This is a genomic window from Streptomyces hesseae (assembly GCF_031845785.1).
GTDB lineage: Bacteria > Actinomycetota > Actinomycetes > Streptomycetales > Streptomycetaceae > Streptomyces > Streptomyces hesseae.
This window is the reverse complement of the sequence record NZ_JAVRFI010000001.1, coordinates 1-57,671: the sequence shown is the minus strand read 5'-3', so window position 1 is coordinate 57,671 and position 57,671 is coordinate 1. Positions and strand designations below refer to the sequence as shown.

The following is a 57,671-nucleotide window of genomic DNA, read 5'->3' as shown; positions in this document are numbered from 1 at the left end:
ACCGAGAGCGGACTGCCGGCCGCCGGCGGAAGCCTCGGCGACGGCGTCATAGCGTGAGCGCCCTCATACTCGCCCTCGCCGCCGGAGCGGCGGTCGGGCTGGCACTGGGCGCGCTCGGCGGAGGCGGCAGCGTCCTGGCCGTACCCGCGCTGATCTATCTGCTCGGCTTCACCCCGGCGGCGGCCACCACCGCCAGCCTGCTCATCGTCGCGGCGACCTCCGCGACCGCCCTGTACGCGCACGCCCGCTCCGGGAACGTCCGCTGGAGGACCGGCGCGCTGTTCGCGGCCTCGGGACTCCTCCCCGCCGCGGCGGCCGGAGCCCTGGCGGCCCACCTGCCCCAGCGGGCACTGACCGCGGCCTTCGCGGCGATAGCCACCCTCGCGGCTGTGATGATGCTGCTCGCGACCCGCGAGAAGCCCGCCGGGAAGAAGCCCGCCGAGGAGGAACCCGAGCCGTCGCGCCGCGCCCCCGCCGGGGTCAAGGCCGCCGGGACCGGGGCCGGTCTGGGTGCGCTCACCGGACTGCTCGGCGTGGGCGGCGGCTTCCTCGTCGTCCCGACGCTCGTCACGGTGCTGGCCTTCGAGATGCAGGCCGCCGTCGGCACCAGCCTGCTCGTCATCACGACCAACTCCCTGGCCTCCCTGGCCACACGAGGCGCCACCGCCTCCGGCCTCGACTGGTCGGTCATCGCCCCGTTCGCCGCGACCGCGATCCTGGGCGCCTGGGACGGCAAACGACTGGCCGCCAAGGTGCCCGGCACCGCACTGCGCCGCGCGTTCGCGGTGGCCCTGCTGGCCGTGGCCGGCTTCATGCTCGTCGACGCCCTGACGTGAACCGTGCCACTCCCTGGGCACCGTGTGGGCGCAACGCTTCCCCCCGTTCTGGCGTTACCCACAGCGGTACGCACCGACGAGGAACGGCGGGGAAGATGGCCCACGACATCCAGGAGCCCTTGCGGGGGTGGAGCAGACTGAGCTCCCATGTCGTCCACCAGGGAGGCCATCTGACACTGCATCACGAACGCGTCCTGCAACCCGACGGCACGGAAGGGACGTACGACCGCGTCACCATCGCCGACGGCGCCAGAACCGTCGCCGTCGACGCCCGGGGCCGTGTTGCGCTGGTGGAGGACGCCTGCTACCCGCTGGGACGACGCCTGCTCCACGTACCCGGCGGTGCGATCGCCGAGGGCGAGTGCCCGAGGGAAGCGGCGCGGCGCGAGTGCGAGGAGGAGACGGGCCGAAGCCCCGGCACCCTCCGCCTCCTCACCGTCTACCACCCCCTGCCGGCCCGCACGTCCGCCGTGACGCACCTGTACCTCGGCACGGACCTGCGCCCGGGAGCCGGGCTGCACCGGGACCCGACCGAAGCCGGTATGACGGTGCGGTGGATCCCTCTCGACGACGCGGTGGCCGCCGTCCGGGCCGGGGAGATCACCGAAGCCGGAAGCGCCATCGGGCTGCTCTTGGCGGTCTCTGCCCTGGCCCGTCAGGAGTGACGCCCCGCCCCAGGAAGAAGCGCACCAGCCGGACCTTGTCCTCGCCCAGGACGGGCACGGCCCGTTCGACCAGCGCGTCCAGCCGGGCGCGCTCGTCGGCGGGCAGCGCCGCGTACGCGCTGCGGGCATCGGCCGGGCCCCAGCGCAGGACGGCGGTACGGGCTTGCTCGCGAAGCCGGTGGTCGGCGTCGTCCAGCAGGGTCAGATAGCACCGCAGCTGGAATATCCCGCGCTGCGCGGCGAGCAGCCGGAAGGCCGCCGCCCGGACGTGCCGGGGCCGGCCGGACGCGAGCCGTTCCCACAGCCATGGCTCGGGGAGCCGGTCCCCCGAGGAGACGAGCGCGGCGGACACCTCACGGGCGACGGCCGCCGAAGGGTCGTCCAGCAATGGCCGCAGGCGCTCGGCGTCGACCGCGCCCAGGGCACGCAGCGCGGCGACCGCCTGGGCTCGCACCCGCGCGACCGGGTGCGCGAGCAGTGGGTGGAGCAGTGCGGCGTCCTGGCGGCTGCCGCACTCGCCCAGACCGGCCGCCGCACCCGGCGGGACGTCCGTCAAGGGGCCGGCGCACAGCTCGCGGTAGTACGGCAGCGGGTCGGTGCCCTGCTGCCGCAGCACCCAGCGCGCGCAGGCGCGGACGATGCCCGTGCGGTCCGTGAGGAACGCCGTGGCCTCGGCCGAGCGCCCGGTCCGGTGGAGCGCGGTCACCCCGGAGGCGCGCACCCGCGCCGTCCGGGCGCGCAGCAGCGGGTCGAGGAGCTCACCGTGCCGGCCGTCCTTCGTGTGGGCGAGGACGGCGTCGGCACAGACGTCCTGGACGACCACGTCGGGATCCGTGGCCGCGATACGGGCGAGCCGGGCGGGGGAGAAGTGGTTCCGGCGGACGGCGATCCGGTGGCCGAGCCGCCGGATGGCCGGGTCGCGGCTGTCCAGCAGAGTGTCCGTCAGCTCGGCGTCGGCGTTCTCGAGGATCTCCATGAGCAGGCCGTGGGCGTGGACGCCGTGCTGTCGCGCCGCCGTGCGCAGCGCGACGGAGGCGATGAGGGCGACGGTGCGCGGCGCCGCGCCGGCCAGTCGGGCGCGCAGCAGGGCCCGGGCCAGGTCGCGGACCGGGCCCACCCAGTCCGAGCAGCGCACGGCCACGAGCGGCAGCAGCGCCGGGTACCCGGCGGTACGCTCCAGGGCGGCCTGGCGTACGCGTCCGTCGGGGTGGCACAGGGCGATGGCCAGGACCGGTTCGTCGGCGGGCGGTTCACCTGTCCGCAGCCAGGCCATGGAGGGCAGGCCGGACGGCCAGTACCAGTTGAGCCGCCGCACTCCGAGATCGAGGGTGACCCACAGCCGGGGGTCACCGGTGTCGAGAAGCGACTCCAGGGTCGTTCTCTTCTTCCCCTGGCGCCGGGCGGCGGTGGCAACCGCCAGGGCCAGGCCGTCGACGTCGGCGCGCCGGGTGTCCATAAGGGGCATTCCTTAGAAAGCGAGGGTGAAAGGGCCATCCTTCACCGGTTGTCATCCCGTGGACAAATGCTTTCCTTCGCCGTCGGTGGTGACCGGCGGACGCGTCTCAAGGACGACGGCCGTGCCGGCCACGGGCCGTCGCTCGTGCATGGTGAACCGCCGACCGGGCCGGAGGTGCCCCCAGAGCGAGGGGGTGAGGGGCGCGAGCCGTACCGTGGCGCGTCCGCCGGGCTCCAGGGCGTCCCTGCCCTCGACCCAGAGCGAGGCGATGGCGAACGCCGCGTCACCGGTGGGTGTGCGGTGCCCGATGTCCCACAGCGGCCGCAGCACCCCCGCGCCGGGGACGGGCATCCGGCGCGGGGCGTCCTCGGCCAGGGCCAGTTCAGCCCGGATGACGCCGTTGCGGGTCTCGTACGCGCGCCACCGGCACCAGGCCGTGCTCCGCTCCATCCGCAGCCGCCCGGCGGCGTCCGCGAGCGTCTCCCAGAAGGAGAGGGGCAGAGCGGGCCCGCGGCGGTGCTCCTCCAGCAGGTTGAGGGCGAACTCCCAGTCGTCCCGGACGAGACAGTCCCAGACGTCCCGCACCGTGAGGTCGTCCTCGGCGGCGGTGCTCTCGGGCACCAGCAGGGAGGCGGCTTCCAGCAGTCCGGGAACGTCCATCCGCCGATTGTCGTCGATCCGTGAACGAACCGGGGAACCGTCAGGCGTGCTGCCCCGCGAACGGCATGGGCGTGGCCGCCGCGTGGCGGCGGTAGCCGCCGGGAGGAAGGCCGTACGCGCGCTTGAACGCCTTGGCGAAGGCGAACTCGGAGCCGTAGCCGGTCCGGGCGGCGACGACGCTCAGGGGATGGTCGGCCTCCCGCAGGAGCCGTGCCGCCGTCGTCATCCGCCAGCGGGTCAGATAGGCGAGCGGTGGCTCCCCGACGAGGGTGTGGAACCGGCGGGCGAAGGCGGCCCGGGACGTCCCGGCGCGGGAGGCCAGGGACTCGACGCTCCACCGGGCCGCGGGGTCCTCGTGGATGGCCGTGAGCGCCGGGGCGATCACCGGGTCCCGGAGGGCGGCGGACCAGCCCGCCACCGCCGTCACCGGCTGCTCCTCCAGCCATGCCCGCAGCACGTACAGCAGCAGCGCGTCGATCAGCGCGGGCACGATGCCGGCCGCACCCGCCCGTTCCTCCTCCAGCTCGGCGCGCAGGAGCCCGACGGCGCCGGAGAGTTCGGGGTGCCGTCCGTGCCGGGTCTCCAGGTGGACGACCTCGGGCAGTTGACGGACCAGCGGGTGCGGCCGTCCCTGGTCCAGGTGGTAGGCGCCGCAGAGCAGCGTGGTGCGCGCGCCGTCGCCGCCCAGGGAGAACGCGCCGATCGGCGAACCCGGGCGGAACCGCGCCGGGCCGGCGTCGGCGGCGGGTGTGCCGGGGGCGTCGGCGAGGACGTGGCTGTGGTTGTCCCGGAGGAAGACCACGTCGCCGGCGTTCAGGGGGATCGGCTCGTGGCGGGGCGCGGCGTCGTCCGGGGAGAGGAGCCAGCAGCTTCCGCGCAGGACGACGTGGAATCCCGCCCCGGCCACCGGCGGCAGGCGCATCCCCCAGGGGGCGCGCCCCTCGGTGCGGACCGAGGCCGGGCGTCCCGTGCGCATCGATCCGAGCACTTCGGTGAGGATGTCCATGTGTGCGGCCCCCGTCCGTCTTCCGCGAATTCCCGCGTGATCGTCTCAGACGGCGGTCTCGTCCCGGACGGTGAGGACGATCTTTCCCTGGGTGCGGCCCGTGCCGAGCAGTTCGTGCGCCTTGGTCACGTCCTCCAGGGGGAAGGCCGCGGCGATGTGCGGACGGACGCGCCCGGCGTCGACGAGCGCGGCGATCCCGGCCAGGCCCTCGGCGTCCGGCTCGACGGACACCCCGGCGAAGCGCCGCCCGGCGGCCCGGACGCGCGCGGCGAGCTCCTGGTCGCGGTGCTGCATGATGCTGACGAGTATGCCGCCGGGGCGCAGGACGCTGAGCGAACGGTCGCCCTCGGCCGACGAGTCGAGGACCACGTCGAGGTCCTCGAACGCCTCGGTGAAGTCGGTGGTGCGGTAGTCGACGACCTCGTCGGCGCCGAGGCCGCGCACGAAGTCGTGCTTGGCTTCGCTCGCCAGCGCGATGACATGGGCGCCGCGCGCCTTCGCGATCTGCACCGCGAGGTGGCCGACGCCGCCGGCGGCGCGGTGGATCAGGACCCGGTCACCGGCCTTCACCTCGGCCGCCCCCACCAGGGACTGCCAGGCGGTGAGCCCGGCGAGCGGCAGCGCCGCCGTGTGCGAGTGGTCGAGCGAGGCGGGCCGCCGGGCGAGGTGGCCGGCCGGCACGGCCACGTACTCGGCGTATCCGCCGGCGGCGCGCGGGAAGAGCGGCATGCCGTAGACCTCGTCGCCGACCGCGAATTCCGCGCCCTCGGCGGCCTCCTCGACCACGCCGGAGACATCCCAGCCGATGCCGAAGGGCGGCTCGCCGAGCAGCGGGAGGAAGCCGGACCTGACGGCGGCGTCCACGGGGTTCAGGGCGGCGGCGTGGACCCGGACGAGCACCTCGCCGGCCTGCGGACGCGGTCGCCCGGTCTCCACCACCTCCAGGACCTCGGGGCCTCCGAAAGCGTTCTGGGTGACGGCGCGCATGGGGTTTCTCCTTGATCGGACTTTGACCGGATCGGCTTGATGGTCCAACCGTAGAGAGATCAACAGAGACGGAGAATGGCTTTCTGTCTTTCTTTCATGTCCGATCGTCTTGATGCGGGGCGGTACGTGAGGCGGTACGTGGGGCGGCGCTGCCGGACTCGGCATGCGGATTGGCGGCCGGGCCCTCGGTGCTCAGCAGGACGAGCACCGACGCCGGCCCGAGCCCCAGCGCGGCACGCCGCGCGTCCGCGTCGGCGCCGGTGAGCGCCGCGCGGACGCCCGCGAGGGAGGCGGCACCGCAGGGGCCGGAAGGGACGCCGAGGGACGCCAGGTCGGCGGCCGCGCGGGCGCTGCCGGCGTCCGTGACGGTGACCGCCGCGTCCAGGCCGTCCCGGAGCACCGGCCAGGCGAGATGGGAGACGGTGCCGCAGTTGAGGCCGGCCATGGTGGTTCCGCCGGTGGCCACGGTGACGGGCCGCCCCGCCGCGAGGCTCGCGGCGAGGCAGGCCGCGGCCTCCGGCTCCACCGCCAGCAGCGCCGGGGCCCGCCCGTCCCGGCGGCTCCGGTAGTGGGTGACGACGGCCTGGGCAAGCGAGCCCACACCCACGGGCACGGCCACGAGACCGGGCGCCCCCGCCCGGGCGAGCGCGAGCTGGGTGTCGATCTCGGCGCAGAGCGTGGCGTACCCCTCGACGATCCACGCCGGGATCCGCTCGTAGCCGGGCCAGGCGGTGTCCTGGACCAGGACCGCGTCCGGCGCGGCCGCCGCCCCGGCCGCCCGGCGCACCGCCTCGTCGTAGGTCCCTGAGACCCGGGTGACCTCCGCCCCCTCGGACTCGATGGCCGCCACGGCCTCCGGGTGGACGCCGTGCGCGACGAAGACGTGGGCGCGCCGGCCGAGCAGCCGGGACATCCGGGCCACGGCCCGCCCGTGGTTGCCGTCCGTGGCGGTCACCAGCGTCACAGGACCGGCGGCCCCCTCGGCTTTCCGTTCCGCGAGGACGCGTCGCACCGCCCAGGACGCGCCCAGCGCCTTGAACGCCGGCAGTCCCAGCCGGGACGACTCGTCCTTGACGAACACCCGGCCCACCCCCAACTCGACGGCCAGGGCCGGAAGTTCGATCAGTGGGGTCGGGGCGTAGCCGGGCAGGGAGGCGTGGAAGTCCCACGCGTCGGCGGGGGCGGGCTCGCACGTCCAGGACCGGGCGGCAGGACGGACGAACCACGACGGAGTGCGGGAAGAGGCGAAGTTCTCGGGCATGCCACCAGCGTGCGGCCGACCCCTTCGCACGGTCCAGCGCATGTTTCCCACCTATATTCATCAGGAAAACCGAACGTTCCTGAGGGGCGACGCCACCCATGTTCGACCTCCACCGACTCCGTCTGCTGCGCGAACTCAAGCACCGCGGCACCCTCGCGGCCGTGGCCGCCGCCCTCTCCTACAGCCCGTCCTCCGTCTCACAGCAGCTCTCCCAACTGGAGTCGGAGGTGGGCGTCCCGCTGCTCGAACCCGTGGGACGGCGGGTACGGCTCACCCCACAGGCGGAGATCCTCGTCGCCCACACCGAAGCGGTCATGGAACGCCTGGAACGGGCCGAGGCGGACATCGCCACGTCCCTCACCGACCTCACCGGCACCCTGCGCGTCGCCGCGTTCCAGACGGCCGCGCTCACCCTGGTGCCGGTCATGCTGGGCCTCCTCCGCGAGGCCCACCCCCGGCTGCGGGTCCACGTCACGCAGATGGAACCGGAACGAGCCCTCCCGGCGCTCCAGGCCCGCGACTTCGACCTGGTCGTCGCCGAGGAGTATCCCGGCCACCCCACGCCCCGGCCCGCCGGCCTCGAACAGGAACACCTGCTCGACGACGCCCTGCGCCTGGCCCTCCCGGAATCACCGGAAGTCGCCGGCGGCCCCACGGCCGCCCTGCGCGCCCTCGCGGAACGGCCCTGGGTGATGGAACCGGAGGGCAGCACCGCCCGGCACTGGGCCACCACCCTGTGCCGCGCCGCCGGCTTCGAACCCGACGTACGGTTCGAGAGCACCGACCTGCTCCTCCACCTCCGGCTCGTCGAGGAGGGCCACGCCGCGGCCTTCCTGCCCGACCTCGTATGGAACGGCCGTCCCCCGACCGTCGCGCTCCGCCGGCTCCCCCGTGGCCGGGGCGCGCGCACGATCCTCACCGCGGCCCGCCGGGGCGGCGGCCGCCACCCGGCCGTCGAGGCCTGCCGCGACGCCCTCCGAAAGGCGGCCGGGGCGTGAGAAGACGCCGACGGCGGCCGGAAGCCGGCGGGGGCGCCTCCTGTCGTACGGCGTGACACCAGTGCCTCCACGCGCCCTCACCGCCCGGAGCGGGCCGGTTTGTCCCGTGGGGAGAAATGAGTACGGGGTCCGCCGTCGCACACCCCCAACGGGTCGTCGGCACGGGGCCCGGGCCGGGACGGCGGGCGCCGACCGCCGCGCCGTCGCTCGCCTACGGGATCGAGGTGACCGGGTGCGTACGACCATCGAGGACTTCGGCGAGGACTCCGGCGACCCGGACCGCCGGCTGGGCTCCGACCCCGTCGCGATCGTCGGCCTCTCCGGACGGTTCCCCAAGGCCCGCGACATCAGGGAGTTCTGGGACAACATCGTGGCGGGCCGCGACTGCTCGGACACCGTGCCCGAGAGCTGGTGGCGCCCGGACCGGTACTACGACCCCGACCCCTTTGCCGAGGACAAGACGTACTGCCGTCGCGGCGGCTTCCTCACCCCCGAGATCTTCGACCCGCTCGAATTCGCGATGCCACCGAACACGATGGACTCCACCGGACTGGTGCAACTGCTGAGCCTGGTGGTGGCCAAGGAAACACTGAATGACGCGCGACGCGGCAGGGACGACTGGTGCGCCCCATCCCGTACCGGCGTGGTCCTGGGCGTGTGCGGCACCAACTCCACCCTCATCCCGCTCGCCGCCCGCCTCCTGGTCCCCGAAATGGTGGAGACCATGCTCGCCGTGGGCGTCCCCGAGGCGCAGGCGAAGGAGATCGTCCGGGCCCGGCTCGCGGCCCTGCCGCCCTGGACCGAGGACTCCTTCCCCGGCATCCTCGCCAACGTCGTCTCCGGACGCGTCGCCAACCGCCTCGACCTCGGCGCCGCCAACCACACCGTCGACGCCGCCTGCGCCAGCTCCCTGGCCGCCGTCCGCTGCGCCGTGGACGAACTGATCTCCCGCCGCGCCGATGCGATGCTCACCGGCGGCTGCGACGCCGACAACTCGATCGTCTCTTTCATGTGCTTCAGCAAGACCCCCGCCCTCTCTCTCACCGGCACGGTCCGCCCCTTCGACGCCGAGGCCGACGGCACACTGGTCGGCGAGGGCATCGGCATGCTGGCCCTGCGCCGCCTGGCCGACGCCGAGCGCGACGGCGACCGGATCTACGCCGTCCTCAAGGGCCTGGGCGGTTCCAGCGACGGCAACGCCCAGAGCATCTACGCCCCCTGCGGCGCCGGGCAGACCGCCGCGCTGCGCCGCGCCTACGCCGACGCCGGCTGCCCACCCGCCACCGTGGGGCTGATCGAGGCGCACGGCACCGGCACCCCCGCCGGCGACGAGGTCGAACTCACCGCGCTCAACGACCTCCTGACCACCCCCGACGACCGGCACTTCGTGGCCGTCGGCAGCGTCAAGTCGCAGATCGGGCACACCAAGGCCGCCGCCGGCGCGGCCGGGCTCATCAAGGCCGCGCTCGCCCTCCACCACAAGGTGCTGCCTCCCACCATCAACGTCACCACCCCCCACGCGCAGGCCGTCCGCCAGGACGGCGCCCTTTACGTGAACACCACGGCCCGGCCCTGGGTGCGCGACCTCTCCGGCACGGCCCGACGGGCCGGGGTCTCGGCGTTCGGCTTCGGCGGCGTCAACTACCACGCCGTCCTCGAAGAACACCAAGGCCCCCTCACGGAGCGGGAGTACGCGCTCCACGACACCCCCTCCGCGTACCTCTGGCACGCCCCCGACGGAGCGGAACTGCTGCTGCGACTGGAGCGCGGCGACCCACCCGATCCCGGACCGGCCCCCGCGTCGCACGCCCGCCTCGGCTTCGTCGCCACAGGACGGCCGGAGTACGAGGAACTGCTCGCACTCGCCGTCGCCCGATTGCGCGACCACCCCGGCGACGACACCTGGCACCACCCAAGCGGCATCCGTTACCGCACCCGGGCCCTGCCCCCCGGCGCCAGAACAGGGGCACTGTTCGCGGGCCAGGGAAGCCAGTACCCCGACATGGGCCTGCGCGCCGCCCTCGCCCTGCCCCCGGTGCGCGCCGCCTTCGACGCCGCCAACGCCCGTTTCCCCGCCGCCGACAGCCTGGCCCGCGCGGTCTTCCCCCCACCGGGGACCGGTGACGCCACCCTCCACGGCGAACGACTCCGGCGCACCTCCCACGCCCAGCCGGCCATCGGCGCGCTCTCCACGGGCCAGTACCGCTACCTGCGCGAGCTGGGCTTCGCCCCACACGGACTGCTCGGCCACAGCTTCGGGGAGCTGACCGCCCTGTGGGCCGCCGGCGTACTCGACGACGACACCTTCACGGCCCTGGCCCACGCCCGGGGCCAGGCCATGGCACGACCACCCGGCCCCGGCCACGGCCCCGGCGCCATGGCCGCCGCACGCATGAGCCGCGACGAACTCGCCGGACTCCTCGCCGCACATCCCCAACTGATGGTGTGCAACCACAACGCCCCCGACGAACAGACCGTCGGCGGCCCGACCGCCGCCGTACGGCACTTCACCGACGAGTGCGCCGCACACGGCCTGCCCGTACGACTTCTGCCGGTCGCGGCCGCCTTCCACACCCCGCACATCGCCCACGCCGCCGGGGAGTTCGCGGCCGCCTGCGCCGAGGCCGCCTTCGCCCCGCCCGCGCTGCCCGTCCACGCCAATACGGCCGGGGCGTCCTACGGCGACGACGCGGACGCCAACCGCCGCACCCTGGTGGAGCAGCTGCTGCGCCCCGTCGACTTCGCCGCCCGTCTGGAGGAGATGTACGCCGACGGCATCCGGGTCTTCGTCGAGTTCGGCCCCCGGCGGATCCTCACCGGGCTCGTCGAACGGACCCTCGGGGCCGACCGGGTGGAGGCCATCGCCTGCGACGCCGGGCCCGGCACGGACGCCTGCGCGGCGCTCAAGCGGGCGGCCGTACACCTGGCCGTCCTGGGCCTGCCCCTCACCGGCATCGACCGCTACACGGCCCCACCCCGCCCTGAGCGCGGGACGCCCTCCAGGGTGGCCCGCCGCCTGGACGGCCCGTTCTTCGCCGTGGAGAAGCTGCGCGGCGCCTACGAGGAACTGCCGGCCCGGCACTCCGCCGCCGGGGAGCGGGCCGAGCCGGAGAGCCCGCCCGCCCCGTACACACCGGCGGCCCGGGCCGAGGAGACCGAGCCGCTGACCCGCGCCGCCACCGACCACCTGGCCGCGCACGCCCGCTACATGGACAGCGAGGTCCGCACCACCGAACAGCTCGGTGCGCTCCTCGCCAGGGGTGCGGCGGCCGGCCGGATGGACGCGTCGCTGCTCGCGGCCGTCCAGGCGATCGCCGCCCACAGCATGGCCCTGGGCGAGACGCACGCCCGCGCGGCCGAAGCGATCTCCGGGCTTCTGCGCCCGCCGGAACAGGACGACCCACCCGTGCCCGTACCGGCGGCGGCCGATACCGCGGTGGCGGCACCCCGCCCGGACGCCGGGCCGCAGGACGGGAGCCCGCTCGCCGAGGGCAGGTCGGCGCTCGCCGAGCTGTGGGCGGTCCAGCAGGGGGAGGCCGCGGCGACCGGCACGATGGACGTCGGCACGGTCGACCCCGACGAGGTCGAGCGGAGCTTCCGTGCCGTGATCGCCGAAAAGACCGGCTACGACGTCGACATGATCGAGCCCGACATGGACATCCAGGCGGACCTCGGCATCGACTCCCTGAAGCAGGTCGAGATCGGCGCCGAGATGTGGCGCCGCTATCCGGTGATCGCCCGCAGTGATATGTACCGGTTCAGCGAGGCCCGGACGGTACGCGAGCTGACGGCCATCGCCCAGGACATCATCACCGACCCCAAGCCACGGCTGATCTCACCGATGGTGGGCACCTCCCTCGGCAGCGCCTGGGTGACCCCCGCGGACCTGCCCGCCGTCGACGTCCGGGACCGCGCCTACCCGGAGCGGCCCCACGCCCTGCTGATCGACGACGCGGGCGGGCTCGGCCGCCTCCTCACCGACGCCCTCACCACCCGGGGCTGGAGCGTCAGCCGGCTGGCCCTCCCCGGCACCGGCACCGGCACCGGCACGGAGACACCCCGTCTGACGGACTGGGAGGAGGACACCCTGACCGCCCGCCTCGCCGAGCTCCTGGCGGACGGGACGCGTCTCGACCTGTGCGTCCTGCCCGTCAGCCGCGAGGCCGGCGCCCGCGACGGCACGGACGCCGATGGGACAGGCGACGACGGGACGGACACCGCCGCCGACCGGGTCATCACCCGCCTCCGGCACGCGATCCTGGTGGCCAAGCACACCCGCCCCGCCCTGGAGGCGGCCGCCCGGACCGGCACCCGCGCCGGCCTGGTCGCCGTCACCAGGCTCGACGGGGCGCTCGGCTACGCCGGTTCGGGCGGCGACACCGCGGCCGCCCTCGCGGGCGGACTCGGCGGACTGGTCAAGACCCTCGCCCTGGAGGCGACGACCCTGTTCTGCCGCGCCCTGGACCTCGCCCCCGGCCTGTCCGACGAGGAGGCCGGAGCGGCCTTCGCCGCCGAGCTCGCCGACCTCGCCGGCGACGTACGGGAGGTCGGCGTGGACGCGACCGGCCGCCGCACGCCCCGGGTGTCCCACACCCCGTGGCCCCGGACCCCGACGGCCGCCACCGATATCGAACTCGCCGAGGACGATGTCCTGTTGGCAACCGGCGGCGCCGGAGGCATCACCGCCTGGTGCGTCGAGGAACTGGCGCGCGCCCACCGCTGCGGCTGCGTCCTGCTCGGCCGTACGCCCCTGACGGACGAGCCCGGCTGGGCCGCCGCGCTCGGCAGCCCGGAAGAGCTGCGCGCCGCCCTGGAGGCCCGGGCGCGCGACGCGGGGGAGGACCCCGGCGAGGAACCGGCGCGCACCCGCGTCGAGGACGCCCTCGGCCTGCTCGTCCGGCAGCGCGGCATCCGCACGTTCCTGGACACCCTGCGCTCGTACGGCGCCGAGGCCGCGTACGTGGCGGCCGACGTCCGCGACCCGGACGCGGTGGCCACGGCCCTGGCACCGTACGCCGCCCGGATCACCGGTGTCCTGCACGGCGCGGGCGTCCTCCGGGACCGGCCGCTGGCCGAGGCGGACCCGGACGGCATCGCCGCGGTCGTGGACACCAAACCGGCCGGCCTGCGGAACGTGCTCGCGACCCTGGACGCCGCACGGCTGCGGCACCTGGTGCTCTTCACCTCCGTCACCGGCGTCTGGGGCAACCTGCGGCAGGCGGACTACGCCCTCGCCAACGAGGCGCTCAACCGCTTCGGCTGCGCCTGGCAGGCCGCCCATCCCCACTGCCGCGTCGTGCCGGTCGCCTTCGGGCCCTGGACCGAGGGGATGGCCGCGGACCTCCACCAGCTCTTCACCGAGGTCGGCGTGCCCGTGCTCTCCAGGGAGGAAGGGTGCGCACGGTTCCTGGAGCTGATGGCTCCCGGCCGGGGCGGCGGGGTGGCGCTCGTCGGCCCGACCGTGCCGCTCTTCCAGCGGGCCGACCTGCTCCCCGACGCCGGCCTCACCGCGCACCGCGTGCTGACGGGGCTCGGCGAGGAGCCCGTCCTGCGGGCGCATCGCGTCGCCGGGGTGCCCATCCTGCCCATGACGGCCGCCGTGGGCTGGGCCCTGGGCACTGTCGAGCGCGTCCACGGGGGAGCCCGGCCGGTCGTCGAGTGCCGGGACGTCAGGATCGCGCAGGCGATCACCTTCCCGCCCGGGCATCCCGAGCGGTTCCGCGTCCGGCTGGCCCGCGACGCGCGTCCGGCGGTCGTGCCGTTCGTCCACGTGAGCGTCGACGACGCGGGAGAACAGGGGAAACCGCGCTTCGAGGGCCGTTTCCGGCCGGCGGACGGGCCGGGCGAGGCACCCGTGACGAGCCTGCCGCCGTACACGTTCACCGACGAGCCGCACTCCGGCTACCGCGACGGCCGGCTCTTCCACGGTACGGCCCTCAACGGACTGCGCAATGTCCTGGACGAGGCGCCCGGCCATCTGGTGATCACCGCCAGGATGCCCGACCCGGCGTTCGCCCACGGCGCGTTCGCGGGGCGGCTGTACAGCCCCGCCCTCGCCGACCTGCTGATGCAGGGTGCCCTTCTGGCCCTGCTGGCGCTGGCCGGCGGCGAGGAGATTCCCGTACCCGTCTCCGTCGAGCGCCTGGAACTGTTCGGCCCGCTCCCCGACGACGAGCCCTTCGTCATCACCGTCGACGTCGACGAGGCCCCGTCCCCGACGACGTTCTTCTCCCAGTGCGTGCTGACCGCCTGCGCGCCCGACGGCCGGATCCACCAGAGGTGGAGCGGCGTCCGCATGGTGTGGATCGAGCCGGCCGCCCTGGCCGACGGCATTGCCACCCGGGGCACGGCGGGCCGGAAATGATCAAGGAGGAATCCTCATGGACGAACTCGGATTCGAGGGGATTCCGCTGCCGCGACCGGCCGTTACTCCGGCCGTCGCTCCGGCCGCTGCTCCAGGGCCTGCTCCGGAGGCCGTCGTTCCGGCGCTCGGCCCGGAGACCATCGGCCCGGAGACCATCGGCCCGGAGACCATCGCCCCGGAGACCGCAGCGTCCCTCACGGCGCGGCTCGTCGAGCGTCTCCAGCACACCCACGCCCGTGTCCTGGCGGCCCATCAGGCCGTCATCGCCTGGCAGCTCGCCCGCGTCGCACGCCCGGCGGACCTCTCCCCGGCCCCCGCCCCAGCCGTACCCGTGCCCTTGCCCGCGCCGGCCCGGCCCGGCGACGCCGTGGCGACGATCCTGTCCGCCGCCGCCCGCGCGCTCCGGGCCGCGGGCACCGGCCCGTATCCGGGGAGCGCGGTGGTCACCTGGTGGGACGAAGCGCCCGAACTCCCCGACACCGCGCCGCGCGCCGAGCGCGACGGCGAGGAGTGGCGGATCGGCGACGGGGAGCGGACCTTCGCCGTCCTGGTACCGCACGGGCCGCAGGACTCCTGGCCCGAGTCCCCGGTCCCGCGCTTCCCTCCCGACCCCCGCCCGCTGGCCCGTGCCACGGTGACCCGGCTGACCGCCGCCGATCTCGACGCGCTCGCCGCCGGTGACATCGCCCGCGTCCTCGGGGCCGCCTTCGACCAGAGCGGCCGGCCACCCGCCACCCTGCCCGCGCCCTGGCCCGCCCGGCTGCTGGACACGGTCACCCTCGCCGACCCGCGCGGCGGCCGGAGCGCGCAGGGCCTGCTGTACGCCACCACCCGGCTGCCCGACCGCGCCGGGGAGGCCTGGCCGCACTGCGTGGCGGCGGCCCTGGAACTCCTCCGCGTCCACGCCTTCCACCAAGGCCTCCACCTGTGCCTGCCCGGCGCCCGCGCCACCCTCCCGGCCCGGCGGCCCGTCCTGGTGGACGTCCGCGACACCCCGGCCCCGCCCGGCGCGGAACTCCGGCTGGAGGCCGAGATCACCGCTACCGGCATGCTGCCCAGGCCGTATGCGACCGCCGACTGCGAGGTCACCGTGGCCGGCCGCTCCCTGGTACGGCTGCGGGACCTGGGCGTCGTACTCAAGGAGGGGCCGGGACAGGACGCCCTGGACCCCGGCCGGCCCAGCCTCCGCAGGAGCGTCACCGGCAAACGCGTGATCGCCGACGAACTGCACACCGCGATCTTCGCCGAGGGCGACCTGGGCACCGTCCCACTGCCCGGGAGCACCACACGCGTCACCGGCCGGGTCCGGCCCAGGCTGCCCCGAGGGGACTTCCGCATGCTGGACCGCGTCGTCGACAGGGACGGGGAGTGGGGCGAATACCGCCCCGGCAGCTGGGGCCTCGCCGAGTACGACGTCCCGGCCGACCCCTGGTACGTACGGGAGAACGGCGGGACGATGCCGCAACTGGCCCTCATGGAGACCGCGCTCCAGGCGGCGGGCCTGTTCAGCGGCATGCTCGGGGTCGCGGGCGCGTACCCCGACGGGCACCTCTCCTGCCGCAACCTCGACGGCAGGGCGCGGCTGCTCCGGCACGTCGACACACCGGGCACCACCGTGGAGCAGCACGTCACCCTGCGGTCGCACTCGCCCCTGCCCGACGGCGTCATGCACCGCTACGACTTCCGGCTCCGCGCGGGCGGCGAGCCCTTCTACGCGGGGGAGGCCGTCCACGGCTTCTTCACCCCAGAGCTGCTGGCCGAGCAGCAGGGCCTGGACGGCGGTACGTACCGGCCCCCCTGGCTGGAACGCCACCCGCCCGCCCCCGCCGACGTCCGCCGGCTGGACCCGCGCCGGGACCTCCGGCCGGGGCGCGGCCGCCTCGCGCTGCTGGAGGACGTGACGCTCGTACCCGGCGGCGGCGACCACGGTGCCGGATACGTCCTGTGCGACAAACCCGTGCGGCGCGACGACTGGTTCTTCCACCACCACTTCTTCCAGGACCCCGTGATGCCGGGCTCCGCCGGGGTGCAGATGCTCTACCAGGCGGTGCACGCCTACGCCCTCCACACAGGCCTGCTCGACCACCTCGTCCGCCCCCGCTCGCACATCGCCGTCGGGGAGGAGCTCCACTGGTCGTACCGGGGGCAGATCCTGCGCGAACACCGGCGGGTGCGCGGCGAAGCGCACATTCGTGAGGTGCGCCGCGAGGACCGGCGGGTCCTGCTGCGCGCCGACGGCAGCGTCTGGCGCGACGACCTGCGCATCTACCAGGTGGACAACATCGCGGCCGACATCCGCGGGGAGGCCGCGTGACCACGCGGGCGAGGGGAGCGACGATGACACCCGCTCAGGTGCGGTACGACACCGACGGCGTCCACGCGGTCCTGGCCGACCTGGACCGCCCCTGCTACATCGTCGGCGACGGCGGCCGTGTGGGCGCCATGAACGCGCCGCCCGTCCCCGGTGACGGCTTCACCGTCCTGGCCGCCGTCGCCCCGCAGCACCCCGACCGGCTCGGCTCCGCCGAGTTCCGTCACCACCACGGCGTCCGCTACGCCTATATGACCGGCGCGATGGCCGGTGGCATCGCCTGCGAGGACCTGGTCATCGCCGCCGCCAGGGCCGGGCACCTCGCCTCCTTCGGGGCCGCCGGACTCCCCGAGGCCCGGATCGACACGGCCTTGGAGCGGCTGGAACGTTCCCTCGGCTCCGACGGGGTGCCGTACGCGTGCAATCTCATCCACAGCCCCATGGCACCCGGCCAGGAACGCGCCTGCGTCGACGCCTGCCTGCGCCACCGAGTGCGCTGCGTGGAGGCCTCCGCCTTCGTCCAGCTCACCCCCGACCTGGTGCGCTACCGCCTCGCCGGGCTCCACCGCGACCCGGGCCCCTCCGGGGTACGGGCCGAGCACCGGGTCGTCGCCAAGGTCTCCCGCCCCGAGACCGCCGGACTGTTCCTCCGCCCGGCCCCCGAGGAGCTGACGGCCGCCCTGGTGGCCGACGGGCACGTCACCGCCGAACAGGCCGCGCTCGCCCGCACGGTGCCGCTCGCCGACGACATCACCGTCGAGGCCGACTCAGGCGGCCACACCGACCGCCGCCCCCTCGCCGTCCTGCTGCCCGCCGTCATCCGCCTGCGCGACCGCGTCGCCCGCGAGCACCCCGCCACCGCGCGGGTCCGCGTCGGCGCGGCGGGCGGCATCGGCACCCCGGAGGCCGTGGTGGCGGCCCTCGCGCTGGGCGCCGCGTACGTCGTCACCGGATCGGTCAACCAGGCCGCCACCGAGGCCGGCACCTCACCGGCCGTCAAACGGCTGCTGGCGGACGCGGGCCTGGCCGACTGCGTCATGGCCCCGGCCGCCGACCTGTTCGAACAGGGCGTGACCGTCCAGGTCCTCGCCCGGGGCACCATGTTCCCCGGCCACGCCGGCCGGCTGTACCGCCTCTACCGCGACCACGACAGCCTGGCCGCCCTGCCGCCCGCGGAACGCCGCTACCTGGAACAACGCGTCCTGCGCCGCCCCCTCGAAGAGGTCTGGCGCGACACGGCGGACTACTTGGCGGCCCACCACCCGTCGTGGCGCGAGCGCGCCGAGCGGGATGCCAAGTTCCGGATGGCGATGGTCTTCCGCTGGTACCTGGCCATGGCCTCGCGCTGGGCCGTCACCGGGGAGGCCGGGCGCAAGGGGGACTGGCAGATCTGGTGCGGGCCCGCCATGGGCGCCTTCAACGCCTGGACGGCCGGCAGCGCCCTGGCCGATCCCGCCCGGCGCCAGGTCACCGCCATCGCCCACCACCTCCTCCACGGCGCGGCCTTCCACGCGCGCGTCACCCGGCTCCGGCTGGCGGGCGTACGGTTCCCGGCCGCCTGCGCGGAGTACCGGCTGCCCGCGGCCGGGGTGACGGTCAGGGGTTGACGAAGAAGCCGCTGAACCGCGGGGCGAGCCACGGCCTGCGGCCGCCGGGACGCATCGCACCGCGGACGACCGCCTTCCAGAGAGGGGTACGGCGGAAGGCGATCAGCAGCAAGGTCCTCGGATCGGTCGTGATCCGGCAGTCGTAGGCACGCGGCGGCGCGTCCCGGGTCACCGTCGCGACCCCGTCGTCGACGACGACCGCCAGCCGCGGCCCGCCCTCGACGGCGAGGTCGTAGGCGAGACGGACGCCCCGAGCCCGCGCCGCCTCGACCGCGAACGGCATCATGGTCGGCATCGACTGCCCGAGCACCAGACGCGCGTCGTCCGGCGTGATCACCCAGGGCAGCCGGGCGCCACGAGCGATGTCGAGGCCGTGGAGAAGGGTCTCGCTGAGCATCATGCCGGTGGCCGCGGCCAGGGTGATGGCGACGTCCGGCCCGTACCAGGGCGTGGTGACGGGCGCGTCCGGCGCGAGCCCCTCGGTGACTCGAAGAAACGTTTTGCCCCGTTCCAATACCAGCTCGTCGAGACACGTGCGCGCCTCCTCGCCGATCAGGCCGAGGGACTTGGAGTTGACCGAGGCGACCCGCTCGGCGAAGGTGCTGTCACCCGTCGGCAGCACGCTGTCCCAGTCCTGGAACTCATGCGTGAACGCGGAGCTGTACGCCACGTAGACAGCGCACACATGCGCACCGACGTCGCCCACCGTCCACGGCGGCACCCCCGAGGGCACCTCCGGGTCGGCGACATCGCGCAGCAAACCCGCCAGCCGCGCCACCGCGGCCCGCAACGCCGCACGGGCCCTCTCGTGCTCGGCCCCGGCATCGAACCGGCCGGCAGTACCCATGGCCCACCCCTTCGGCGACGGACGGCCCGCAGGGTACCGCGAGGCTCGTGGTCATGACAGGGGAAGGGCGGCGGAACGGTTCAATCGCCCGCGCCGCTCCCGTCCTGGCGCCGGTAGACGGAGTGCTGGACGTGCTCCTTGGCCGGGCCGGCCGTCCGCCAGCGCACCCGCCATTCGCCGGGGGAGACGACCGTGAAGGTGCCGTCGTAGAGGTCGGCGCCGCACGGGTGGCGCGTGTGCCAGAGGCCCGTGCGGAGGTCCAGGTCGTGGAAGGGACGGCCGTCGGCGAAGGTCACCTCGGCGGTCCCGTCCGGGCCGGGCAGGAGCCCGAGCGTACGGCCGGCGCGGTTGACCGTGCCGTTCCAGTCCAGCTCGCCATCCTCGACGTGGAGCAGACGGGAGCCGTCGCCGTCCGCCCGGAACTCGGCCGTGCCGCGATACGTGCCGACCGACCCGGTGGCCAGGTCGGTGAGCGTACGGTCGACCGTCCAGCGGCCGGTCAGGAAAGCCAGGACGTCGGAGACCGGGAACACGGCGGTCGGCCCGGTCGGCCCGGTCGGCCCGGACTGCCCGGACTGCCCGGACGGGGGAGCGGTGGCGGCGGCGGAGCTCATGCCCTCAGTATCCGCCGCCCCGGCGGCCGGCTCGCGCAGGGCAGCCGCTCCCGTTCGCCCGTGGCGCAACCGGTCCGCTCCTGGCGTACTCCTGTTCCCTCAGCGGTCTCCGCGCGCAGACTCAGCCGCATGAGACTTCTGGTGATCGGTGGATCCGTGTTCCTGGGCAGGGCTTTCGTCGAGGAGGGGCTGCGGCGCGGCTGGGAGGTGACGGTCTTCAACCGGGGCAGGACCCAGGCCGACCCGGACGGCGTCCGGGTGATCCGGGGCGACCGCGAGCGCCCCGAGGACCTCGCCCGGCTCGCCGGAGAGGGGCCCTGGGACGCGGTCGTGGACGTCTGCGGGTACGTCCCCCGCGTCGTGAAGGCCTCGGTCGAGGCCCTGGCCGGGTCGGCGGCCACATATCTGTACGTGTCCTCCATAAACGCCCGCCCCGGCTGGCCCGCCGAGCCCGTGGACGAGAGCTCGCCCCGGCACGACTGCGCCCCGGACGCGGGCCCCGGCGACGGGGACTACGGCAAGCTCAAGGTCGGCTGCGAACGGGCCGTGGAGGAGAGCTTCCCCGGGCGCGCGCTGATCCTCGAGCCCGGCCTGATCATCGGGCCGCACGACCTCGCGCGCCGCCTCACCTGGTGGCTGCGCCGGGCCGGGCAAGGCGGCCGGATGGTCGCGCCGGGCGCGCCCGACCGCGGGATGCAGCTCGTCGACGCCCGTGACATCGCGGTGTTCGGCCTGGACCGGATCGTGGCCGAGGACGCCGGGACGTACCTGGTCAGCGGTACGCCCGCGAACACGACCTGGGGCGAGTTCCTGGGCACATGCGTGGCCGTGACCGGCGGTGAGGCGGAGCTGGTGTGGGTGGACGACGAGATCCTGCTGGAGCACGAGGTCGCCGTCTGGACCGAACTCCCGCTGTGGGCCCCGGAGTACGGGGAGACGGCCGCGGTCTGGCGGCCCAGCTCGGCCAAGGCCGTCGCCGCGGGGCTGCGCTGCCGCCCGGTCGAGGAGTCCATCCGCGACACCGCCGCCTGGCTGTTCGGCCCCGGCGGCCTCGACGAGGCGTTCGGCCCCGACCGTACGGGCCGGGAGGCGCGGCCCATCACACCCGAACGGGAGCAGGCCCTGCTGGCGGCTGCGAGCCGGCCCCGCCCGCTCCCCGGAAGCGATCAAGATCGGCGGAATATGGAATAACACCGGGGGAATTCACGCCTGTTATGCCAAGCTGACGTTCATGCTCGATCACATAGCGATCCAGGTACGGGACGTCGCCGCGAGCGCGCGGTTCTACGACGTCGCCCTCGCGCCGCTCGGCGGCGGGCGCACCAAGACCTTCGGGGAGAATGTCGGCTTCGGTACCACCGGCCACACCCTGTGGCTCGTCCCGGCCGCCGACGGCGACGACGGCCCGGCCCGTGAACTGCACGTCGCCTTCACGGCGCCCGACCGCGCGGCTGTCGACGCGTTCCACGCCGCCGCCGTCGCGGCCGGAGCCGAGTCCCTGCACGCCCCACGGGTGTGGCCGGAGTACCACCCGTCGTACTACGGGGCGTTCGTGCGCGACCCCGACGGCAACAACGTCGAGGCCGTCTGCCACACCCCGTAGCCCGGAGCCGCGCTCTTTCCGGCGCGGCTCCGGCGGGCTGTACGTTCCGTGCGTGCCCGCCCGATCCCGTACCGTCGCGCCGCCGGCTGAGCGCCGTTCACCGTGTGCCCCCGCGACCCGCCCCCCGGGTCAGGGACGTCAGCCAGACCACTCCCAGCAGGGCGACGACGAGTAGCCCGCCGTCGGAGAACAGCGTGTAGAGATGCCGCTGTTCAAGGGTGGGGTGCGGCATGTACCCGTTGTCGAACAGGGCGCGCTGTCCCGCGTTCGCCGTGAGCGCGTAGACCAGCCAGACCGCGATGCCGTTGACCGAGTCCCACAGCGCGTGGAGCACCGCCACCCCCATGTACGTGCCGACGACCCGGCTCGTGAGCCGGAAGCGGCCGTCGCTCCCGCGGTCGGAGAGCAGGGCGGCACCCAGAATGGCCGTCCACAGGCCATGGCCGAACGGGGCCAGGACGCCGCGCAGGATCTCCGTCTCCACGAGGTCGCGCAACGGCCGCCCGTGCAGGGTGAACAGGGCGTTGAACGCGTAGCCGGAACTCTCGAACGCCGCGAACCCGAAACCGACCGCCGCACCGAGCACCAGCCCCGTCCGCAGCCCCCGGGCGTCCGGACGCCGACGCAGGACGAACATCAGCGCCAGGGCCTTGACGGCCTCCTCGATCAGGCCCACGCCGAGGAACAGCGACAGGGAGGGGTGGAGCAGGTAGTACTCCAGGACGGACGCCCCGAGGACGCCCAGGACCCCGCCGACGACGAAACAGCCGAGCAGCAGGTCCACGCCCAGCACCCGGCCGTGCTTCTCGTAGGCCCACAGCGTGAAACAGCCGGGCACGAGAAAACTGCCCAGCAGGATCAGAGTCGGCAGCAGGTTCGAGTTCTGCGTCGTGTACGTGACCGCGACGGCGAGCAGCCACAGCACCAGCCCGCCGAGCAGGCACCGCCACCACAGGCCCGGCCGCGGGGCGACGGAAGGTGCCGGGGGCGGCGGCTCCGGGGCAGGCGCTGCCGGCCGGGGCCGGTGGGACCAGCCGGGGACGTCACTCATGGGCGCTGGACCCCCTGCGACGGTCGAACTCTCGGGTGCCACCTCGTTTTCCTGAGTGGCCGCCCGGAACCGGCGGCAAACACCCCGAGCGGGCGTTCACACGTTCGGCGGCACGCCTCACTCCTGTAGGTGATGCCGCCCGCCGAGCGCGCTCCGCATGCTGGTGGTGCCGGGCCGTCGGACCGGACGGCGCACGGCACCAGGACCGACCATGGACCTCCCGTCAGGCCACGCCGTCCAGCTGACGCTTGAGCCGTGCGAACAGCTCGCCGACGGCGGCGTCCGCGGCGGCGGACACCGGGAACAGGTTGAGGAAGCCGTGGATCAGCCCGGCGTAGGCATGGACGAACACCTCCACACCGGCGTCCTGGAGGGCCCGCGCGTAGGCCAGGCCCTCGTCGCGCAGCGGGTCGTACTCGGCGGTTCCGATGATCGCGGGAGCCAGTCCGGCGAGGCTCCGGGCCCGTAGCGGCGACACCCGCGCCGAGCCGCGCACGGCGGGGTCGTCGCCCGCGTAGAGGTGCTGGATATCGGCGATGTTCCCGCTGGTGAGCAGGTATCCGGAGCCGTTCTCGGCGCGCGAGGGGTACTCGCCGTCGAAGTCGGTCGCCGGGTAGGCGAGCAGCTGGGCCGCCAGCGGACGGCCCTCGTCCCGGAAGGTCTGGGCGATCACGGCGGCGAGGTTGCCGCCCGCGCTGTCCCCGGCCACGGCGACGCGGTCGCGCCGCGCCCCGTACTCCTTGACGTGCTCGGCGACGTGACGCGCCACGGCGAGGCAGTCCTCGTAGGAGGCGGGGAAAGGGTGTTCGGGCGCCCGGCGGTAGTGGACGGCGACGACGACCGCGCCGGTGTCCCGGCACAGCCGGCGGGTCACATGGTCGTGGCTGTCGAGGTCGCCGGTGATCCAGCCGCCGCCGTGGAAGTAGACCACCGTGGGGACCGGGCCCTCGTCCGCCGGCCAGTAGATCCGCACGGGGACGCCCCCGGCGGGCCCGGGCACCGCGCCGTTCTGCACGGAACCGACGGCGATGGGCTCGGCCGGCGCCGTCGAGGCGGACAGCCGCCGCTCGGCCTCGCGCAGCGCCTCGGGGTCGGTCGTCCGGACGGGGGCGGCGGCGACGGCGTTCGCCCGGTCGAGGAGGCCGACGAGATCCGGGTCGAGGGGCATGGACGGTGCCCTTTCCTTCGGACGGGTGAAATGGACGGGCCCGTCCGGAGGAAATGTCCCGGGCCGGCGGCCGCCGGCCCGGGAAGGCGCGGACGCGGCGCATGCCGCCATGATGAACGGCGATCAGCCCACGGGCCACTCGTGCGGTCCCGATGGCCCATCACCCCGCGCTTCCGCGCGGCCTTTCGGGGAAATGAAAAAAGGCGACCCCCGGTCGAGTGGTCGCCTTTACGGGCCCGGCACGCGGCCGGTGCCGTCGCCCGAGTCCTTACGCGAGGCCGTCGGCGGTCGCCTTGGGGGCCTTGGCGCGGCGCTTCTTGGCCTGCTGCGGGAGGGGCTGGGCCTCGCGGGAAGCGTCCAGGAACGGCTTCAGGGCCTCCAGGAGCTTCTCCATGGACTCCTTGCCGAGGTCCACCTCACGCCGCTCGTGGGTCATGCACGGACGGGTGGCCAGCTTGTGGCTGCCGTCCTCGTTCACCTCGTCGGTCTCGTATTCCTCGGTGCCCATGACCGGGGCCAGGATCTCGACGGTGAAGATGTCCTCCGTCACCTCGGGATTGAGGTCGTCGTGGAAAATACGCCGCCAGTACGTTGTGATTTCCTGCCCGCCGACCGGAACGGAGACCGGCTCGACGCCCGGGGCTTCCTTTTCGGATTCTTCAACCTGCTCGAACTTGACTGCCATTGGGCACTCCTTTTTCGTGGGGTCAGCCCCAAACGATATAAGAAACAGGCGTGTTGGGCCAATCGGCAAGGCGGGCGGAACCTTTGGGGTGAAGAGGGAATTTCGCCGCTTCCGGGAGGCCTGCCGGACACCCGCTCCGCCGCCCCGGTGCCGTGTCCGGCCGAGGCGACGGTGCGTCTCATCTCCTACATGTGAGGCCGTATGACGGCCCGACAGGCGTCGGCCGGTCAGCCCTGCTTCCGCTCCCGTTCCAGCGAAACGCGCACCCGGTCGACCCCGAGGCCGATCTCGTTCTCGTGCGGCACGGGCGGCGGCGTGTCGCGCAGCAGGTTCACGACCGCGTCGAGGTACTTCTGCCGCTCCTCGCGGGACTGCCGAGGCCCGGCCACCCCGGACTGCCAGGAGTCCTCCTTCCAGCGCTCGATGTCCACCTGCTGCTTGACGAACTCCTCGTTGTACTGCTCGGCCCGCTCCACCAGCGCGTCCCGGATCGCCTTGTCGTAGTGCCGCCGGAGCTGCTCCGGCAGTTTCCCGACGCGCTCCCGGGCCCGCTTCTCGATGCTCCAGGTGAGGATCCTGGAATTGGCCGACACCCGCTCGCGGTCCGCGTCGGTGGCCGCGTCGGCGCGCAGCCCGGCGAAGCGGCGCTCCACCGCGACGATCTCCTCGGCGGCGTCGTGGAGGATCACGGCCTTCTCGGCCTCGAGCTGTTCCCGCTCGGTCGCGAGGGCCGACTTCACGAGCCGCTCGAAGCCGTCGGCGCGGAACGCCTGGAAGGCCTCCTCCCACGCCTTGTCCCGCGTCTGCTGGAAGACCGTCACCGAGGGGATCTGCGCCTCCTGCCACTTCTGGCCGAAGTAGCGCGCGCCGTGGACCGTCAGCCCCAGCGGCCACAGCGGTGACACCGTCAGCGCGTCGCCGCCGAGGCAGGCGATCGTGTCCCCAGCGTCCGCTCGGCCGTGCTCGGCGTCGGCCCCGGCCTGTGTCCCGCAGCCCACGAACGGCACGATCGCCGCGATGGCCGCGGCCTTGTCGAGGCTGGTGGTGTCCTGCGCGAACGCGTCGTGCACGCCCTTCGCCCACAGCGCGGCCCCGGTCACCAGGAGGGCCCCCTTGGCGGTGCCGCCGGCGCTCCTCAGCTTCGCCCGCACGCCGGCCTTCGCCGCCGGGGACAGGCTGGTGTAGCCGCGGATGCGGGCGTGGACGTCGGCGGGCGTGAGCTTCCGGCCGCCGGCCCCGGCCACGTTCAGGGAGTACTTGGCCGCCAGCCGGGCGAAGGCCTCCTCCACCTGCCGGGCCTCCAGCGCCTCCGAGCTCTCCGGAGTGCCGGCCCCGGGCCGCTCCCGGTCCACGGGCTGCTTCGCCGCGTTCTCGCCGGGCGGGGTCTTTTCCGGACGGGTGCCGTCCGGTTCGCCCCTCTCGCACGCGCTCACCGAACGCTTCGACCGGCCGCCGGACGGGCCGGCCTCGCAGACGCCGTGGCCCTCGGGCCACCCCTTGCCGGCCAGCCAGTCGCCCATTCCGGGGTTCCGGGGGTCGTCGACCCCCACGATGAACAGGTATTTGCGCGGGATGTCGCCCTCGTGGGCCCAGGCGCCATTGGTGGACTTACCCCCGAGCTTCCCGTTGTCGCCCTTGAGATTGCCGCGGCCCAGCAGACCGCCCTGTTCCTTGAGTTCGTTCCACCGGATCTTCACGCGTACGGCGCTGCCGCGCGCCTCGATCTCGTTGGCTCCCTCGATGCCCTTCGGTGTGGTCGAGTCCCACATGAACACATGCCGGTGGTGGCCGAGTTTCACGCTGCCCGGCGCCAGCTGGACACCGAGGTGCTCCGCGGTCCGGAGACCGTTTTCGTGAAGTGTCCGCCTGAGGCCGTCGAGGCCCGTTCCCTGTTTGTCCACGGCTATGTGCACGTATTCGGGAGCCATGACCTGCCGGCTCGTGCCCCCGTTCTCCGGCCCCGCCGGCGGGGCCGCCTCGGCGACGGCCGCACCGGTCATCGTGAGGACCACGGCCGTCGCCACCGCCGTCATCGCCGTACGCCGCGGGGCGAAACGCCCCATTCGATTGCTCATCGTTCCCCTTCTTCAGTCCACGACAGCGGCACCGGAATCCTTTTCGTCGGGCCCCCGTCCTTCCGGGGCCACCGAGGCAGGAAAGGGCCCACGACGGCCATGGCAGGCGGCCGTCGTGGAATTCCCGGTGCGGACTTCAGAATTCACGCCGGGTGTGACCGGCGGTAACGGCCGAATGGCCAATGCTCGGATACGACCCAGGGCCCATTTCCCCCGCCGGTCGGCGGGGGTCCCGGCACCGATGGGGGGATACGCGACGACGTCTCGCGCTCACGCGACGGTCAGCCGCCAGAGCGAGGTGACCTCCCCGGCGCGCGCGGCGTGGAAGGGGTCCGCCGTGTCCCGCGCCCGGGGATGCCGGGGCCGGGTACCGGTCCGCTCCACCACCCGCAGCCCCGCGCCCTCGATACGGGCGAGCAGCTCTCCCCGCGTCCTGAGCCCCAGCCGCTCGGCCAGGTCGGACAGGACGAGCCACCCCTCCCCGCCGGGTACGAGGTGGGAGGCGAGCCCGTCCAGGAAGGCGTGGAGCATTCCGCTGCCCGGGTCGTAGACGCCCTGCTCGACGGCCGAGGCGGGCCGGCCCGGAAGCCACGGAGGGTTGCAGACGACGAGCTCGGCACGGCCGCCCGGGAACAGCCCGGGGGTGCCCATGACCTCGACGCGCCCGGCGAGCCCGAGCCGGTGGGCGTTCTCACGGGCGCAGGCCAGCGCGCGCGGGCTGATGTCCGTGGCCACGACCCGCTCGACGCCCCGGCGCGCCAGCACGGCGGCGAGCACCCCCGTCCCCGTGCCGAGGTCGAACGCCGTCCGCCCGCCGGCCCGTCCACGCGCCGGGGCCGGGAGCGGCGCCCGCGCGACCAGGTCGACGTACTCGCCCCGGACGGGCGCGAACACCCCGTAGTGCGGATGGACGCGCGCGTCGAGCGCCGGGACCTCCACCCCGCTCCGGCGCCACTGCCACGCCCCGAGCACGCCCAGCAACTCCGTGAGGGAGACCGCCGTCGCCCCGCGCGGCGGCCCGTACGCCTCCGCGCACGCCTGACGGGTGTCGGGAGCCCTGCGCAGGCTCAGGGAGTGGTCGTCCTCCAGCAGTACGAGCAGCCGGCCGAGCACCCGGGCCCGGTGCCCGCGGGCCCGGCGGTGCAGGAGGAACGACCGGTCGGGGCTGTCGCCCGGCCGGGGAGGCTTCCGGTCGACGCGGCGGCCCATGGCTTGCAGCAACTGGCGGGCATTGTGGAAGTCACCGCGCCACAGCAGTGCCGTGCCTTCGCAGGCCAGCCGGTGGGCGGTGTCCGCTGTCATCCGGTCGTCCGCGACGACGACCCGGCCGGGCGGCGGGGTCGCGTTCTCGGAGTGCCAGCGGGCGGAGAAGGACGTGTGGGACTCGGTCCAGTGGATCGTGGACACGGGGGACTCCTCGTGATCGAACGCGCAAGGGGCACGAAGAGCACTTCGACGAGGAGCGGGAGGAGAACGGCCCGTGCGGGGCACGGGCGGTCGTGTCAGGGCAGGCCGGGCTACCGCTCCCGCGTCGAAGCGCGAGAGGGGACGTCGCCGAGAACCATGCCGAGTGTCACGAGCAGCCCTTTTCTATGACTGAGGGGTTGTCAGATGCTCGCACGGCCGTCCGCCTGCGGGCAAGCGACTTTGCCCGCCGACGCCCGCCGACGGGCGCCGACGGCGATCACGGCACAGGCCAGGGCCATCGGAGCCGTCGTCAGCAGCGTCACGGTGTTCACGCCGAGACCGGCTCGTTCACCGAGGAGGAAGCCGGTGAGCAGGGAGAGCACCATGTTGTTCCCGCCGTGAGCCAGGGACACCACCCATACGCTGCCGCTGCGGTCGTAGAGCCAGCCGAGCAGCACCTCCTGGAACAGGAACGACACGGTCCAGATGGCCAGCCCGAGGGGCACGTCGGAGAACTCGATGTAACCGGTGAACGCCAGCGGAAAGTGCCACACCGCCCAGATCAGCCCGGTCGCCATGGTGGCGCGCACCGGATGCCCCGGGAACAGCCGCTGCCTGAGAAATGGGACCCAGCCGAACTCCTCTCCCCAGTAGACGGGCGTCAGAAGCGGGACGACCGCCATGAGCAGCGGGACGAACGCCCAGGCGGGCAGCCCGCCGGAGAGGTCCGCGAGCGCGGAGGGACCGGGTATCCGCCACCCCAGCGCTCCCGCCAGCCCCACGGCCAGGGCGGCGAAGACCAGCGGCCCCAGCCACGCGGCGAGGTAGTACGGCCACGCGCTCCGGAACCGGAGCCTCAGCCCGGCCCCGGCGAAGCCCTCCCGGGTCACCCAGCGGCGCACCACCACCGCGGCGAGCGCGGGCATGAAGCCGAAGGGCAGTTGGGCGAGCGGGTTGACCAGCGACAGCCCCCACAGCGAGTGAGCGGCGTAGAGATAGAGCCAGCTCCCTGTGAAACAGATGACCAGAAAGGCCACCACGCCGCTCCGGCCGCCCGGATCACCACCCGGTCCCACCTCTGTCGCGGTGCTCACCGCCGCGATCTGCGATGTCATGAAAGAACCCCCGTCTCACGAAACTCACGAAGCCGATGCCGAAATCCCGGCAAGCCTCGTGCGCCGGACCGGCCGGCACATCCCGTGGGCGGGGGAGCACACGTATCGCTCGCGTGGGGGAGGCGGGCCGCCGGAAGCCACTGCGATACTCCCGGGCGTGCGTCTCCTGATACGTCCGTTCCGCCCGCCCACGAGCGGCGACACCCTCCGAACCTGGCTCCACGGGCTGCTCGGCGCCGCCGGTGGCCTCCTGCCGCTCGCCGCCGCGTCGCTCGTGGCCGCGACGGCCCCGCGCGACTGGCCGGCACCGGCCCGGACCGCCATGCTCCTGACCGTGTGGGCCGCCCTCACCCTCGCCGCCGGCTGCCCACGCCCGGCGCGGAGCGCCTCCATCCGCCTGGCCAACGGCCTGCTGGGCACAGGCCTTCCCGCCCCCGTCGCGGCGGCGCGCCCACGCGGCGCCGACCGGCTCCGTACGGGGACGTGGCTCGTCCTGCACACCGTGGCGGGCGGCGCACTGACGGCCGTCACCGCCCTCGCCCTGGGCACGGCCGTCGCCCTGCCCGCCGTATGGCTGAACGGCGGCGACCGGATCACGGTCTTCCGCCCCCTGGACGTGCCCGGGGGAGCGAGCGGACTCTGGACGCTCCCGGCGGCTGCCGCGCTCCTCCTCCTGGCGGGCCACGCCTGCGCCGCCGTCTCCGCCCTCCTCCGGCACGCCGCCCCCGTCCTCCTCGGCCACGGCCCCGCCGAACAACTCGCCGCGCTCGAGTCGCAGATGCGACGGATGGCCCGGCGCAACCGGCTGGCACAGGAGTTGCACGACTCGATCGGCCACACCCTGACGGCCTCCACCATCCAGGCGGCGGTGGCCAGAAGACTCATGGACACCGACCCGGCCGCCGCCCGCCGTGCCCTCACCGGCCTGGAGGAGGTATCCCGCGCCGCCATGGACGACCTCGACCACGCCCTGGGCATCCTCCGCGAGGAGCGCACGGCCACCGCGCCGCCGCTCACCCTGGCCGACCTCCACACCCTGGCCGACCGGGTCCGCCGGACGGGGACCGACGTCCACGCGGACGTCACCGGCGACCCGGCGGGCGTCCCCGCGACCGTGTCCCGGGAGGCCTACCGCATCGTCCAGGAAGGGCTCACCAACGCCCTGAAGCACGGCGACCGTTCCCCCGTCCGCCTGCGCGTGACGGTCACACCCGCCCTCCTGGAGCTGGAGATCGCCAACCCGCTCCAGGGCCGCGCGCGGCCGGCACGCGGAACACGGCGCGGCAGGGGCCTCACCGGCATCCTGGAACGCGTCGACCTCCTCAAAGGCGAGGCCGAGGCGGGACCGGACCCCGACGGCACGTGCTGGCTGCTCACCGTCCGCATCCCGCTGAGGCAGGCGCCGTGACCACGACCGTCACCGTCCTCGTCGCGGACGACGAGGAACTCACCCGCACCGGCCTGCGCACCCTGCTCTCGGCACTGCCCGGGCTCGACGTCGTCGGCGAGGCGGCCGACGGCCACCAGGCCCTGGCCCTCGCCGGGGAACTGCGCCCGGACGTCGTCCTGATGGACGTCCGGATGCCCGGCATCGACGGCATCGAGGCCACGCGACGGCTCCAGACCGCCCTGCCCGCGCCGCCGAAGGTCGTGGTGATCACGACCTTCGAGAACGACGCGTACGTCTACGACGCCCTTCGCGCGGGCGCGGCGGGCTTCGTCCTCAAACGCGCCCCGTCCGAACAGATCGCCCACGCCCTGCGCCTGGTCGCCACGACCGACTCCCTCCTCTTCCCGGACCGCGTCCGCGGGCTCGTCGCCGCCCGCCCCGGGCCGCCGCCCCGGCCGCCGCGCGGCACCCCCGCCCTCACCGCCCGCGAGCGGGAGATCCTCCGCCTGATGGCGAAGGGCCTGTCCAACACCGATATCGCCGGTGCTCTGGTCGTCGGCCTGGAGACGGTCAAGACCCACGTCAGCAATGTCCTGACCAAACTCGGCGCCCGCAACCGCACCCAGGCCGTGATCCTGGCCTACGAATACGGGTACGTCGTCGCGGGCGCCGGTGAGGGACCGGTCAGTGGGGCGGGCGGATGGACAGCGCGTGCCGGAACTCGTTCCTCGGGTCCCAGTGCGCCTTGACGCGCTGGAGCCGCGCGTAGTGGCCCTTGTAGTAGAGGGTGTGCCACGGCGTCCCGGACGTGTTGAGCGCGGGGTCGGCGAGGTCGGCGTCGGGGTAGTTGATGAAACTCCCGTCGCTGTTGGTGCCGGGCGCGGGCACACCGCCGCTGTCGGCGTACACGGCCTTGTAGAGGTCGCGCACCCAGGCGAGCTCCGCCGCGCCGTCGTGCTTCGGGTCCTTCCAGCCCGCCATATAGACCGCCTTGAGGATGGAGTCCCGCTGCGCGACGGCCGTCGCTTCCACCGGGACGGTGTTGACCTTCCCGCCGTAGGAGACCAGCCACAGCGAACCGTCGAGCCCTTCGCCCGCCTTGCCGGTGAGGTGCTCGTGGAGCACCCCGATCTGACGGTCCGTGAAGCGGCGGCGCAGATAACCGGACTTGACCTTGAAGGGCGTCGGCGCCGACTCGGAGACGTTCGCGTTGGCCTCGAGCCAGGGCTGGGTCTGCTGGTTCACCGTGGGCCGGGACCCGATGCCCTGGTCGATCGCTGCCACGTAGTCGTCCACGAGCCGCCGCGCTCCGGGGCCGGTGGAGTCCAGCCGGCCGACCAGGTCGAGGGTGCCGATCTTGCGGGTGTTCAGCATCATCACGCTGAACAGCCCCGCGTAGGGCGAGCCGGGCGCGCTGTTGTTCTCGTACCAGGTGCCGTGGTTGCGCACCAGCCGGGCGAAGGAGCGCTCGTCCAGGTCCTTCCACGACCAGGAGGCGGTGAAGGTGAGGACGGACGCGGGCGGGCGGGGCAGCAGGTGGGCGGGGTCCGACCCGGTGGCCGCCGGGTCCCGGAACCAGTAGCGGGTGACGATGCCGAAGTTGCCGCCCCCGCCGCCGGTGTGCGCCCACCACAGCTCGCGCAGGGGGCCGGAGGAGTCCCGGGTGGCGACGACGCTCGACGCCTTGCCGGAGGCGTCCACGACCACGACCTCGACGCCGTGCAGATGGTCGACGGACAGCCCGTACCGGCGCGACAGGGCACCGTACCCGCCCCCGAGCACATGCCCGCCGACCCCCACCTCGGCGGTGGCCCCCGCCGGGACGGCCACACCCCACTCGGTGAACAGCCGCCGGTACACCTGGCCGAGCAGGGCACCCGGCTCGACCGCGAACGCCCGCCGTGACGCGTCGTAATGAACGGTGTTCATGGAGGAGAGGTCGATGAGGGCCTTGACGGAGGGGTCGTCGACGAAGTTCTCGAAGCAGTGCCCGCCACTGCGCACGGCGATGCGTCTGCCCTCGCGCACGGCCTGCTGCACGGCCTCGACGACCTGTCCGGTGGTGTCGGCCACCCGGATGTAGTCGGGCCTGCCGACGAAGCGGGCGTTGCTGCCGCGCAGGATGAGCGACGGGTAGCGCGTGTCGTCGGGGCCGACGGTGGCCGGGCCGGACCGGGCCGGCGCGGCGGCGACAGCCTCCGGCGCGGACAGCCCGGCGGCCGTCGCCCCTAACGCCGCCGTGCCCGCGAGCACTCCGCGTCGTGTCACATCTGTCAAGGCATGCTCCTGTCATTGTTGGACGCAGGGAAACAGCGCATGGCTCAACAGTGGTGGATCCGAGGGGAGATGGCATCGTCCCGGGGGAGTAGGGGGCACCACCACCGGTACGGACCCACGCCTTGCGCGGCCGCTACGGCCGTGCCACCGGGACGGACGCCCGCACGTCGTGGAGGTGCATGACGATGTCGTAGCCCCGGCCCAGCGCGAGCGGCCACGCCGTCCGGTAGGGGTACCGGCCGGGGATCACAAAGGTGGGCCGGGCCGTGTCCAGCCACCCGGCCAGGGCCGGATCGCGGCGCGCCTCGCGCAGGTCGACGTAGAAGTCGCGGTGGCGCACCTGGTCGAGGACGTACTCGTTGCTGCCCGGCGCGGCCGGCCCGAAGGGGAACGATCCCACACCGTTCGTCGCCGTGCGGGCCCGGTAGGCGCCGCCATACGCGGTCGTACCGACGGCGAGGTACTCCTTGCCGACGAGTTCGCGCAGGTCCGCGCCCATGGTGACGGGGTAGACGTGCGGCAGGGCCGTGTCGTAGGAGATGTGCCCGTCGTGCGCCGAGACGACGACCCGGCCGCCGGTGTTCCGCTGCCACCAGACGGCGTTCTCGGCCATGGTCCGGTCACGGTACCGGTTGGCGGCGAGGGCCTGGGCCGGGTCGTCGCTGTCGAAGGCGTTGGACGTGGCCATCTGCGAGACGACCCGGGCGTCCTGGAGCACCCGGGCGTCCCGCTCGCCGGCCCCTTCCAGCAGCCGGTACGCGGCCCCGGCGTCCTCGGCGATCTTCTTGCGCTCGGCGAGCGGGAGGGAGCCGTACGCGGCCAGCCGGTCGGCGACCCCGCCGCGCAGGGCGCGGAGCGCCGCGTACCGCTCGCGCAGTTCGGGGACGAGGGCCGGCGTGTTCTTCCCGGCCCAGGCGAGGATGCCGTCGTACTGCTCCGGGTCGACGTCGGAGAAGTCCAGGCCGACGATCCGGACCTGGTGCGCGCTGGTGCGGTTGTGCTCGCGCACCCAGCCGAACAGCCGCAGGTACTCCTCCGTGTCGTCCAGGCCGTACGCGTCCTGGAACTCGTCGCGCATGATCTGCCGCAGGTCGCCCTCGCCGGTGCGGACGTAGGCGTCCAGCCTGGCGGCGGCGGACCAGTTGATCTCCATGGCGAAGGCGGAGAACCCCTCGCGCGTCACCAGGTGCCGCAGCAGCCGGTCCTTGAGGGCGAAGATGTCGCCCGAACCGTGCGAGACCTCGCCGAGCCCGACGATGGAGGCGCCCCGGGTCGCCTTCCCGAAGGCCTCCAGGTCCGCGCCGGACCCGCCCGGCTGGGCGCCGCGCAGCCGGTGGGCGTACCGCTCCAGCCCGGCGACCACCTCACGGTCCGGCGCCGCGGTCGTGGCAGCGGCGGAGGACGGGGCGGTCTGCGGCCGCGCGACCGCGGTGGCGGCGGTCGCCGGGCTCAGGAGCGCGGTGACGGCGAGGGCCAGGGATGCGGAACGGCGTAAGTGCATGTGTCTCATGCACGCTGTTATACAGGTTGACTTTCGTGGCTATTGGGGCGGCTGATGCCTCGCGCACCGGGCGGTGAGGTGGGGCCGGCCCCACCCGGAAGACGGGGACGCGCCCGATGGCCCCGGACCCTTCTCGGAGCGGACGCTGGGACGTGTGAAACGAATGAGACACCGTCAAGCGTCCGCCTTCCTGACCCTCTTCCTCTGCCTGGGCGCCACCGCGGCCACCACCCCGGCCATCGCGGCCACCGGCCATGACGACGACGGCGTCGTCCGGGCCGTCGAGCGCGTCGCGCACCCGCTGCGGTCCACCGAGCCGTCCGGCTCCTCGGACGACCTGCGCCCCCTGGACCGCATGGTGGGCGACGCGCGCGTCGTGGGAATGGGCGAGGCCACCCACAGCTCCCATGAGTTCTTCACCCTCAAACAGCGCGTCTTCCGCCACCTGGTGCGGGACCGCGGCTTCCGGACCTACGCCCTGGAAGCCCCCTGGAGCACCGGTCTCAGGCTCAACGACTACGTCCTGCACGGAAAGGGCGACCCGGAGCGCGTCCTGCGCGAGGACTTCCAGGACGCCTACCTCTTCTGGAACACCCGGGAATACCTCTCCCTCGTCCAGTGGATGCGCTCCTGGAACGTCGCCCACCCCGGCGACCCCGTCCGGTTCATGGGCAACGACGTCTCCTACTCCGGCCCCGACCTCTACGACCGGGTCCTCGACTACGCCCGCGCCGCCCACCCCGCCCTGCTGCCCGAGCTCACCGGGCTCTACCGCGACCTGCGCCCGGCCACGTCCACCGGCCCGTACATGCGCGCCTATCTGGAGCAGCCGCTCGCCGAACGGCAGGAGAAGGCCGCCCGCGCCGAGCGGGTCCTGGACCTGCTGCGGAAGCAGCGGCCGGGCCCGGGCCGCGAGGCGGGCGAGGCGTACCGATGGGCCGTGCGGAACGCGCTGACGCTGCGGCAGACGGCCGGACAGTACGCCTTCGACTTCGGCCGGCAGGACGGCGTCTCGGCGGCCATGCGCTTCCGTGACCAGGTCATGGCCGACAACACCACCTGGTGGCAGCGGAACACCGGCGACAAGGTCCTGCTCTCCGCCCACAACGGGCACATCGGCTATGTCAGCAACGACCCCGTGAACTACCCGAAGTCCCAAGGGGCCTTCCTCCACGACCAGTTCGGGTCACGCTATGTCGCCGTCGGACTCTCCTTCGGCCAGGGTTCGTTCAACGCGACGGGGCCGGACGACCAGCCGCTGGGGAAGAACGTCAAGAAGTTCGCCCTGGGGCCCGCCGCCCCGGGCAGCAACGAGCACACTCTCGACCGTGTACACGAGCGCGACTACTTCCTGGACCTGCGCACCGCACCGGCGCCGGCCCGCGACTGGTTCCGCCGGGCCCGGCCCACCTACAGCTTCGGCACGGCCTACCCCTCGCCGCCGCGCCCGGTCGCCCTGGGCCGCAGCTTCGACGCCCTGATCCACCTCCACCAGGTGCGTGCCGCCGACCGCCTTCCGGGTGAGGAGGGCTGACGGCACGACGACGAGTACATGACCCGGACGGCCGGAATCGCCCCCCATCGTGTTCCGCGCCGTGCGGGCCCGGGGAAGCATGACGCGGACCGGAAGCCGATCAGAAGGGCCGGGGAATGGCGTCGGACATCGCGGGCAGAGCTGACCACTGGGGCAAGAGCAGCTTCGACGACATCTACGACCGGCCCGACCCCCGAGCGTATTTCGCCCGGCTGGCGCCCCTGCGGTACCAGATCCCCCACCACGCCCAGCCCGTCTTCCGGGCCGTGCTCGCCGACCGGGCCCGCCTCCACCCCGGCGAGCCCGTCACCATGGTGGACCTGTGCTGCTCGTACGGCATCAACGCCGCCCTGGTCAACCACGACCTCACGCTGCGGGAACTCTACGAGCACTACACGGGCCCGCGGACGGCGGAGCTGTCCCTGGAGGAACTCATCGCCACGGACAAGGAGTTCTATGCCACCCGCCGCCGCGCCGACGCGGTCCCCGTCGTCGGCATCGACGCGTCGCCCCGGGCCGTCGGCTACGCGGCGGCCGTCGGCCTGCTGGACACCGCCTTCGCCGCGAACCTGGAGACCGTACCGGCGGGCGCCGCCCTGGCCGAGGCGCTCGCCCCGGCGGGCCTGATCACCGTCACGGGCGGGCTGAGCTACATCGGGCCGCGCACGTTCGACACCGTCCTCGCCCCGTCCGGCGGGCGGGCCTGGGTGGCGGCGTTCGTGGTACGGCCCGTCGACTTCCGGCCCGTCGAGACGGTGCTGCGGCGGTACGGACTGGTCACCCGGCCGTCCGGGGACTCCCACCGGCAGCGTCGCTTCACCGACCCGGACGAGCGGCGGCGCACCCTGGAGAGCCTCGCGGCGGCCGGACTGGACCCCGCCGGGCGCGAGGCGGAGGGGTACTACCACGCCGTCCTCCACGAGGCCCGGCCCGCCGTGGACTGGGACTGACCGCCGGCGCCTGTCAAGCGGCCCGTCGGCTCAGTGGATCAACACGGCCGCCAGGCCGAAGAGGGCGAGCAGCCCGCAGATGGTGAAGTTGACGAGCTTGTGGTTGAGGAAGACCGCGACGAATTCCCGGATCGTCGCGCTCGGCCAGAAGTACGCGGCCGTCGGGGAGCCGACGACCTGGCCGTTGACGCCGGTCTTGCGGGCCATGAGCGCGGCCCGGAAGGCGTGGAAGTTATTGGTGACGATCACGCAGCGGTAGCCGGGCTTGGCCTCTGTCATGATCGCCTTGCTGTAGAGGAGATTCTCCTCGGTGGTACGGGACTTGTCCTCGCGCCGGACGTGCTCGGCGGGGAAGCCGCGTTCGGTGAGGTAGTCGGCCATGGCGTGGGATTCCGGAAGCTTCTCGTCCGGGCCCTGGCCGCCCGAGGTGATGAGAACGGGCGGATTGCCGCGCGCCGCCTGCCGCTCGTACACCTTGCGCCCGCGCTCCAGCCGGCTGGCGAGCAGGGGCGGCACCTTCGTCCCGCCGATGAGGCCGGAGCCGAGCACCACCACGAAGTCGACGTTCCGGCGCGGCCGCATCCAGCCGTACAGGAAGGCGTATCCGATGAAACAGAAGAACAGGAACGACACATAGGCGGCGATCATCACGGTGGTGCCCGTGACGATCGTCAAGTTCCGGGAGCGGGTGGCGGCGGACGCGATCGTCAGGCCGATGAGGCCGAAGATGCCGAGACCGGCGAGGAAGGACAGCAGATTGGCCGGGCGCCGCCCCTCCTTGCGGATCATCTTCACACCGTTGGCCAGCAGTAGCGCCGGCAGCACGAAGGCGCCGAGGAAGGGGATCAGGAGGAGCCCGGCCGCGATCCACTCCAGGGCGTGCACACCGCGGTCGCCACCCGCCGCGGCCGCGCGCAGCAGACTGAACAACAAGCCGAACAGCAGGCATATACAGGTGAGCCCGAAATGAACCGCGTTGCTGAAGCGCCGCCGGTCGCGCAATACGCCGATGCCGAAAAGGAGAAGGAACAGGGCTGCGGGAGCATACGCGATCACGACTGCATCGTACGCGGTGTGACGATGTGTCTGAACATGGTGACGCGGCGACCGGAGTCATCGGACGAAATGCCGGGCCGACCGGCCTTCTTGAAGGTAAGAGTGCCAGCGCGCCCTCGGACGGACGAATGGGTCGGGCGGGCCCGTCGCGGCCACTAAGTGTTTGCGCATGATCACTTCTCGCGCCTGGCGGCGCGCCGCCGCCGCTGCCCTGGGCCTGGCCGCCGTCATGGCCCCGCCCGTCGCCGCGCCGGCGGTCTCCGCCCCCTCGACGTCCTCCCACCGGGTATCGCCGGAGCCCCCGGCGGCGGACGCGGTCCGCACCGAGCTGGACGGGCTCAAGGTGGAACCGCCGCATTCGATGACGGGCTACTCCCGGGCGAGGTTCCCACACTGGATCAAGCAGCACGGGGAGTGCGACACCCGTGAGGTGGTCCTGTCGCGGGACGGCTCGGGCGTCACACAGGACTCGATGTGCCGCGCCGTCGCGGGCAGCTGGTACAGCCCGTACGACGACAAGACCCTCGACGCGGCGTCCAAGGTGGACATCGACCACATGGTGCCGCTGGCCAACGCGTGGCGCAGCGGCGCGGACACCTGGACCACCGACAGACGGAAGGCGTTCGCCAACGACCTGGACAACCCCCAGCTGTACGCCGTCTCCGCCTCCTCCAACCGCTCCAAGGGCGACCAGTCGCCGGACCAGTGGTCGCCGCCCAACCAGGACTACTGGTGCACCTACTCCCGGGCCTGGGGGCACATCAAGAGCCTGTACGGGCTGAGCGTCACCCAGCCCGAGAAGGAGAAGCTGATCTCGATGCTCGACACCTGCGACTGACGGGCCGCGTCCAGCAGGGCCGGGCCGGGGGGCCGCGCGGGGAGGGACCGGAAAGGGCCGGTCCCTCCCCGTCGTGTTGTCGGCATGCGGTATCCGTGCAAATCTGGACGAAGGGGCGATCAAGTAGGGAGCGCGTGCCATGACTTTCTCCCTCGACGAATCCCAAGGACTCCACGGGGACCTCAGCCGACTGGCGCACGCGGGCTGGCAGGCCCTGCTGGGCGCCGGCATCGCCTCGGTGGCCCTGGGCGCGATCGTGCTGGCCTGGCCCGAGGCGTCATTGACGGTCGTCGGGGTCCTCTTCGGCCTCTATCTGCTGGTGATCGGCGCCTTCCAGCTCGCCGGCGCCTTCAGCGCGTACATTCCCGGCGCCCTGCGCGTGCTGGGCTTCGTCAGCGGCGCCCTGTGCGTCCTGCTCGGCCTGCTGTGCTTCCGCGAGCCCGCCCGGTCGATCCTGCTGCTCGCCCTGTGGATCGGGTTCGGCTGGCTGCTGCGCGGAGTGATGCTGGCGGGCGTGGCACTGTCGGCCAAGGGCATGCCCGCCCGCGGCTGGCAGGTGTTCGTCGGCTTCCTCAACATCCTGGCCGGAGTCCTGATGATCGACCTGCCCTTCCGGTCGATCACCGTGCTCACCCTGGTGACCGGAGTGTTCCTGGTCGTCATGGGCGTCTTCGAGGTCTTCCACGCCATCCAGCTGCGCGGCCTCCTCAAGAAGGCGACGGGCTGACTCAAGAAAGCGACGGGCTGAGTCCCGCCCGGCGGGAACGGGCCCGTGCCCCTCGTGGGCGCGAGGCCCTTCCGCCGTATCTGCACCACACTTCGACCCGATAAACATACTCAGCTACGTACGGATGAACGCGCGCCGCCGATGCTGCGCGGACGCCCATGCGTCCGCCACTCTGCTGCGTGGCCTGGTCGGGGGGTGGCACGGCGGCCGATGGGGGTGACGGTCATGTCCGCACGCCGTCGGGCGGGGTCCACACCCGAGAACTCCGGCACCGTGAACGGCCGTTCACGGTGTCCGCACGCGTAGCGAAGGGACCCCCGGATGAACCGGCTCAACGGCGCTGCTCCGCTCGGTGCGGGTACGCCGACCGCCCCCAGCCCGGACGACCCCGCCGACGCCGCCGAGGCGGCACCGGCCGTCGTCGACGCGCTGCGCGACCTGCTCGCCGGGCCGATGGGGCTGGGCACCTCGGCCGCCCGCCTGTTCCGCACGGACCTCGCCCTCCCCGCGCCGCCCGTCGCCGTGCCGCCCCCCGAGCAGCCCGCGGAAGGGCACTCCGACGGCTCCGGGGACTCCTCTGGCGCCTCCGGTCCCACCGTGCGCGTACCGCCGCTCTACTGCCCGGACGCCGAGCGCGACGACCCCGCCCTCGGCGAGGAGGTGAACAACCGGCTCGTCGAATGGGCCGAGGAGGTCGGCATCTTCCGGGGCCGGCTGGAGCGGCTGCGCTCCCACAACTTCGGGCGGCTGTTCATGCTCGCCCACCCCGGCACCGACGACCCCGAGCGGATCCTCACCGCCGCCCGCTGCGGACTGGCCGAATGGGCCGTCGACGACCACTGGGTCGACGAGGGCGAGGACACCACACCGGAGCTGATCGGCACCCGCATGGCCCTGGCCCACGCCGTGGTCGACCCCGTCCGGCTCCCGGCCCGCTACCTCGCGCAGTTCGAGAACATCGTGCGCAAGGAGCCCGTCCTGCGCGCCTTCCGCTCCTGCCTCGACCACCTGGCGCGCATCGCCAGCCCCACCCAGGTGGCCCGGCTGCGCCATGAACTGGCCGTGATGTTCGTGGGCTACAACCAGGAGGGGGAGTGGCGCAGCTCCGGGCGGCGGCCCGCCGTGTGGGAGTACCTGCTGCACCGCTACGAGAACGCCTTCTACCCGTGCATGGTCCTCATTGACCCCGTCGGCGGCTACGAGCTCCCCGCCGCCGAGTTCGCCGACGCGCGCGTACGCCGCACGTATCTGTACGCCGGTACGGCCAACGTGCTGCTCAACGACCTCTACTCGATGACCAAGGAAGACCCCACCGACACCAATCTGCCCAACCTCATCGCCGCGGAGGACAACTGCTCGCTCCAGGAGGCCGTGAACCGCGCGGCGTGCATCCACGACGAGCTGATGCACACGGTGGAAGCCGAGTGCGCCGTCCTGAGCGCGGCCGGTTCCCCCGAGCTCCGGCGCTATCTCGCCGGGCTGTGGGCCTGGATGGGCGGGAGCAAGGAATGGCACGCGACCAGTCCCCGGTACCACGGCGCATCGACCCAGTGAATCCCCAGCAGTTCATCGGCAAGCGGAAAGAGAAGACACGGTGACCATTCAGGAGATCAGCCCCGCCTCGGTTCTCGCCAGTGCCTACCAGCGGTCCGTCGCGGACTACTGGAACCGGGAGAAGAACCCGGTCAATCTCCGGCTCGGCGAGGTGGACGGCATCTACCACCACCACTACGGCGTCGGCGACGTCGACTGGTCCGTCCTGGAGGGGCCCGAGGAGACCCGCGACGAGCGGATCACCGCCGAACTCCACCGCCTGGAGTGCGCCCAGGCGGAGATCCTGCTCAACCACCTCGGCACCGTCACCCCCGACGACCGCCTGATGGACTCCGGGTCGGGTCGCGGCGGCGGCAGCCTCGTCGCCAACCGCCGGTTCGGCTGCCACGTCGACGGCGTCTCCATCTCGGAGACGCAGGTCGCGTTCGCCAACGAGCAGGCCGAGAAGCACGGCGTGTCCGACAAGGTGCGCTTCCACCTGAAGAACATGCTGGACACCGGGTTCGAGAGCGGCCGCTTCCGGGCCATCTGGAACAACGAGAGCACCATGTACGTGGACCTCTCCCAGCTGTTCCCGGAGTACTCGCGGATGCTCCGGCACGGCGGCCGTTACGTGACCATCACCGGCTGCTACAACGACACCTACGGACTGCCGTCCAGGGCCGTCAGCGAGATCAACGCCCACTACATCTGCGACATCCACCCGCGCAGCAGCTACTTCAAGGAGATGGCGGCCAACCGGCTCGTCCCGGCCGCCGTCGTGGACCTCACCGAGGCCACGATCCCGTACTGGGAGCTGCGCGCCCAGTCGCCGCTGGCCACGGGCATCGAGAAGGCGTTCCTGACCGCGTACAAGGACGGCAGCTTCCAGTACCTGCTGATCGCCGCCGACCGCGTCTGACCCCGGCCGGCCCCCTCCGGTCCCCCGCGGCCCGCCGCCGGGGACCGGAACGCCCCCACACACCCCAACGCCCTTGTTTCCAAGGGCGCTTCGATGTGTTTCGATGACCCGCATGAGCGAGAAGGACGGGATCCCGGGGCCGGAGCTGCTCGCCGAGGCCCGCAAGCTCCTGCCGGACGTCATAGCCGTGCGCCGCCGCATCCACCGCGCCCCGGAGCTGGGCACGCACCTGCCCCGCACCCAGCGCACGGTCCTGGACGCGCTCGCCGGCCCGGACCTGACGGCGACCCCCGGCCGGGGCCTGAGCTCCGTCGTGGCCGTGCTCGAAGGACGGCGCCCCGGGCGGACCGTCCTGCTGCGCGCGGACATGGACGCGTTGCCGCAACAGGAGAACACCGGCCTCGACTTCGCGTCACGGACACCCGGCGTGATGCACGCGTGCGGCCACGACACCCACACCGCCATGCTCATTGGGGCGGCACGACTGCTCGCGTCCCGCCGGGAACGGCTCGCCGGGCGCGTGGTGTTCATGTTCCAGCCCGCCGAGGAACTCGGCGGCGGCGCCCAGCGCATGATCGACGAAGGGGTGCTGGGCGGCACGGACGACCCCCCGGTCGACGGGGCGTTCGCCCTGCACATCAACGCCCGTCACGCCTCCGGCACCGTCCGCCTCCGGGCCGGCACCCAGTACGCCGCCGCCGACACCGTACGGATCACCGTCCGCGGGCGCGGCGGACACGCGGCCGGCCCGCACAGGGTTCTCGACCCCGTCCCCGTCGCCTGCGAGATCGTCCAGGCCCTCCAGACCATGGTGACGCGGACCGTCGACGTCTTCGAACCGGCCGTCCTCACGATCACCACCGTCACGGCCGGCCGCGCGTTCAACGTCATCCCCGAGACCGCCCAACTGGTCGGCACCTACCGCACGCTCTCCGAAGCGAGCCGCCGCACCGTGCGCGAGGGCATCGCCCGGGTGGCCCACGGCGTGGCCGCCGCCCATGCCATGACCGCCGAGGTCGACCTGCCCGAGGGCTACCCTCCGGTGCGCAACGACCCGGCCTTCACCGCCGGCGTCCGGCAGGCGGTCTCCGCCGTCCTGGGACCGTCCGCCGTGCACGACCTTCCCCACCCCACCATGGGAGGGGAGGACTTCTCCTACGTGCTGCGCCGCGTTCCCGGGGCGATGGCATTCCTCGGCGCGTGCCCGCCGGGCGCGGTGCCCGGGACGGTCCCCGACAACCACTCCGACCGCGTGGTGTACGACGAGCAGGCCCTCGCCGTCGGCGTCGCGGCGTACTGCGCGGTCGCCGAGGGCTTCCTCGCCATGGCCCCGGGGGCCGCGCCATGGCACGCTGACCCGAGCGCAGCCACCTGAAAGCCCTGAAAGCCCTGAAAGGTCGCCAGGAACAGCCGGAGGAGGAGTTTGTGCTCTACGCCTTTGGATTCGAACGGATCGGCGTCGTGGCCAGTGACCTCTACTTCATCGACCCCCGCCCCACGCCGGGCCAGGAAGGCGCCGAGCACGGCGTACGCCTGGAGATCCGGCTGCTCCGGCGAGGCCCCCTGACGGGAACCATCTACGCCGCACGGCCCATCGTCGTCGACCGCCCCGTATGGCGGGCCGACCTGCTGGAGTCGGTGGACGGCCCCGCCGGAAGCCTGGACCGCGCCCATCACCATCCGAGGTTCGACGACTGGAACCCGGGGCCACGGGTCTTCGACGAGGGGCTGACGGCCGCGCCCCTGGACTGGGTCGCGGGGAAACTGACGAACCTGGACGCCCTGCTGGCGGAGGCCGGGGTGGCGGCGGACGAGGCCGGGCCGCGCGACGCGGCGGAACTCCGCAACGCGACGCCCGACATCATCGCGGCCGTGCGCAAGCTGCTCGACGGCGTGGCCAAGGGAGAGCTGGCCCGCCCACCGGCCGGGGAGAACCTCACCAGCGCCCGCGTCAGCTGGCTGTGAACGAACGGAGGGCGCCCCGCCGCATACGGCCGGGCGCCCTCCGGGAGGCGTGGAACGGGAGCGCTAGCGGTCCTGCTGCTCCTGCTTGTTCTTCTCCTTGATGCGGACCGATTCCTTGCGGACCTCCGCCTGGGTGGCGCGCTCCTTCTGGAGCCACTCCGGGGACTCCTGCTTCAGCGCCTCGATCTGCTCCGTGGTGAGCGCCTCGGTGATCCCGCCGCGGGCCAGACCCGAGATCGAGACACCGAGCTTCGCCGCGACCACCGGACGCGGGTGCGGGCCGTTCTGGCGCAGCTCGCGCAGCCACTCCGGCGGGTCGGCCTGAAGAGCGTTGAACTCGTCGCGCGTGACGACACCCTCCTGGAACTCGGTGGGGGTGGCTTCGAGGTACACACCCAGCTTCTTCGCCGCGGTCGCGGGCTTCATGGTCTGGGTGCTCTGGTGCGACGTCATGGTGTCAAGGATATCGAGCATGTGCGCCACTGAAGACCACGCCCGGTAACCTGGCCGGGTGACAGGCTCGGAAGTACCCCCTACCCCGTTCCGGCTCGCCTACGTACCGGGCGCGACCCCCGCCAAATGGGTGCGGATCTGGAACGAGCGACTGCCGGACACCCCGCTGGACCTCATCGCGACGCCCGCCGCCGAAGTACCGGACGTGCTGCGCCGCGGTGACGCCGACGCGGGGCTCGTCCGGCTGCCCGTCGACCGTACGTACTTCAGCGCCATCCCCCTCTACACCGAGACCACGGTGGTGGTGATCCCCAAGGATCACCTCATCGCGGCGTTCGAAGAGGTGACGCTGGCGGACCTGGCCGACGAGGTCGTGTTCCACCCCCTCGACGACACCTTCGAGTGGGAGAACGGGCTGCCGGGCCGGCCCGCGATCGAGCGCCCCGCCACGACGGGTGACGCCATCGAGCTCGTCGCGGCGAACGTGGGCGTGCTCCTCGTCCCGCAGTCGCTCGCCCGTCTGCACCACCGCAAGGACCTCACGTACCGGACGGTCACGGACGGCCCGCAGTCGAGCGTCGCGCTGTCGTGGCCCGAGGAGCGGACCACCGACATGGTGGAGGACTTCATCGGGATCGTCCGCGGCCGCACCGTGAACAGCTCCCGGGGCCGCCGCCCCGGCGCCGATGAGTCGAAGGACCAGCGCAAGGAGAAGCGCCCGGAGGCGGGCGCCGCCCGGCGGAAGCCCGCGACGGGCAAGGCGGCGGGCAGGAGCGGCACAGGCACCAAGGGCGCCCGGGGCGCCTCGGGCGGCTCCCGCTCCGGCGCCTCCCGGACCGGCAAGCGCGGCAAGCCCGGCCGCCGGGGGTAGCGGCGCAGCGGGTGGCCGGCGCGGCGCTTGCCGGTGATCGCGTACCGGTGATCGGGGCGTTCACCGAACGCTTCTGAAAGCGATTACCAGCTGCATCGAAAGCCTCGCCCCTCCGGGATGAAACCGCAGGTCAGAGGGGTGTTAACGGTATTGGAAACCGATGCCGTTGCAGCCTTTGCGCACCCCGCGGCTCATGTTGTTCACTCGCTGGCGAAGCCCCCGACGAGGCAGCCAGGAGGCACCGTGCCCGGCCACACCCATGCCCATGAACACACCCCCGGAGGACCCGCCCACAGCCATGACCACGGCTCCGGGCACGGCGGCCACAGCCACGGCGTCGCCGCCGACGCCGACCGCCGCTGGCTGACCATCGCCCTGACGCTGATCACCGTGTTCATGGCCGTCGAGGTCACCATCGGCGTCCTCGCCCGCTCCCTGGCGCTGATCTCCGACGCGGCCCATATGCTCACCGACGCCGCCTCGATCGTGCTCGCGCTCATCGCGATGCGCCTGGCGGCCCGGCCCGCCCGCGGCGGCTACACCTTCGGCCTCAAGCGTGCCGAGATACTCTCCGCCCAGGCCAACGGACTCACGCTCGTCCTCCTCGCCGCCTGGCTCGGCTACGAGGCCGTGCGCCGCCTGATCAACCCGCCCGACGTCGAGGGCGGCCTGGTCTTCGGCACCGCGCTCGTCGGGATCGTCGTGAACATCCTGGCCGCGTGGTGCATCTCCAAGGCCAACCGCAGCTCGCTGAACGTCGAGGGCGCCTTCCAGCACATCCTCAACGACCTCTACGCCTTCATCGGCACCGCCATCGCCGGTCTCGTCGTGATGCTCACCGGCTTCGCCCGTGCCGACGCCATCGCCACCCTCGTGGTCGTCGGCCTCATGCTCAAGGCCGGCTTCGGGCTGATCAGCGCCTCGGGCCGGATCTTCCTGGAGGCCGCCCCGGCCGGTATCGACCCCGACGCGGTCGGCGACCGGATGGCCGCCGCCGGCCAGGTCGTCGAGATCCACGACCTGCACATCTGGCAGATCACCTCCGGCCAGCCCGCGCTGTCGGCCCATGTCCTGGTCACCCCCGGCGGCGACTGCCACACGGTGCGCCGCAACCTCCAGCACCAGCTGCGCGAGGAGTACGGCATCACCCACGCCACCCTCCAGGTCGACCACCTCGGCGAGGACCAGGACGAGGAGGCCCTCCTCCAGATCGCCGCCCCCACGGGCCACCGGGGACACACCGAGGACACCCACGGCCCCGTCCACCGGCCCGGGCCCCACGACCACTGAGACGACCCACTCCGCCCGGTACCCGCGAAGCCGACCTTCGCGGGCACCGGGCGGACGCCGTTTCGGACACCGTGGCGCGATGACTCCCTTGACGGGGAATTCCCGCTGGTCAATCGTGTGACGGCCGCGCACGCCCGGGGGAGCGGGCGCAGGCCGCAAGGGGTCGTTCGGCCCTGTCCCACGATTTCCGGTATGCGGGTTCCGCATGCCTTCCCGAGGAGAGCACTTGTCCGCTGACGAGCATCTGCTCAAGGTCTACAGCGACCGCCCGTACGTCCACACCACCACCGTCCGCCACCAGGGCACCGTGGTGGCCTTCGCCATGGACGACCGGCGGCGCGTCGTCTACACCGTGCTCGACATGGCGCGGCACGACGAGAGCAAGAGCGAACTCGACGCCGCCTACTGGTCGGAGAACCCCCTCCCCCTGCGCTTCCCGTCCGAACTGACCGACGTGGGCTTCGCCGCCGCGGGCCTGACCGCCTTACCGGTTGTCAAGGACGGCGGCCGGGTCGAGGCCGCGCCCGGGGAGCGGCTCGACGAGGACGAGGTGGACCCCTTCCTCTCCACCACCGCCCGGCTCACCGCCCTCGCCCCCTTCCACGTCATCTCCGACGGCACGCACGTCGTGGTGCTGCGCCAGTCCGTCACCGCCGACCACCCCGACGCCGTGCACAAGCTGGCCGGCGGGGGGTCGTCCGGCACGGCGGACCGCACCGACTACACCCGTGACAAGAACGGCGCGAAGGTCCCGCTCGCCGCGGACACCCTGCTGTGCGACCGGTTCCTGCTCGTCGGCGGCGAGCTCAAGCCCGTCCTGGAGGCCCGCTACCGCCGCAGCCGGCACAGGACCCGCCCCGACTCGGCCAAGGACAGCCTGGGCACCACGGACATGGAAGGCCGCCCCTTCCACGAGCCCACACAGAAGCTGTCCTTCGTCCGGCGTCTCTCCGGCGGGCGCTTCACCGCCCTCCTCGTCCCCACCGCCGTCCACGGACAGCAACGCTGGCAGATCTTCGCGCACAACGACGCCACCGGCCGCGTCGACTCCTTCAACATCGAGCAGGGCCGCGACGGCCTGTTCAACCTCCAGGGCACCCAGGCCTGGACCAGCCCCGACCCCGCCCACCGCGACGCCGTCCACGAACCCGGCCCCGGCACCTGCCCGTTCACCGGACAGCCCCTCATACCCGTGGTGAGCACCGAAGGGCACGCCGAGACGGCGCTGGCCTTCGGCGAGGGCGAGGCCCATGTGCGCGTGACCGAGGGCCCGGAGCTCGCGGGCCGCGACTTCACCGTCGAATTCTGGGCGCGACGCACCGAGGCGAGCCGTCAGGAGTTCCTCGTCGGGCACGGCGACGAGGCCGGCAGCGCCCGCGCGTCCCTGCACATCGGCTTCCGGGCCGACGACCGCTTCACCTTCGCGTTCTACGCCGACGACCTCAACTCCGAGGTCCGGACGACCGACACCGACTGGCACCACTGGGCCTGCGTCCACGACCACACCGCCCGCCGCCAGACCGTCTACCGGGACGGCGAGGAGACCGGCAGCCGCGTCACGGGCGGCGACTACACCGGCACCGGCGCCCTGCTGCTGGGCCGTGCCCTCGCCCAGGGCGCCCGCGCCGAGCTCGACGAGGTACGCGTCTGGAACCGCGCCCGCACGGCGGAGGAGCTCCGGCGCGACAAGGGCGTCCGCCTCATCGGGAACGACCCCGGCCTCGTCGCCTACTACCGCTTCGACGAGGGCTCCGGCACCCGCCTCTTCGACCAGACCGACCACGCCCGCCACGGCGAGCTCGTCGGCGGCCCGCGATGGGTGACCTCCGAGGCCCCCATCGGCGACCACCCCGGCGTACGGCGCGACAGCTTCGCCGTTACCGGCCGCGGCGTCGTCTCCGGCCTGTCGGCCGTCCTCTACCACCAGCAGGAGCAGACGGCCGTCGGATACGGCCAGGAGCCCAAGCCCGCCAAGCGGCAGGCCCGTGTCCTGCTCTCCTACGCGACCTCCGGCCCCGACCCGAGGACCGGCGCGGCGACCGACGAGTCGTACCTCGCGACCGTCGACTTCGGCGTGGGGCGCGACGGACGCCTCGCCCAGATCCCCGACGAGCTGGCGCTGCCGGTGCTCGCCGCGCCGGACGGTAGCGCCGATGTGGAGACGATCAGCGAGCTGGACGGCCGGGTCCGGCAGCTGGTCCAGGACATCACGGCCAAGGAGACCGAGGTCGCCGACCTCACCCGGCAGACCGCCGACCTGCCGGAAGTGGAACGCATCCGCGAGGCGTACTACTTCAGGTGGCAGGACATCGCCGGCTGGACATGCAGGATCCGCTTCAAGAACGCCCGGGACGGCGAGCCGCAATATCTCGCCGTGCGGGACGACGGCGCCGGGAGCGAATCTCCGCTGATCAGGACCTCCGACAAGGAGGCGAAATCCGCGCTGTGGGACGTCATGATTCCCCCGGGAGCCCACTGGAGCGGCCCCACGCCCTACCACCTGCGCAATCCGCACACCGGCAAGGACATGAACGTCGCCGGTGAGCGCCGGGACAACGACGCACCCCTGATCGTGTGGCCACGGAACACCGGAGCCTGGAACACCCACTTCCATATCCACGACCGGAGCGACGGCTACAGCACCGTCGTCAACCGGTACAGCGAGAAGACCGTCTGCGCCCCCGACCGGCTCGGTGATCGTGTCGTCCAGTACGACTCCGCCACGGTCACCGAGTCCGGCGAAGGGCTCATCGCCTTCGAGCGGGTCGCCCTCCACGACTTCGGGCACCCCGACATCCGGGAAGCCGGCAAACGGGTCGAGGCACTCGACAAACAGCTTGCCGAACTCCGTACCCAGCGCGATCTGCTGGACCAGCGCCGCCGCGAGATCGAGGCCCAGCAGGCCGAGCTCGCCGCCGCCCGCGACGAGCTCGCCCGGCTCACCGGCGGCCTCAAGGGTGCCGACGACATCGCCCTTCCCATGCCGCAGTTGAGCCTCGACCGCACCGGTCTGAGCGCCTCCGGCGCGCTGCTGGCCTTCGCCCGCTCGGCCGACCGGCCGTATCTCCTGGACAGTGCCTCCGGGAGCGTCGTGCTGTACTTCCGCGGCGCCAACGAGCAGTTCTTCGCCGCCTACTACGACACCACGGTCCTGCGCTCCTCCCGACGCCTGGCGGGGAGCGACGGCACGGCGGTCACCTTCACCGCCCGTGACGCCGACACCGACCTGGGAACGGTACGGATCAGCGTCACGGCCGGCGGTACACCGGGCCTGTGCGACGTCACGATCGAGCGCGACGGGGAGCGCGAGACCTGGGGCCGGGTGCCGCGCCGGGCCGCCGAATTCGCCGCGATCGTCAACGGCGCGCCGGAACAGCCCGTCCGGATCGGCGCGGTGAAGTCCTTCGACGCGACGGACAGGCTTCTCTCCGGTGGCAAGGCCGGCGATGTCATCGGCGGCGTCCTCCAGCTCGCCGCCCCCCTGCCGGCTGCCCTCCCCGCCGGTACGCCCGTCACCATCGGCGGCCACCTCTACCTCATCGAGGCCGAGCGCAAGCCGGGCGCCACCTCGCTCCGGCTCGGCAGCGGCGAAGGCGCCCCCGAGCCGCAGGCGGGGGACCCGGTCGAGCGGCTGCGGTACGACCACCGGCAGGCCACGTCCAGCCGTCCCGGCGTCCCGCTCTCGGCGGGCTCCCGGCTCGTGGTCGCCGACCCCGGCTCGGCACGGGAGGTCCCGCTCGGGGAGGTGGCGGACCTGGTCACCGGCAACGGCTGCCGCTGGCGCGCGGACAAGCCCGGCCGCGCGTACTCCTTCGACGGGCGGCAGAACGTCCTCACCCTGCCGCAGGAGCGGCTTGACCGGGCCGCGGTGACCCGCGACCTGACGATGGAAGCCTGGGTCAAGCCCGAGGCGGTCTCCGGCGCCGCGCGGATCGTCCACGCCCACGTGGGCGACGCCCCCTACACGCTCGGGCTGCTCGCACCGGAGGCCACCGCCGTGCCCGCCCTGGCCTTCGACGGCAAGAGCGGCGTGGCCATGACCGAGAACGGCTTCAGCCTCGCCGATCAGAGCTTCACCGTGGAGTTCTGGGCCCGGCGCACCACCAAGTGGGACAACAAGGCCCAGCTCCTCGTCGGCCACGGCGCCTCGGACGGCGGCAACAGCCGCGCCCTGCACATCGGCTTCCGCCAGACCAGCTCCTTCACCTTCGCCTTCTACGGTGACGACCTCACCACCAACGACGGCTACGACGACACCGACTGGCACCACTGGGCCTGCACGTTCGACGCGACCACCCGCGAGCAGACGATCTACCGCGACGGCGTCGAGGAGGCCCGCCGCGTCGCCTCGGGCACCTACCGGGGAGAGGGCCTCTTCAGCTTCGGCAGCCACTTCGGCGGCTGGGTGCCCGACTACGCCGCCGTGGAGATGGACGAGGTCCGGTTGTGGGGCACCGCCCGTAGCGCCGCCGAGGTCCGGACGCAGAAGAACAAGCGGCTGTCCGGCAAGGAGACCGGGCTGACGGGCTACTGGCCCGGCGCCACCCCGCTCGCCCAGGTGGGCGGAAAGCCGGGGGTCCTGGACCGCTCGGGCCAGGGCCGGCACGTCCATCTGCGCGGCGGTGTCACCACCGCGACCGCGCCCGCCGCGCTCGATACGGCGGTGGACGCCGTATACCGGGTCGTCGCCGGGGTCGGCGACCGCCTGGTGGCCACCCGGGACTCCTTCCCGCCGCACGAGTGGTCCCACCTCGCGGCCGCCTACGAGCAGTCCTGGGCCGTCGAGCTCACCGACGGCGCCTACCTGGAGGTCCCGGACAACGACGCGCTCGACATCGCCGACGACCTCACCGTCGAGGTGTTCTGCCGCGTCGACTCCCTCGGTACGACGCAGGGCCTGCTCTCCAAGGGCCGCGCCGCCGACGGCTCCGGCGGCAGCCTCCCCTACCGGCTGCTCGTCCTGCCCGACGGCAAGCTGGAGTTCGCCTTCGAGGAGCCCGACGGCAAGCTCGTCCGGTTCGCCTCCGCCGAGGCCGTGCGCGCGGGTGTCTTCCACCGGCTGGCCGTCGTCCGCAAGGGCGGCCGCTCGACGCAGGAGCGCAAGGGCAGCAAGGAGATCACGGCGGCCGGGGCCGACGGCACACCCGTCCGGCAGACCGTCGAGCTCGTCGAGTCCGTCGACGTCCGGGAATGGCAAGACATCCGCTTCTTCATCGACGGGAAGGACGCCGGAACCGCCCGCTACGAAGGGCCCGGCTCCAAGGGCAACAGTGGCACGCTCGACATCGGCCGGGCCCGTGCGGGCACGGAGACCCACTTCCTCACCGGTGTGGTCGCCGAGGTCCGGCTGTGGGGCGCCGCCCGCGACGCCGCGCGGCTCGGCACGCCCGTCTCGGCGCGCGACCGCGGTCTGACCGCGCACTGGACGTTCGAGGAGAACGCGGGGAACACCGCCGCCGACACCACCGGATCCCACTCGGCCCGGCTGCGCGGCGCCCGCTGGGCCCGCAACCCCGACCCGCGCGGCAGCTCCTTCCGCCTCTACCGCAACGGCGTCCCCCTCGCCTGTGACCCGCTCGAGGCGGCCGGCCTCGCCGACTACGGGGACCAGGCCCTCACCCTCGGTGCCCGGCTCAAGGGCGGCACGGCCGACCAGGCGTTCCACGGCGTCCTGGAAGAGGTCCGGCTGTGGCGCGCCTCCCGTACCCAGGAGCAGATCCTCGACAACCTCTTCACCCGTCTCAAGGGGGAGAAGGAGGACCTGCTCGCCTACTGGTCCTTCGACAGCGCCTCCACCGACGACGCCGCCGGCGTCGTCCGCGACGAGGGCCTGCGCGGCAACGGCCTCACACTGTCCGCCGCCCCCGCCCGCCCGAGCGCCGTACTGTCCACCGCGCCCGTCTCCAGCGACGCCGCCCAGGTCCGCTCGGCGCTGGCCGCGATGCGCACCCCCTTCCACGAGACGGTCTCCGGCGCCCCGGCCGTCGCCGAGTACGCCGACATGCAGTACACCGCCAAGGGCGAGGCATTCGGTGTCCTCAAGCGCGCGTACGGCTACCTGCGCGACGGACGCTGGCACCTGGTCACCGGCTACAAGGTCGGCGACCTGATCAGTGAATGGGTCAGCCAGGTGCAGTTCGACCCGCAGCTCATCGGCTACGTCGAGGGCGCCCCGCCCGTACCGTCCGAGAACCTCACCCCCAACACCATCGACCCCGACCGCGCCACGTACGACAGCGTCGCCTCCGTGGAGCTCACCGAGGCCGAGGAGGTCGTGCACTCCCTCTCCTCCGCCAAGGAACGCAGCGTGGACGCCGCCTTCGGCTTCGCGCTGTCCAACGAGGTCGACGTCGACATGTGGATGATCACCGCGCCGCTCGGCTTCGGCGTCGCCAAGTCCATGGCGTCCGCCAAGGTCTCGGCGGGCGTGCGCGGCAGCCTCGAGTTCTCCAACAGCTGGGCCGAGGAGACGTCCGTCTCACAGGGAGTGAACACCGCCCGGTCCATGAAGGTCGAGCTCGCCGGCAGCTGGGAGGACCCGCGCAACCCGCTCAACACCGCCGTCGGCCGCCGCTACGTGCCCGCCAACATGGGCTTCGCGCTCGTGCAGTCGCAGACCGCCGACGTCTTCGCGCTGCGCCTGGCCCACAGCGGCGCGCTCGTCACCTACCGCATCCAGCCCAACCCCGACATCCCCAAGGACTGGAACGTCATCCCGTTCCCCGTCAACCCCCGCTACACCAAGCAGGGCACGCTGGACGGCACCGTCGGCTACGACGAGCGGGGCAAGGTCCTCGACCCGGACTACACGGACGCCCGGGACCGGGGCGAGTACAGCTACTTCAAGCCACGCGAGGCGTACGCCCTCAAGCGCCGCATCCAGCGCGAGCAGCAGCGGCTGCACGGCTACTACGAGACCGTCTCCACCGAGACCCACGCCCCCGACCCCACCGCCGAGCGCGCGGGCCGGGTCCTCGGCGGGGCGATCGGCGGCGACACCGCCCCCGGCCGCGCCCGCGACACGGCGGGCAGCAAGGCCGGTGCCGGCTTCTCCCGTCGCGACCTGGTCAACACCTACGTCTGGACGGCGGACGGCGGCTTCTTCGCCGAGACCACCGAGACGACGGACTCCGTCAGCGAGACGACCTCCGGCTCGTACTCGCTGTCGGGGTCGGTGGGCACGAGCGTCGGCACGTCCTTCGACGTCATGGGCATCGGGATCAACGCCCAGCTCGACGCGTCCATCGGCGGCGGCATGACTGCCACCCGCGCCCGCGGCAAGGACGCCTCCCGCTCCTTCGGCCTGTCGGTCGCCTGCGCGCCCTCGGGCAACCTCCAGCAGTACGATGCCAACCGCAAGCCGGTCTTCGACGCCGACGGCAAGCCCGTCAACGCGCCGGGCAAGGTGGACGCCTACCGGTTCCTCAGCTTCTACCTCGGCGAGGACACCGAGCACTTCGACGCCTTCTTCCACAAGGTCGTCGATCCCACCTGGCTGGAGAACGCCGGCGACCCCAACGCGGCCGCCCTGCGTCAGGCCCGTCAGTCCGACCGCAAGCCGCCGTGCTGGCGCGTCATGCACCGCGTGACGTTCGTCAGCCGCCTGCTGCCGCCCGTCACGACCGCCGGGGCCGCTCCGCTGGAGCGGACGATGCGGCAACTGGACGTGGACAGCAACTACGAGCTGGTCCGCCGCCTCGACCCGTACGTCAAGGCGTCGGCCACGAGCCTGTCCGCCCTGACCGACGCCGTGCGCACCGCCCTCGCCGATCACCTGCCCGAGCTGAGCCCGCACGCCGCGGACGTGACCGGCTTCCTCGCGCAGTACTACGGAGTGGAGGACTGATCCGCTGACCCGGTCCCGGGCCCGGCCCATGCGGCCAGGGCCCGGGACCGTTCGGCCCGGAGGACATCGGGGTCGGTCGCGTGAGTGGCCCAGGCGACATGGCCGTCGGGCCGGACGAGGACTTCCCGGACGCCGTCGAGATCCCGGTGGCCGTCGTGCGACCGGACGGTGACCGCGCGGACCCGGCTGTCGGCCACGGCCCGCTCCGTCCCGCCGTCGAGGCCCAGGCGCAGCAGGACGAAGCGGCCGTCGCGCAGCAGCTCGTACACGCGGGTGGGGCGCGCGGCCGCCGGCGTCGTCAGGCCGATGTCGGGCATGCGGTGTCCGGTCAGCGGGTCGGCGTCCGGGGCGGCGGGCGGATAGACGGTGTCGAGGGCGGAGATCCGGCCCGCCAGGTGGCGGTTGACCTCCGGCATGCCCAGCAGCGTGTCGAGCAACTCGCACAGGAGCGCCGCCGGTCGCCCGTACTCCTCGGTCAGGGGAAGCTCCACCAGCAGGGTCTGGGCCCGGGTGCCGTCGGTGACGGCCCGCCCCACGGGACGGCGCTCGGCGTGGTACGTGTCCAGCAGGCCCGGAGGAGCCCAGCCCCGGACGGCGGCGGCGAGCTTCCAGCCGAGGTTCATCGCGTCCTGAAGCCCGGTGTTGAGGCCCTGGGCCCCCACGGGGAAGTGGATGTGCGCGGCATCGCCCGCCAGCAGGACCCGCCCCCGGCGGTAGGACTCCGCGAGCCGGGTGGCGTTGCCGAACCGCGACAGCCACCGGGGCTCGCCCACACCGCAGTCGGTCCCGCACACGCGCAGGAGCGACGCGCGGAACTCCGCCAGGGTCACCGGCTCCGTGGAGGGCACCCTGACGCGGAGCGGGTCCATGACCACGAACCGCGTCAGCCCGTCCTCCAGCCGTGCGACGAGCACCCCGTGCCGCCGGGCCCGCTCGTTGTGCGAGTGATCCGCCACGGCGAAGTCGCCCACCACGGCCGTCATCGACTCCCGAGTGCCGGGGAAACCGATCCCGGCCGCCTCCCGGACGAAACCGCGCCCGCCGTCGCACCCGGCCACGTAACCCGCCCGCACGGTGACCGTGTCTCCGGGGCCGCGCAGCTCCACCTCGGCGCCGGTCGCGGACTGCCGCAGCGCCACGGCCCGGTGCCCGCGCCGAACGCGTACGCCCAGCTCACGCGCCCGTTCCTCCAGGAGGGCCTCGGTACGGGCCTGGGCCAGCAGCAGGGCGTAGGGGTGGCGGGTGTCCAGGGCGGTGAAGTCGAGCCGGCGGGGGAGCGTCGCGGCGAACTGCCAGCCGGGCACGGTCCGCCCACGGGAGAGGAACCGGCCGGCCAGGCCCCGCATGTCCATCAGCTCGATGCCGCGCGGGTGGAGATTGAGCGCCCGCGACTCGCGGTGGGGCGCGTCGCGCCGCTCGGCCACCACCGTGCGGACACCGGCCAGCGCCAGTTCGCAGGCGAGCAGCAGCCCGGTCGGCCCGGCGCCGACGACCAGCACGTCGGTGGTGTGCGTGCGCGTGTCCGTGCCCAGGGACGTCACCCGTCCACCTTTCGGCACGGGCGAACGGGCCGTCAAGCGCGCCTGTCAGGACGCGCGCGACGGGCCCCGGCCGGTTCGGCGCTTGGCACACGACCGGCGGCGTACTGCAATGGGGGAGTGCGACGCCGGTCACCGTGAGAGGAGTCCGTTCGTGATCCACATGACCGAGACCCTGGCCGTGCAGACCGTCGAGGGCTTCCTCACCCCCGAGGAGACCGACGAGCTTACCAAGATCCTGGACGACCACCTCGCCGTCACCGGCTGGGTTCCCGCACGTCCCAGCGAGGGCATGACCCCGCCCGAGGCGGCCCAGGCGATCCTGGACCGGGCCGTGCGGCGCGCGCTGCCCGCCCTCCGCCGGGTCTTCCCGTCCGCCACGGGCACCGACCCATGGCTCTACCACGACCTCAAACCCGGCGACAGGATCCGCCCGCACGTCCACGGCGTCGGCGACCCGGAGGCGCGCCCCCAGCGGATCGCCCGGGTGGCGTTCAACCTCCAGGACGCCGACAGCGGCGGCGAGTTCTACCTCGACACCAGCTCCGCCGACGCCCTGTGGAGCGATGCCACCAGCACCGGCCGCGGAGGCTACGCGCCCGGCACCCGCTTCGTCCACGAGATCACCGCCCGTACCGGCCCGGTGAAGCTCGATTCCGTCCCCCACACCCGCTGGACCTGCACCCCGCCGCCGGGAGCCACCGTCGTCTACGGGACGCAGCTGGTCCACGGCGTCCTGCCGGTCGTGGAGGGCAGGGTGCGCAAACTCATCACGAACCTCCTCGCCTGACCGGCCTCAGCGCGTGCGCGCCCCGGGTGAGCTGGGCGATCGCCTCCTCCGGGGCGTCGAGCAGCACGCCGGGCGGCAGGGCCCGCAGCCAGTCACCCACCGACTCCGTGGGGAAGTCCGCCGGGACACCGAGCACGGCCCGCTGGACCCCGCCGTGGACGGGGCCCGGATTGCCGGGGTTCCCCGGGTACGGCGTCAGTTCGGTGCCGGGCGGGGCGGGCGGCAACGCCGCGCCCGGGGTCATGGGCAGCTCAAGCGCGACCCGACGGGCCGCAGGGGGTCGCGGGAGAGGACGGCCCAACACGGTGTCGGCGTACGCCGCGTGCGGGTCCAGGCCGGTGGCGGCCCGGCTCATATTGGACACACCGCCCAGCCTGCCGTTGAGCTCGATCACCCGGATCCCGCCGCTCCCGTCGTCGACGGCGAAATCCATCTGCCACGGTCCGTGGGGCTTGTGCGTCTCCACGATGTCGCCGAGCACGGCGGTCAGTTCCGCACGCGCCCGGGCGGGCAGCGCCGCCGGTGCGACCCGCACCCGTCTGCCGGGGGCGCAGTCGCCGTCGAGCCGGCCCAGGGAGGCCACCGGCCAGGCGACCGTGCGCCCGGGCAGGGACAGCAGCTCGACCGCGAACTCCCCGCCGGTCACCGCCCGCTGGACCAGCACCGGATACGTCACCTCGCCGCACGCCCGGCCCAGCCGCGCGTCGTCGCGCACATAGTGCCGCCCCGTGTGGAACTCGCTGCGGGCCTCCTTCACCAGGACGGGGAACCCCAGCTCCCGCACGGCGGCGCGCACCGCCTCCGCCCGCGCGCACACCACCCCCAAGGGCACGGGCCAGCCCCGCCGCTCCGCCGTCCGGTGGAGGACCACCTTGTCGCTCGCCAGCACCGCGAACTCCTCCGCGTGGCCGTGGACACGGCGGCCCGTACCGCGCAGCGAGGAGCGGGCGCGGGCGTAGACGGGCAGGAACTGCTCCTGCCCGGGACAGCCCATGTTGGGGACGGCGACGTCCGCGTCGTGGTCGTCGAGCAGCCGCATCAGAGCCGGCTCGCCGAGGGTGTCGGGCAGCCTTCCGCACACCACGCCGGGCCCCAGGAACCCGTCGAGTTCCGCGAACCCCAGGACGACGACCTCGGCACCGGCCCGCCGCAGCCGGGGCACCAGCCGGTCCGCACGGAACTCGCCCAGCACGACCACGCGCGTCGCTCGCATCTCGCCACGCCCCTCGCGCAAGAGCAGGGATGACCTACCCGAAGGGATACCCCGTCGGGCGCGTCACCGCTCCTGGTGGGCGGCGGCCAGCGCCGCCCGCTTGACCGCCGAGGCCACGGCCTCGGTCGCCTTCGCGTTGAAGACGCTGGGGATGATGTAGTTGGCGTTGAGTTCGTCTTCGGCGACGACGTCGGCGAGGGCGCGGGCGGCGGCGAGCATCATGTCGGTGTTGACGGTGCGGGACTGAGCGTCGAGCAGGCC

General features: G+C 73.2%; 43 protein-coding genes (1 of these 43 running past the window's edge). 23 read left to right on the top strand and 20 right to left on the bottom strand.

What is annotated here, in order from left to right; genetic code table 11:
* The 3 genes from RM609_RS00215 to RM609_RS00205 form a co-directional block, all read left to right on the top strand.
* On the top strand, positions 1-57 hold the end of the coding sequence (locus RM609_RS00215) for a hypothetical protein (protein WP_311606822.1). It extends 111 nt beyond the left edge of the window; only the last 57 of its 168 coding nucleotides appear in the window; the start codon falls outside the window, past its left edge; the stop codon is at positions 55-57.
* Positions 54-836: a sulfite exporter TauE/SafE family protein gene (locus tag RM609_RS00210; protein WP_311606821.1), complete on the top strand. Its 783-nt coding sequence runs from the start codon at positions 54-56 to the stop codon at positions 834-836. Before RM609_RS00215 ends, RM609_RS00210 begins: the two co-directional genes overlap by 4 nt.
* Positions 837-931: 95 nt before the next feature.
* Positions 932-1,501, top strand: coding sequence for an NUDIX domain-containing protein (locus tag RM609_RS00205; protein ID WP_311606820.1), 570 nt, complete (start codon positions 932-934; stop codon positions 1,499-1,501).
* Here the strand turns inward: RM609_RS00205 and RM609_RS00200 are convergent.
* From RM609_RS00200 to RM609_RS00180, 5 genes are all read right to left on the bottom strand, one after another.
* Positions 1,437-2,957 carry a hypothetical protein gene (locus tag RM609_RS00200; RefSeq protein WP_311606819.1) on the bottom strand — a complete coding sequence of 507 codons (1,521 nt, stop codon included), beginning with the start codon at positions 2,955-2,957 and terminating at the stop codon, positions 1,437-1,439. The two genes, RM609_RS00205 and RM609_RS00200, sit on opposite strands and share 65 nt — an antisense overlap.
* Positions 2,958-3,008: 51 nt before the next feature.
* Positions 3,009-3,617, bottom strand: a complete 609-nt coding sequence (locus RM609_RS00195; RefSeq protein WP_311606817.1) for a hypothetical protein — start codon at positions 3,615-3,617, stop codon at positions 3,009-3,011.
* Positions 3,618-3,657: 40 nt separating this feature from the next.
* A complete protein-coding gene (locus RM609_RS00190) occupies positions 3,658-4,623 on the bottom strand; it encodes an AraC family transcriptional regulator (protein WP_311606816.1) in 966 nt (321 codons plus the stop codon).
* 45 nt (positions 4,624-4,668) lie between these two features.
* Positions 4,669-5,610 (bottom strand): NADP-dependent oxidoreductase, encoded by a 942-nt coding sequence (locus tag RM609_RS00185; protein ID WP_311606814.1) that lies wholly within the window; start codon positions 5,608-5,610, stop codon positions 4,669-4,671.
* A 94-nt stretch (positions 5,611-5,704) separates the two neighbouring features.
* Entirely contained in the window at positions 5,705-6,871 is a 1,167-nt protein-coding gene (locus RM609_RS00180; RefSeq protein WP_311606813.1) for a diaminopropionate ammonia-lyase, read from the bottom strand.
* A 98-nt stretch (positions 6,872-6,969) separates the two neighbouring features.
* On the opposite strand from RM609_RS00180, the gene RM609_RS00175 reads away from it, so the two are divergent.
* The 4 genes from RM609_RS00175 to RM609_RS00160 all read left to right on the top strand — a co-directional run bounded on the left by RM609_RS00175 (position 6,970) and on the right by RM609_RS00160 (position 18,151).
* Complete coding sequence (locus tag RM609_RS00175) at positions 6,970-7,869, top strand: LysR substrate-binding domain-containing protein (RefSeq protein WP_311606811.1); 900 nt, start codon at positions 6,970-6,972, stop codon at positions 7,867-7,869.
* Positions 7,870-8,101: 232 nt separating this feature from the next.
* On the top strand, positions 8,102-14,233 hold the full coding sequence (locus RM609_RS00170; protein WP_311606809.1) for a polyketide synthase: 6,132 nt from the start codon (positions 8,102-8,104) through the stop codon (positions 14,231-14,233).
* A gap of 16 nt (positions 14,234-14,249) precedes the next feature.
* Positions 14,250-16,547: a 3-hydroxyacyl-ACP dehydratase gene (locus RM609_RS00165; RefSeq protein ID WP_311606808.1), complete on the top strand. Its 2,298-nt coding sequence runs from the start codon at positions 14,250-14,252 to the stop codon at positions 16,545-16,547.
* Between the two features lie 23 nt (positions 16,548-16,570).
* Positions 16,571-18,151 (top strand): PfaD family polyunsaturated fatty acid/polyketide biosynthesis protein, encoded by a 1,581-nt coding sequence (locus RM609_RS00160; protein ID WP_311606807.1) that lies wholly within the window; start codon positions 16,571-16,573, stop codon positions 18,149-18,151.
* Here RM609_RS00160 and RM609_RS00155 read toward each other — a convergent pair.
* Positions 18,141-18,998 carry a maleylpyruvate isomerase N-terminal domain-containing protein gene (locus RM609_RS00155; RefSeq protein WP_311606805.1) on the bottom strand — a complete coding sequence of 286 codons (858 nt, stop codon included), beginning with the start codon at positions 18,996-18,998 and terminating at the stop codon, positions 18,141-18,143. The two genes, RM609_RS00160 and RM609_RS00155, sit on opposite strands and share 11 nt — an antisense overlap.
* An 80-nt stretch (positions 18,999-19,078) precedes the next feature.
* Positions 19,079-19,612 carry a DUF6314 family protein gene (locus tag RM609_RS00150; RefSeq protein ID WP_311606804.1) on the bottom strand — a complete coding sequence of 178 codons (534 nt, stop codon included), beginning with the start codon at positions 19,610-19,612 and terminating at the stop codon, positions 19,079-19,081.
* A 129-nt stretch (positions 19,613-19,741) separates the two neighbouring features.
* On the opposite strand from RM609_RS00150, the gene RM609_RS00145 reads away from it, so the two are divergent.
* Both RM609_RS00145 and RM609_RS00140 read left to right on the top strand, forming a co-directional pair.
* Positions 19,742-20,803 carry an NAD-dependent epimerase/dehydratase family protein gene (locus tag RM609_RS00145; RefSeq protein WP_311606802.1) on the top strand — a complete coding sequence of 354 codons (1,062 nt, stop codon included), beginning with the start codon at positions 19,742-19,744 and terminating at the stop codon, positions 20,801-20,803.
* A gap of 40 nt (positions 20,804-20,843) precedes the next feature.
* Entirely contained in the window at positions 20,844-21,215 is a 372-nt protein-coding gene (locus RM609_RS00140) for a VOC family protein (protein ID WP_311606800.1), read from the top strand.
* Between the two features lie 97 nt (positions 21,216-21,312).
* Here the strand turns inward: RM609_RS00140 and RM609_RS00135 are convergent, their stop codons facing one another.
* From RM609_RS00135 to RM609_RS00110, 6 genes are all read right to left on the bottom strand, one after another.
* The gene (locus RM609_RS00135) at positions 21,313-22,266 is read right to left on the bottom strand and encodes a PrsW family intramembrane metalloprotease (RefSeq protein ID WP_311606797.1); all 954 of its coding nucleotides are present in this window, start codon (positions 22,264-22,266) and stop codon (positions 21,313-21,315) included.
* A gap of 223 nt (positions 22,267-22,489) precedes the next feature.
* Complete coding sequence (locus RM609_RS00130) at positions 22,490-23,434, bottom strand: alpha/beta hydrolase (protein WP_311606795.1); 945 nt, start codon at positions 23,432-23,434, stop codon at positions 22,490-22,492.
* A gap of 268 nt (positions 23,435-23,702) precedes the next feature.
* A complete protein-coding gene (locus RM609_RS00125; protein ID WP_311606793.1) occupies positions 23,703-24,119 on the bottom strand; it encodes a hypothetical protein in 417 nt (138 codons plus the stop codon).
* Positions 24,120-24,346: 227 nt separating this feature from the next.
* Positions 24,347-26,194, bottom strand: a complete 1,848-nt coding sequence (locus RM609_RS00120) for a hypothetical protein (protein ID WP_311606792.1) — start codon at positions 26,192-26,194, stop codon at positions 24,347-24,349.
* 270 nt (positions 26,195-26,464) lie between these two features.
* Positions 26,465-27,601, bottom strand: coding sequence for a methyltransferase (locus tag RM609_RS00115; protein WP_311606791.1), 1,137 nt, complete (start codon positions 27,599-27,601; stop codon positions 26,465-26,467).
* A gap of 200 nt (positions 27,602-27,801) precedes the next feature.
* Entirely contained in the window at positions 27,802-28,716 is a 915-nt protein-coding gene (locus tag RM609_RS00110) for a CPBP family intramembrane glutamic endopeptidase (RefSeq protein WP_311606790.1), read from the bottom strand.
* 157 nt (positions 28,717-28,873) lie between these two features.
* On the opposite strand from RM609_RS00110, the gene RM609_RS00105 reads away from it, so the two are divergent.
* Entirely contained in the window at positions 28,874-30,124 is a 1,251-nt protein-coding gene (locus RM609_RS00105) for a sensor histidine kinase (protein ID WP_311606789.1), read from the top strand.
* Positions 30,121-30,855 carry a response regulator transcription factor gene (locus RM609_RS00100; RefSeq protein ID WP_311606787.1) on the top strand — a complete coding sequence of 245 codons (735 nt, stop codon included), beginning with the start codon at positions 30,121-30,123 and terminating at the stop codon, positions 30,853-30,855. The genes RM609_RS00105 and RM609_RS00100 overlap by 4 nt, the downstream gene beginning before the upstream one ends.
* Here RM609_RS00100 and RM609_RS00095 read toward each other — a convergent pair.
* Together RM609_RS00095 and RM609_RS00090 are read right to left on the bottom strand one after the other, a co-directional pair.
* Positions 30,791-32,374, bottom strand: a complete 1,584-nt coding sequence (locus RM609_RS00095) for an FAD-binding oxidoreductase (protein WP_311607621.1) — start codon at positions 32,372-32,374, stop codon at positions 30,791-30,793. The genes RM609_RS00100 and RM609_RS00095 overlap by 65 nt on opposite strands.
* A 142-nt stretch (positions 32,375-32,516) precedes the next feature.
* Positions 32,517-33,893, bottom strand: a complete 1,377-nt coding sequence (locus tag RM609_RS00090) for an erythromycin esterase family protein (protein ID WP_311606786.1) — start codon at positions 33,891-33,893, stop codon at positions 32,517-32,519.
* 154 nt (positions 33,894-34,047) lie between these two features.
* Here RM609_RS00090 and RM609_RS00085 point away from each other — a divergent pair, with 154 nt between their 5' ends.
* Positions 34,048-35,418, top strand: coding sequence for an erythromycin esterase family protein (locus tag RM609_RS00085; protein WP_311606785.1), 1,371 nt, complete (start codon positions 34,048-34,050; stop codon positions 35,416-35,418).
* Between the two features lie 116 nt (positions 35,419-35,534).
* Positions 35,535-36,368: a hypothetical protein gene (locus RM609_RS00080; protein WP_311606784.1), complete on the top strand. Its 834-nt coding sequence runs from the start codon at positions 35,535-35,537 to the stop codon at positions 36,366-36,368.
* 30 nt (positions 36,369-36,398) lie between these two features.
* Here the strand turns inward: RM609_RS00080 and RM609_RS00075 are convergent, their stop codons facing one another.
* Positions 36,399-37,424, bottom strand: coding sequence for a YdcF family protein (locus tag RM609_RS00075; RefSeq protein WP_311606783.1), 1,026 nt, complete (start codon positions 37,422-37,424; stop codon positions 36,399-36,401).
* A 169-nt stretch (positions 37,425-37,593) separates the two neighbouring features.
* On the opposite strand from RM609_RS00075, the gene RM609_RS00070 reads away from it, so the two are divergent.
* The 6 genes from RM609_RS00070 to RM609_RS00045 all read left to right on the top strand — a co-directional run bounded on the left by RM609_RS00070 (position 37,594) and on the right by RM609_RS00045 (position 43,409).
* Entirely contained in the window at positions 37,594-38,262 is a 669-nt protein-coding gene (locus RM609_RS00070; RefSeq protein WP_311606782.1) for an HNH endonuclease family protein, read from the top strand.
* Between the two features lie 139 nt (positions 38,263-38,401).
* Complete coding sequence (locus RM609_RS00065) at positions 38,402-38,989, top strand: HdeD family acid-resistance protein (RefSeq protein ID WP_311606781.1); 588 nt, start codon at positions 38,402-38,404, stop codon at positions 38,987-38,989.
* Positions 38,990-39,310: 321 nt separating this feature from the next.
* Positions 39,311-40,543, top strand: a complete 1,233-nt coding sequence (locus RM609_RS00060) for a family 2 encapsulin nanocompartment cargo protein terpene cyclase (protein ID WP_311606780.1) — start codon at positions 39,311-39,313, stop codon at positions 40,541-40,543.
* 40 nt (positions 40,544-40,583) lie between these two features.
* On the top strand, positions 40,584-41,444 hold the full coding sequence (locus RM609_RS00055; protein ID WP_311606779.1) for a geranyl diphosphate 2-C-methyltransferase: 861 nt from the start codon (positions 40,584-40,586) through the stop codon (positions 41,442-41,444).
* A 112-nt stretch (positions 41,445-41,556) separates the two neighbouring features.
* Positions 41,557-42,819, top strand: a complete 1,263-nt coding sequence (locus RM609_RS00050; RefSeq protein ID WP_311606778.1) for a M20 metallopeptidase family protein — start codon at positions 41,557-41,559, stop codon at positions 42,817-42,819.
* 50 nt (positions 42,820-42,869) lie between these two features.
* A complete protein-coding gene (locus RM609_RS00045) occupies positions 42,870-43,409 on the top strand; it encodes a hypothetical protein (protein WP_311606777.1) in 540 nt (179 codons plus the stop codon).
* A 63-nt stretch (positions 43,410-43,472) separates the two neighbouring features.
* Here the strand turns inward: RM609_RS00045 and RM609_RS00040 are convergent, their stop codons facing one another.
* On the bottom strand, positions 43,473-43,862 hold the full coding sequence (locus RM609_RS00040; RefSeq protein WP_311606776.1) for a DUF5997 family protein: 390 nt from the start codon (positions 43,860-43,862) through the stop codon (positions 43,473-43,475).
* Positions 43,863-43,920: 58 nt separating this feature from the next.
* Here RM609_RS00040 and RM609_RS00035 point away from each other — a divergent pair, with 58 nt between their 5' ends.
* The 3 genes from RM609_RS00035 (at position 43,921) to RM609_RS00025 (ending at position 53,869) form a co-directional block, all read left to right on the top strand.
* Entirely contained in the window at positions 43,921-44,733 is an 813-nt protein-coding gene (locus tag RM609_RS00035) for a LysR family transcriptional regulator substrate-binding protein (RefSeq protein WP_311606775.1), read from the top strand.
* A gap of 243 nt (positions 44,734-44,976) precedes the next feature.
* A complete protein-coding gene (locus RM609_RS00030) occupies positions 44,977-46,023 on the top strand; it encodes a cation diffusion facilitator family transporter (RefSeq protein ID WP_311606773.1) in 1,047 nt (348 codons plus the stop codon).
* Between the two features lie 226 nt (positions 46,024-46,249).
* Positions 46,250-53,869: a LamG-like jellyroll fold domain-containing protein gene (locus RM609_RS00025; RefSeq protein WP_311606771.1), complete on the top strand. Its 7,620-nt coding sequence runs from the start codon at positions 46,250-46,252 to the stop codon at positions 53,867-53,869.
* Here the strand turns inward: RM609_RS00025 and RM609_RS00020 are convergent.
* The gene (locus tag RM609_RS00020; RefSeq protein WP_311606769.1) at positions 53,851-55,410 is read right to left on the bottom strand and encodes an FAD-dependent monooxygenase; all 1,560 of its coding nucleotides are present in this window, start codon (positions 55,408-55,410) and stop codon (positions 53,851-53,853) included. The genes RM609_RS00025 and RM609_RS00020 overlap by 19 nt on opposite strands.
* Before the next feature lie 151 nt (positions 55,411-55,561).
* Here RM609_RS00020 and RM609_RS00015 point away from each other — a divergent pair, with 151 nt between their 5' ends.
* Positions 55,562-56,197 (top strand): hypothetical protein, encoded by a 636-nt coding sequence (locus tag RM609_RS00015; RefSeq protein ID WP_311606766.1) that lies wholly within the window; start codon positions 55,562-55,564, stop codon positions 56,195-56,197.
* Here the strand turns inward: RM609_RS00015 and RM609_RS00010 are convergent.
* Complete coding sequence (locus tag RM609_RS00010; protein ID WP_311606765.1) at positions 56,178-57,410, bottom strand: hypothetical protein; 1,233 nt, start codon at positions 57,408-57,410, stop codon at positions 56,178-56,180. The two genes, RM609_RS00015 and RM609_RS00010, sit on opposite strands and share 20 nt — an antisense overlap.
* Before the next feature lie 63 nt (positions 57,411-57,473).
* The coding region (locus RM609_RS00005; protein WP_369016224.1) for a malic enzyme-like NAD(P)-binding protein at positions 57,474-57,671 on the bottom strand (198 nt) is incomplete at its 5' end.

What these genes read in the sequence shown, in the direction of transcription:
- RM609_RS00125 (WP_311606793.1), bottom strand. Translation starts at nt 24,119, where the DNA reads ATGGCAGTCAAGTTCGAGCAGGTTGAAGAATCCGAAAAGGAAGCCCCG.
- RM609_RS00185 (WP_311606814.1), bottom strand. Translation starts at nt 5,610, where the DNA reads ATGCGCGCCGTCACCCAGAACGCTTTCGGAGGCCCCGAGGTCCTGGAG.
- RM609_RS00070 (WP_311606782.1), top strand. Translation starts at nt 37,594, where the DNA reads ATGATCACTTCTCGCGCCTGGCGGCGCGCCGCCGCCGCTGCCCTGGGC.
- RM609_RS00090 (WP_311606786.1), bottom strand. Translation starts at nt 33,893, where the DNA reads ATGAGACACATGCACTTACGCCGTTCCGCATCCCTGGCCCTCGCCGTC.
- RM609_RS00110 (WP_311606790.1), bottom strand. Translation starts at nt 28,716, where the DNA reads ATGACATCGCAGATCGCGGCGGTGAGCACCGCGACAGAGGTGGGACCG.
- RM609_RS00150 (WP_311606804.1), bottom strand. Translation starts at nt 19,612, where the DNA reads ATGAGCTCCGCCGCCGCCACCGCTCCCCCGTCCGGGCAGTCCGGGCAG.
- RM609_RS00050 (WP_311606778.1), top strand. Translation starts at nt 41,557, where the DNA reads ATGAGCGAGAAGGACGGGATCCCGGGGCCGGAGCTGCTCGCCGAGGCC.
- RM609_RS00135 (WP_311606797.1), bottom strand. Translation starts at nt 22,266, where the DNA reads ATGAGTGACGTCCCCGGCTGGTCCCACCGGCCCCGGCCGGCAGCGCCT.
- RM609_RS00165 (WP_311606808.1), top strand. Translation starts at nt 14,250, where the DNA reads ATGGACGAACTCGGATTCGAGGGGATTCCGCTGCCGCGACCGGCCGTT.
- RM609_RS00080 (WP_311606784.1), top strand. Translation starts at nt 35,535, where the DNA reads ATGGCGTCGGACATCGCGGGCAGAGCTGACCACTGGGGCAAGAGCAGC.
- RM609_RS00205 (WP_311606820.1), top strand. Translation starts at nt 932, where the DNA reads ATGGCCCACGACATCCAGGAGCCCTTGCGGGGGTGGAGCAGACTGAGC.
- RM609_RS00040 (WP_311606776.1), bottom strand. Translation starts at nt 43,862, where the DNA reads ATGACGTCGCACCAGAGCACCCAGACCATGAAGCCCGCGACCGCGGCG.
- RM609_RS00145 (WP_311606802.1), top strand. Translation starts at nt 19,742, where the DNA reads ATGAGACTTCTGGTGATCGGTGGATCCGTGTTCCTGGGCAGGGCTTTC.
- RM609_RS00155 (WP_311606805.1), bottom strand. Translation starts at nt 18,998, where the DNA reads ATGGGTACTGCCGGCCGGTTCGATGCCGGGGCCGAGCACGAGAGGGCC.
- RM609_RS00060 (WP_311606780.1), top strand. Translation starts at nt 39,311, where the DNA reads ATGAACCGGCTCAACGGCGCTGCTCCGCTCGGTGCGGGTACGCCGACC.
- RM609_RS00065 (WP_311606781.1), top strand. Translation starts at nt 38,402, where the DNA reads ATGACTTTCTCCCTCGACGAATCCCAAGGACTCCACGGGGACCTCAGC.
- RM609_RS00160 (WP_311606807.1), top strand. Translation starts at nt 16,571, where the DNA reads ATGACACCCGCTCAGGTGCGGTACGACACCGACGGCGTCCACGCGGTC.
- RM609_RS00180 (WP_311606813.1), bottom strand. Translation starts at nt 6,871, where the DNA reads ATGCCCGAGAACTTCGCCTCTTCCCGCACTCCGTCGTGGTTCGTCCGT.
- RM609_RS00120 (WP_311606792.1), bottom strand. Translation starts at nt 26,194, where the DNA reads ATGAGCAATCGAATGGGGCGTTTCGCCCCGCGGCGTACGGCGATGACG.
- RM609_RS00175 (WP_311606811.1), top strand. Translation starts at nt 6,970, where the DNA reads ATGTTCGACCTCCACCGACTCCGTCTGCTGCGCGAACTCAAGCACCGC.
- RM609_RS00130 (WP_311606795.1), bottom strand. Translation starts at nt 23,434, where the DNA reads ATGCCCCTCGACCCGGATCTCGTCGGCCTCCTCGACCGGGCGAACGCC.
- RM609_RS00085 (WP_311606785.1), top strand. Translation starts at nt 34,048, where the DNA reads ATGAGACACCGTCAAGCGTCCGCCTTCCTGACCCTCTTCCTCTGCCTG.
- RM609_RS00195 (WP_311606817.1), bottom strand. Translation starts at nt 3,617, where the DNA reads ATGGACGTTCCCGGACTGCTGGAAGCCGCCTCCCTGCTGGTGCCCGAG.
- RM609_RS00140 (WP_311606800.1), top strand. Translation starts at nt 20,844, where the DNA reads ATGCTCGATCACATAGCGATCCAGGTACGGGACGTCGCCGCGAGCGCG.
- RM609_RS00200 (WP_311606819.1), bottom strand. Translation starts at nt 2,957, where the DNA reads ATGGACACCCGGCGCGCCGACGTCGACGGCCTGGCCCTGGCGGTTGCC.
- RM609_RS00010 (WP_311606765.1), bottom strand. Translation starts at nt 57,410, where the DNA reads ATGCGAGCGACGCGCGTGGTCGTGCTGGGCGAGTTCCGTGCGGACCGG.
- RM609_RS00190 (WP_311606816.1), bottom strand. Translation starts at nt 4,623, where the DNA reads ATGGACATCCTCACCGAAGTGCTCGGATCGATGCGCACGGGACGCCCG.